This is a genomic window from Kingella bonacorsii, assembly GCF_016623605.1.
In the GTDB taxonomy this organism is placed as follows: Bacteria; Pseudomonadota; Gammaproteobacteria; order Burkholderiales; family Neisseriaceae; genus Kingella_B; species Kingella_B oralis.
The window spans coordinates 225661-282330 of sequence record NZ_JAEHNZ010000001.1 but is presented as its reverse complement, the minus strand read 5'-3'; the positions used below and the strand labels follow the sequence as shown (position 1 = coordinate 282330).

The following is a 56670-nucleotide window of genomic DNA, read 5'->3' as shown; positions in this document are numbered from 1 at the left end:
GGATGCTGACGCACCGACCGTCCGACATACTCCCGAAGCGGACTTCTTCATAAAGCAGATTGGGCTTTTTGACGCGCGTTTTGGCCAGCGCATCCTGCCACATTTCGGGGGTGATGAAATCGGGCTGGGCAATCATGATGGTGTATTCCAGGCTGTTTTTGTCCAATGCGCCCTGTCCTGCCTGCGTTTTCTGCCGCCACACGCCTTCCAGCGGATAAACGGCAAAGTCATCGACCTCCCGCCCTGCGGCGGTTTTTTTGTATCTCATCTTGACGGCATAGGCCAAACTGTACAGCGCGCCCACGCGTTCGGAAAAATCGGCGGCATTGGGGTTGCCTTCGCCGTCTATCATGATGAACTGCTGTGCGGGAACATCCAGCAAAACGGGTTCGATTTTGATGCCGTATAGGTTTTTGTGGGATTTTTTCCATTCCTGTTTCACGATAATCTCCTTATCTTATCCAGTGCGTTTCAGGCTGCCGTATGCGTTATATAAATATATACATTTGTTTTGTCACTATTTTGCATTTAATTTGTCATACTAATTTCATAAGACATATAGGACAAAATGGAGGCTGTCAGCTATTTTTAACTGAGAAATAATCCTGAATAAACCTAATTTTATTCCCCTTTCTCATACCGTGATGGCACGCCAAAAGCCGTTTCATGTCCGAGAATGTGCCGTCAAGCAGATTGGTCGTGTTCGGGAGGTTCAAATCAGGATAACGCTCAAATACAAACAAGTCATCCAAATTGCGTTTCAAGCTGAAGTATGCACTCCTGATGTTCTTGTGTGTGTAATGCGATTTGCCTGTTTCAGGGTTAAAGGTGCGTTCGTTCAAATAGCTTTGGTATTGCTCAAACCACGTTTGCAGATTGCGTTCAAAGTCGGATTGCTTGCTGTTTTTCAACGTCAATGCCAACCGCCATAGCGTTTTGCCCGCTTCGGTTTTCGGGTTGCGCGTTAAATAACGGGCAATGGTTTTAACCTGATGAAACTGACACAGCTGCACGGGAATATCGGCAAACATCTGTGCCAAACCACGTCGCCCATCACAAACAATACTTTGTATTTCAATGCCTTTGGCTTTCAGGCTGCCTATTGCTGTGAAATATTGTTCGTTGGTTTCGTATTTGACTTCGCTAACGAATAGGGCTTTGCCGCTGATGCTGTCCATCAAAACCATGATGCCGAAACTGCGTCCGAAGTAGGTGGTGTCCATGATGACGTTGGCTGCTGCGGGAGAAATGAAATGCACCTTAATTTGAACTTTTTTGAGATGCCTCAGAATAGTCTGCCGACTGCATCCGTAAGTTTTGGCAAGCTGTGTGGCGGTCTGTTTGCCTTCGCTGTATGCCTGCCCTATTTCCTGCGGATTAAGCCGTCTGCCGCCATCAAACTGTCTGCCGCAAGCATGGCATTTGTAGCGTTGTTTGCCGTTTCGGCAGCCGTTCCTTTTGACTTGTTTTGAGCCGCAAAAAGGGCATTTTTTGTATTCAAAGACTTTGACCTCTTTTAAAGCCTTATAGGATAAGGCTTGCGGGGATTTTTAGCCTCCATTTTGTTACTTACGCCGCGGATAACATAAAGGCAGCCTGCGACCGAAGGAAGTCCCTTTGGGGAAAACGGCTGTGATTTATTTTCAGGCTGCCTCGTCCATTCAATCATCCCCGCGCGTTCAATACCAATCCTGCGGCACATCCGCCAAGCCTTGCACCGCCGCCACCTGCGCCGCCCAGCCTGCCGCCTGCGGCAACACATGGGCAAAATACGCCTGCGCTGTGTGCTGTTGCGCGTGGTAAAACGCTGCGCCGAACAGGTTTTCCTGCTTGCCTGCCAGCGCGTCCGCTGCGGCTAAATACGCCCGCGCCAGCTCAATCGCGCCGAGCGTTGCGCCCATTTGCTGCAAATAGGCATGGGCGGCGAAACCGGCGTTTTCCCCAAAGGGACTTCCTTCGGTCGCAGGCTGCCTTTGGGCGTAGTCCACCATGTGCGCCACGCTTTGCTCTGCCAGCGCGATGGCTTGGCGCAGCGCGTGGGCAAGCGTGGGCGCGGTGGGGGCGAGTGCATCGGCAAGCGTGTTGCCCTCGGCGAGCAGTTTCAGCGGCAACGCGCCTTGATTGCCCGTGGTTTTGCGCCCTGCCAAATCAGCAGCCTGAATGCCGTTGGTGCCTTCGTAAATTGGTGTGATGCGGACATCGCGCATCAGTTGCGCCACGCCGCTTTCTTCCACATAGCCCGCGCCGCCGTAAATTTGGATGGCTAGGTTGGTGAGCAACACGCCGTTGTCGGTGAGCCATGCTTTGATGATGGGGATGAAAAAATCCAACTCGCGCTCGGCTTGTTTACGCGCCACGTTGTCCGCCAAGCCTTCCGCCAAGTCAAACAACGCCGCCGCGCGCAGATACAGCGCGCGCTGGGCAGCAAGCGTGGCTTTTTGCACAGCGAGCATGCGGCGCACGTCGGGGTGGGCAATGATGGCGACATCGCGCCCGTCTATCGCGCCTTGCACGCGCTCGGCGGCGTAGGCGCGGGCGTTTTGGTAGGCGCGTTCGGCAACGGCGTGCCCCTCGATGCCCACGTTGAGCCGCGCGGCTTTCATCATGGTAAACATATACGCCAAGCCTTTGCCTGCGCGTCCGACCAAATAGCCTGTTGCGCCGTCAAACTGCATGGTACAAGTGGGGCTGGCGTGGATGCCGAGTTTGTGCTCCAAGCCCACCACCTGCACAGCGTTGCGCGCGCCCAAGCTGCCATCGGCGTTGATTAAAAATTTGGGCACAATAAACAACGAGATGCCTTGCACGCCCGCCGCTGCATCGGGCAGTCGCGCCAGCACTAGATGGATGATGTTTTCGGTGAGTTCCTGCTCACCCCAAGTGATGAAGATTTTTTGCCCTGTGATGTGATACGCGCCGTTGCCATCGGGCGCGGCTTGCGTGGCAACGTGCGCCAAATCCGAACCCGCGTTGGGCTCGCTTAAATTCATTGTACCGCTCCATTGCCCCGCGCACATTTTCGGCAAATATGCCGCTTGCTGCTCTGCGCTGCCATGCTTGCGGATGGCATCAATCGCACCCAGCGTGAGCATCGGCAGCAGCGACAGCGACAAATTTGCCGCGCACCACATCTCTTCGCACGCGGCAGACACCACCGCCGACAAGCCTTGCCCGCCAAACTCCGCCGGCGCGCGCAATCCCGCCCAGCCTGCTTCGCAAAATTGGCGATATGCCGCCGCCAAATCAGCGTGCGTGTGCACTTTGCCGTCTGCCAGCTTTGCGCTGTGCACATCGCCCGTGCGGTTGGTGTGCGCCCAAGATTGTTCGGCGAACTTGGCGGCTTCATCCAACACCGCCGCCACCGTGTCGGTATCCAGTTCCAACGCTTGCGTGGCGGGCAGTTGCAAAACCTCGGCGAGTTTGCCGTGGGTGCGCAGGGCGAAATTGAGTTCGTTTAAGGGGGCTTGGTAGCGCATGGCTGGCTCCTATGTTGAGATAACGGCTTCATTTTAACACGGCAAGCGCGCTGCTTTCGGCATTGACGGCAGCCTGAAACACAGCTTGCCACACGCTTTGCCGCACGGCAAAAGGCAGCCTGAAAACCGGTAATCCGTTTTCAGGCTGCCTTAATGCTCGGGCATCATGCCGACGATTTGCCGCCGAACTTCTGCCAAGCCTTTTCGTGAAAATAAAACGCCACCGTGTTCACCATCGGCTCAACCAACGCCACCGCGCCGGAAATGCCCACGCTGCCGGTCAAAACATACGCCACGCCAAACGCCACGCTAAAATGCAACACCGCAAAAGTAAACGTTTTTTTCATTATTGTGCTCCCAGGAAATGTTAAGCACACAAATGATAGTCTTTCTTATTTAATCGCGCCACTGGTTTTACATATTGCCGCGATAGCCGGTTTCAGGCTGCCTATGCTGTTAGAAGTTACGCCGCGAAAATATGCTAAAATCGCGCCCTTTGCATAAATTAACAAACCAACAAGGATAAAACATGATCTCCACCAACGGCATCACCATGCAGTTTGGCGCCAAGCCGCTGTTTGAAAACGTATCCGTCAAATTCGGCGAAGGCAACCGCTACGGCCTCATCGGCGCGAACGGCTCGGGCAAGTCCACTTTTATGAAAATCCTCGGCGGCGATTTGGAGCAGACCAGCGGCGAAGTCGCCATAGAAAACGGCGTGCGGCTCGGCAAGCTGCGCCAAGACCAGTTTGCCTACGAAGACATGCGCGTGCTGGACGTGGTGATGATGGGGCACACCGAAATGTGGGCGGCGATGACCGAGCGCGATGCCATCTACGCCAACCCCGAAGCCACCGAAGACGACTACATGCACGCCGCTGAATTGGAAGCGAAATTTGCCGAATATGACGGCTACACCGCCGAAGCCCGCGCGGCGGAGCTGTTAAGCGGCGTAGGCATTTCCGAAGATTTACACAATGCGACCATGGCAGAAGTCGCCCCGGGATTCAAGCTGCGCGTATTGCTGGCGCAAGCCCTGTTCTCCAAACCAGATGTTCTCTTGCTTGACGAGCCGACCAACAACTTGGACATCAATACCATCCGCTGGCTGGAAGGCGTTTTGAACCAATACGACTCCACCATGATTATTATCTCGCACGACCGTCACTTCCTCAACGAAGTCTGCACCCATATGGCGGATTTGGACTACAACACCATCACCGTTTACCCCGGCAATTACGACGACTATATGCTCGCCAGCGCCCAATCGCGCGAGCGCGCCCTGAAAGACAACGCCAAAGCCAAAGAAAAACTGCAAGAGCTGCAAGAGTTTGTCGCCCGCTTCTCCGCCAACAAATCCAAAGCCCGCCAAGCTACCAGCCGCTTGAAACAGGCCGACAAAATCAAAGCCGAAATGGTGGAAGTGAAACCGTCCACCCGCCAAAACCCGTATATCCGCTTTGAAACCGACGAGAAAAACAAGCTGCACCGCCAAGCGGTTGAAGTGGAAAACCTCGCCAAATCGTTTGACAAAACCCTGTTTGAAAAACTGTCGTACATCTTGGAAGCAGGGCAGCGGCTGGCGATTATCGGCCCGAACGGTGCGGGCAAATCCACCCTGCTCAAACTCTTGGCAGGTGCGTTTGACGAGCAATATTCAGGCAGCCTGAAACCCGACGCGGGCAGCATCAAATGGGCGGAAAAAGCCACCATCGGCTACTACCCGCAAGACCATGAAGCCGATTTTGACTGCGACATGGATTTGAGCCAATGGATGCGCCAATGGGGGCAGGAAGGCGACGACGAGCAAGTCATTCGCGGCACACTCGGGCGGCTGCTGTTCGGCAGTAACGACGTGGTCAAAAACGTGCGCGTGCTCTCCGGCGGCGAAAAAGGGCGCATGCTCTACGGCAAACTGCTGCTGTTGAAACCCAACGTGCTGATTATGGACGAGCCGACCAACCACATGGACATGGAAAGCATCGAGTCGCTGAATATGGCATTGGAAAAATACAAAGGCACGCTGATTTTCGTCTCGCACGACCGCCAGTTTGTGTCCTCGCTTGCCACGCAGATTATTGAATTGGACGGCAACGGCGGCTATGAGCATTATCTGGGGGATTACGAGAGCTATTTGGCGAAGAAAGGGGTTTGATTGGCAAAAAGGCAGCCTGAAAACGGGGATAACGGTTTCAGGCTGCTTTTTTGTATGTTTTGTCTTGAAGCCCTATATTATACAGTTGATTAAATAATTAAAATAAAATGATACAAGGCTACAACGCTATCGTGTACAAATTTAATCAACTATAACCAGCCTGAAACCTTTGCAAAACCCCAACGGCAGCCTGAAACCTAAAATGGAGCCGCTTATTAAACATCGCATTACTGGTTTGCCAAAATGTCGGTGAGCCGCCGACGCTCCATTAGTTATATTTGCAAAGGTTTCAGCCTGAAAAGTCAAACAGAAAAGAAACGTAAATTTATGGCTGCTTTATGTTTCGTTTTGGCAACAATTGCAAAAAATTTAATTGACAAATTTTTAGAACATATTTTTAATTATTAAAAATAGTTTATCTAGAATCAGACGATTAAAATACGGAATTGTAAGGTGGCTACATAAAAAACCAGATGATGATTTTGTTGTGTGCATTAACTCTTTCAAGTTGTGGTAAAGAGCAATTTCCAAACAAAGAAAGCAATGCCATAAATAACAAAATTCAAACAATTTATTTGAAATCAAAAGTCTCCAATCAAATTATGCCTGTCTCCTTGCCTAATTGCGTTATTTGGGGAATATCAGGGCAGCATGTAGAAAACGAAAAATTATTTGGCAATGGCATTACTTTGCATGTTGATAGATTGGCATTTTCACAGCCTAAATTTGATGGAAGTCTGAAATGCGTAATGGAGCAACACAGCAAAAGTGCTGATATTTATGCTATTTTCCCCCTAGATGATAAAGAAAAACGTATGCTCCAATCAGATCCATTTGAATATTCCTTGCATAAGGCAACAGCACTTGGCGCAAGCTACTTAGGCAGTAAAAACGGCATGGCTTTATATAAGACAAGCCCCGTTAGCGATAGTATTTTCATTCAAAAGAATTTTATCTCTGTGCATAGACCTTTATCTATTAGCTTTATTCGGTTTAACAATGAGACTCCTAACAGTTCTTTCCGATATTATTTTAATATCTATACAATTCTAAAAGGAGGATATAGATTAACGTATGAAGTAGTAGCAAATGCAAAAACACCCTCCCAATTTGCAGAGAAGTTAAGAAATACTATTGAAAGTAATGAAAATGTTTTAGACCATCCTGAAATTATCGCGGAATTTGTTGAAAATAATGAAAAAATTGCTGATTTTTTTGAGTTAAATATAGCTAAATAATTGATTTTAAATAAATTTATTTTTTGAAAGGTATTTAAAATGAATAGCAACAGTCCTAATAACTCTCCTCGCGTGAATTACAGATTAAATGAAACCCAACGCAAAGAACTTCAAGCAAGAATTGATAGATTTCAACAAGATGGGCATTATGGCGCAGCATATCATTATCTGTATAACAATGTCCCCCACGATACTCTTCGCGGCAGACACGGCACATCTATTGATATTTACTCTTACGAAAACGCAGCCATTAGGAAATGGTTTGATGTAGCTGCGAGTACCAACAGTCATAGTGGCGATCGTACTGACTTGGCATTAAGAGCGATAACCAAAGAAGTAATGAACCAACGAGGGATTGGCAATGAATACTCCGATAAAAAATATAATGAATTTTCAAATCGAATGGCAGAGCGATTATTAAATAATATTGCTGAAACAGGAGAGATTTCTCGCGAAAAAATAATTAAGGGACTAACGTAGATTAGCCCTAAATTCCACACCAATCCCGAAGGATTTTTAGCTGTCGGGACTGTGTGCCGAAGTTAAACCGAAATTCGCATTCTTTCAAGAACAGCGGGAAAGATTTGCGATCGATTCCGTTGTATTTGCGCAAGACGCGTTTCGCCTGATTCCAAAAATTCCCAATGCCGTTGATGTGGTTCTGACGGTCTGTAAATTCCTTGGAATGGTTAATGCGGTAATGGATAAAACCGCTCACGTCCGGCTTGTCGTAGCTGCTCAGGCTATCCGTGTAAACAATACTGTCCGGCATGATTTTCTGTTTGATAACAGGCATCAAAGTATCAGACTTGGCATTATCTACGACAACGGTATAGATCCGTCCGTTACGTTTCAGAATGCCGAAGACAACCACTTTTCCTGCCGCACCGCGACCACGTTTGCCTTTACGCCGTCCGCCGAAATAGCTTTCGTCCAACTCGACAGAGCCATCAAAAACCTCATCGGCAGTCAAGGCTAAATGATGGTTGATGACCATACGGATTTTGCGGTAGAACAGGACTGCCGAATTGGGATGAATACCCAAAATATCAGCGGCAGAACGGGCGGTAACTTCGAGTACAAAAAAACAGAGCAGCTCTTTCTGTACTTTTTTCTTTAATTTGCAGTGTGTTATCTTCATATTTCGAGGGTAACATATCTGCTAATCTAGTACAGCCCCAAAAGATAACATCATAAAAGTCACCGATTCGCAATCCGAACAGCAACGTCTGTCCCGCCGAAACCACATCAGCAGCATCAAGAATTTGAAATTCAAGAAAATGCGCCTTACGAAAACACAACAGAATCGATTGCAAATCTTTCCCGCCATTTTTGAAAGAATACAAATTTTGGTCTGACTTCGGTCACTATCTTGGCCGCTTAAACTCCTGAGGAGTTTGATAACGCTTCCAAAAGATTTAATAAATGTGAATATTTATAAACAATTACAATTATTTATCCTTTTAGGAAGAAAACGATGCCTTATCTGACTAAATTATTTATCCTTATTGTTGGGAGTATTTTTATCATGACTGCATGCGAACCTGTCGGAGAAGAAGCGGCTGCCCGAAAAGCAGTGAGGGCGCGACAAGCCAAAGAAAAAATCAGTTTCAACAATCCCGAACCGGTTACGGGGTTTGAACACACCGTTACATTTGGTTTATTGGGGACAAAAATGGTTGTTCCTTACGGCTATCTTGCACGATATACGGAAGACAATGCCACAAAATGGCTCTCCGACACTCCGGGACAAGATGCCTATTTTAATAATTTCATAAGAATTAGCGTCTACTACAAAAAAACGGATAAAGGTTGGGTTATCGAACCTTATAACCGACAGAACAAAGCACATTTTATCCAATTTCTGACCGATGGATTGGACAGCGTGGACGATATCGATATCCGCAAAGAAACGTGTCATTTAACTCAAGATTTGGGAAAGTGGTTGATAGACTGGGGCGTTAAAAAAATTCCGTCCGCTTATCCCGAATATGAGGCTTATGAAGATAAAAGGATTATTCCGGAAAACCCATATTTTCATGAAATCTATTATATTAAGAAAGGGGAGAATCCGGCTATTATCACTCATCGAAATTATCATAGATACGGTGGGGATGATTACAGCACTGGTGTAAATTCTTGTATTAATGGCTTCAGAGTGCAGTATTATCCGTTTATCAGGGAAAAGCAACAGCTTACACAGCAGGAATTGGTGGGTTACCACCGGCAGGTGGAGCAGTTGTTACAGAGTTTTTTAAACAATCCGAGCAAATAAACCTAAGGAGTTCATTATGGGCGAAGTCGTATTAACACAAGCACAAATCCAAACATTACGCGGCTATGTCAATCGCGGCGACACCCGTGGAAAGCAGCATGAGGCAGCCTGAAACACCATGAAACCATCTATTGCCTTTTCCCGTCTTGCCCTCATTTTCGGAAGCATTTTTGTCCTATCCGCCTGCGAAACCGAACCCGCCAGCGAAAACGAAAGAACCATGAAAACCGTGCGCGAACACCAAGCCAAAGAAAAGAAAAGTTTTAACAATCCCGAACCGGTTACCGGGTTCGAACACACGGTTACGTTTAATCTGATGGGTACAAAACTGGTTATTCCCTACGGCTATCTCGCCCGGTATTCGAAAGACAACCGGTGGTTTTCGGATACGCCGGGTCAGGACAGCTATTTCGACAATTTCGTTACCGTCAGCGTGCATTACCGTAAAACCAATCAAGGCTGGGTTATCGAACCCTATAACCGGAACAATAGGGAACATTTTATCCAAGCCCTCAAAGACGGCTTGGACAGTATGGACGATATTGTCATCAAAAAATCCACCTGCCATTTAAACCGAGAAATGGGGAAATGGCTGCTGGATTGGGGGTTTAAAAAAATCCCGTCCGACTATCCCGAATACGAAGCCTATGAAGAAAAAACATCCATTCCCGAAAATCCGTATATCCATGAAATCCGTTACGTTAAGAAAGGAGGCAATCCGGCTATTATTACCCATTGGAATAACCGTATAAAACAGAATGATGAGGATAATTACAGCACCAGCGTAGGTTCCTGCATCAATGGTTTTACGGTGGAGTATTACCCTTTTACTAGGGAAAAACAGCAGCTCACACAGCAGGAAGTGATAGGTTACCACCGGCAGGTGGAGCAGTTGTTACAAAGTTTTTTAAACAATCCGAGCAAATAAATTTAAGGAGTTCATTATGAGCGAAGTCGTATTAACACAAGCACAAATCCAAACATTACGCGGCTATGTCCGCAGGGGCGACACCTATGGCGGATGGCGGTATTTGGCCGGTCGGGGCGACCGCTATGCCGACAATGCGGCCGCCATTATCGGCAGCAGTGAAGATTTAAACGGTTTGAACCTGTGGATGAAAAAAGCTGTGGAGCACTTATGGGACGATACAGCCGGTCGGGAAGCACGGCTGGAAAAGTTTGACAGGGTCGCACTACAGCATTTCAGACAGTATGTGGAGCTTATTGATAGAAATCATGGTAGGTTGCCCAATACCGATGAAATTGAAGGCAGTTATTACAGAGCCGTTACCGACAACGGTATTCCTTCCAGTGCCGCCATCGATTTGGTTATTAACCGCATTTTACCCGACGGCTCTTGGGGTGTGGGCTTGGGTATGGAAAAAGAGCGTATCGAAGGCAACCATCCGGTAAGCAACCCCAGTGGAAGCACGCGGGATAATGCAGCTCGGCTGGCTTCATCATTAGCAAAAGGATTTGGGGATGCCTGGAAGGAAAGACCGTTTAGTTTTCAAGATAGATTAAATCAAGATTTTGCCAAACTGGGAATAGATTACAGCATAGACGGCTGGAAGAAAATCGGCGGTTGGGCAGTCGGATTAAGCAAAGATTTGGCCAATCAAATTTCGGAAAAAATCAATCAGAAAAAAAACAATCCGTCTGCGGGCGAAGCGGGAAATCAAACGCCGCAACCCGGCACATCCCTACCCAATTTTTTCCCTTATCCTTGGCAACAACCCCGCGACCCCGAATGGAAAGGCGTCCCCTTCCTGCCCAATCCGTTTGTTCCCGACGGTTACGGCGGATGGTTTGACAACGGACACGAATGCTTGAAGCCTTGGGGTAGCATGTTCGATCCCTATCGCCGTGGCCAATACCACGTCTACGACCCTCTCGCCCTAGACTTGGACGGCGACGGCATCGAAACCGTTTCGGCGGCAGGCTTTTCAGGCAGCCTCTTCGACCACAACGGCAACGGCATCCGCACCGCCACTGGCTGGATTGCACCCGACGACGGTCTGCTGGTGCGCGATTTGAATGGCAACGGCATCATCGACAACGGTGCGGAACTCTTTGGCGACAACACCAAGCTGGCAGACGGCTCTTTTGCCAAACACGGTTATGCGGCTTTGGCCGAATTGGATTCAAACGGCGACGGTATCGTCAGTGCGGCAGATGCCGCATTCCAAACCCTGCGCGTATGGCAGGATCTCAATCAGGACGGTATTTCCCAAGCCAATGAATTGCGTATCCTTGAAGAGTTGGGTATCCAATCTTTGGATGTGGCCTATAAAGACGTAAACAAAAATCTCGGCAACGGTAACACTTTGGCTCAGCAGGGCAGCTATACCAAAACAGACGGCACAACTGCACAAGCGGGCGATTTGCTGTTGGCGGCCGACAACCTGCACAGCCGCTTCAAAGACAAAGTGGAACTCACTGCAGAACAGGCAAAAGCCGCCAATCTTGCGGGCATCGGCCGTCTGCGCGATTTGCGCGAAGCCGCCGCGTTGTCCGGCGATTTGGCCAATGTGTTGAAAGCCTATTCCGCCGCCGATACCAAAGAAGCCCAATTGGCATTGCTGGACAGTCTGATTCACGAATGGGCGGAAACCGATTCGGAATGGGGCAAAAAACCGCCGATGCATCTTTCAACCGGTTGGACGCAAACGGCTAGCGGGGGTGTGGCTCTTACCCCGTCTCAAGTAACGCGACTAAAACAGAACGCTTTGGTTTCTCTTTCCGACAAAGCCAAAGCAGCTATCGATGCCGCCCGCGACCGCATTGCCGTGCTCGATGCCTACACGGGACAGGATTCCGGCACGCTTTATTACATGAGCGAAGAAGATGTGCTTAATATCGTTAAAGTCACCAACGATACTTACGAAAACCTCGCCAAAAACATCTACCAAAGCCTGTTGTTCCAAACCCGTTTGCAACCCTATCTGAATGAGATCGGCTTCAAACTGGAAAATAACGAATTTAAACTGGATTTCAGCGGTGTTCAGGCTGCCTTTAAACGCGTTCATGCAGAAAATCCCGAAAAAGCATTTGTAGATTTAAGCGAATTTTTGGCTTACGGCTCGGAGGGTTTAAAACAATGGACAGAAGGCTCTGTGCTATGGGCGCAATTCTATGATGCTGCTGCCCGTGAGAACCGCATTGATAATTTACTCGCAGCTGTTGGTGAAACCACACTCAAAAATTTAGGTTGGAAACTGGGAACTGCTGCTGATGATAGTTTAAATGGCGATAGCAACAACAATATCCTGATGGGTTTGTCAGGCAATGACAAACTTTATGGTAACGATGGCAGCGATACCTTAATCGGTGGTGCAGGTAATGACTACTTAGAAGGTGGTACGCAAGGAGACACTTATGTCTTTGCCAAAGGTCATGGACAAGATGCGGTTTATGATTATAGTTATGGCGTAGAAGGTGATGATACTGTTCGCTTCACGGATATCGCTTCAACCGAAGTGAAATTCCGTAAAAATGGCAGTAATCTAACTGTATATGGCTATAACGGCGATGATTCCGTTACCATTAAGGACTTCTTCTCTAGTAGTTATGCTCAGATTGAGAAGTTTGAATTTTCTGATAAAACATTAACCCTTACTCAATTAACACAAGATGGTTTTGAGTTGCATGGTACAGATGCCGATGAAACAATTTGGGGTTGGAATGGCAAAAACATCATCTATGGCGAAGATGGCAATGACACTATTTATGGTAGCAGTAAAGAAGATGTGTTGAATGGTGGTAAGGGCGATGATAAGCTGTATGGTAACGATGGCAGCGATACCTTAATCGGTGGTGCAGGTAATGACTACTTAGAAGGTGGTACGCAAGGAGACACTTATGTCTTTGCTAAAGGTCATGGACAAGATACGGTTTATGATTATAGTTATGGCGTAGAAGGTGATGATACTGTTCGCTTCACGGATATCGCTTCAACCGAAGTGAAATTCCGTAAAAATGGCAGTAATCTAACTGTATTCGGCTATAACGGCGATGATTCCGTTACCATTAAGGACTTCTTCTCTAGTAGTTATGCTCAGATTGAGAAGTTTGAATTTTCTGATAAAACATTAACCCTTACTCAATTAACACAAGATGGTTTTGAGTTGCATGGTACAGATGCCGATGAAACAATTTGGGGTTGGAATGGCAAAAACATCATCTATGGCGAAGATGGCAATGACACTATTTATGGTAGCAGTAAAGAAGATGTGTTGAATGGTGGTAAGGGCGATGATAAGCTGTATGGTAACGATGGCAGCGATACCTTAATCGGTGGTGCAGGTAATGACTACTTAGAAGGTGGTACGCAAGGAGACACTTATGTCTTTGCTAAAGGTCATGGACAAGATGCGGTTTATGATTATAGTTATGGCGTAGAAGGTGATGATACTGTTCGCTTCACGGATATCGCTTCAACCGAAGTGAAATTCCGTAAAAATGGCAGTAATCTAACTGTATATGGCTATAACGGCGATGATTCCGTTACCATTAAGGACTTCTTCTCTAGTAGTTATGCTCAGATTGAGAAGTTTGAATTTTCTGATAAAACATTAACCCTTACTCAATTAACACAAGATGGTTTTGAGTTGCATGGTACAGATGCCGATGAAACAATTTGGGGTTGGAATGGCAAAAACATCATCTATGGCGAAGATGGCAATGACACTATTTATGGTAGCAGTAAAGAAGATGTGTTGAATGGTGGTAAGGGCGATGATAAGCTGTATGGTAACGATGGCAGCGATACCTTAATCGGTGGTGCAGGTAATGACTACTTAGAAGGTGGTACGCAAGGAGACACTTATGTCTTTGCTAAAGGTCATGGACAAGATGCGGTTTATGATTATAGTTATGGCGTAGAAGGTGATGATACTGTTCGCTTCACGGATATCGCTTCAACCGAAGTGAAATTCCGTAAAAATGGCAGTAATCTAACTGTATATGGCTATAACGGCGATGATTCCGTTACCATTAAGGACTTCTTCTCTAGTAGTTATGCTCAGATTGAGAAGTTTGAATTTTCTGATAAAACATTAACCCTTACTCAATTAACACAAGATGGTTTTGAGTTGCATGGTACAGATGCCGATGAAACAATTTGGGGTTGGAATGGCAAAAACATCATCTATGGCGAAGATGGCAATGACACTATTTATGGTAGCAGTAAAGAAGATGTGTTGAATGGTGGTAAGGGCGATGATAAGCTGTATGGTAACGATGGCAGCGATACCTTAATCGGTGGTGCAGGTAATGACTACTTAGAAGGTGGTACGCAAGGAGACACTTATGTCTTTGCTAAAGGTCATGGACAAGATACGGTTTATGATTATAGTTATGGCGCAGAAGGTGATGATACTGTTCGCTTCACGGATATCGCTTCAACCGAAGTGAAATTCCGTAAAAATGGCAGTAATCTAACTGTATTCGGCTATAACGGCGATGATTCCGTTACCATTAAGGACTTCTTCTCTAGTAGTTATGCTCGGATTGAGCATTTTGAATTCCAAGACGGTATTCTTTCTAACCCTGATTTTGCTAGGTTCTCCCAAATGGCAAACAACTTAGGACAAGCAATGTCTGTATTTGGTGTTCAAGCAGTTAGTTCTGAAAATAGTAATGCACCTGCAGATTTATCAACCAAACCTATCTTAACCTTATCTCCATTAAGCTAAGATATTCTATTGGTATTTTATGAATTAAAAGCTAATTTTGATGATTCAAAATTAGCTTTTTTATACTTAATCAATTTATAATAGTAATCCAAAATAAGAAATATAAGATGTTGCTACATCTTACCGTACTGTCTTTGGGGCATATATAAGGGACAAATTTACTGCCAAATTCCCCCGCAAGCCTTATCCTATAAACAAAACATAAAATGCACAGCCTCCCTCCCACGCCATTCAAGGCAGCCTGAAACCCACCCCAACCCACAAAGGACGCCCCATGCCCAAAAAGAAAACCACCCTCCCCAAAAACTTCCACGAACTCTGCCAAGCAGGCGACCTTGCCGTCCTGCAAGCCATCTATGCCGATACCGACATCAACGCCACCGAGCGCGGCGGCGGAAAATTTCACCCACTGGCAATGAGCGACACACCCCGCCCGCTTTGATGCAATGGCTGCTTGACCACCGCGCAGACGCCAATTTCCGCCGCGATGCCGACGACGAGCCGCCGCTCTATCACCAAGTCCAAACAGGCAACACCGAGCAAGCCACCGTGCTGCTGCAAAACGGCGCCGATGCCAATTACGCCAACGAGTTCGGCAACACCATTCTCCATTTCGCCCGAACCGCGCCGCTGGTCAAACTCCTGCTGGCGCACGGCGCCAACCCCGCCGCCAAAAACCGGCGCGGGCAAACCCCGTTTGACAGCCTGTTGGATACCGCCCCGCTCTCTGACAGAATTGCCGACATGATTGTCTGCACCGAACTCTATTTGCAGGCAGGCATGACCATCACCGAACAGCAGCGCGAACAAGTAGCTGCCGTAGGTCGGGCATTTATGCCCGACAAACCCCGCCAGCAATGTCGTGCATAAATGCCCGACCTACGGGCTACCGCATGCACGGTAAAGCCACATTCCCTACCCATGTTCAGACTGCCGATGTTGCCCGAAAAAACCACCACAGGCAGCCTGAAAACGGATTTCCCCCTTGCGGGGCAACGTCGGATTCAAGAATCCGACCTACCAAAAGCCGCGTGAAACAGCTCCATAGGTCGGATACCCGTATCCGACAACCGTTTGCCCCATGCCAACCAAAGGCAGCCTGAAAACGGATTTCCCACTGCGGGGCAACGTCGGATTCAAGAATCCGACCTACCAAAAGCCGCGTGAAACAGCTCCATAGGTCGGATACCCGTATCCGACAACCGTTTGCCCCATGCCAACCAAAGGCAGCCTGAAAACGGATTTTCCCCTGCGGGGCAACGTCGGATTCAAGAATCCGACCTACATACATAAAGACACCACCGCACGAAACAGCTTTCAGACTGCCTCAAATGCCGTTGGAACACCCCAAAGGCAGCCTGAACCCCCCACCCAGAAGGAGCTTCCCATGAACCCCGTCCGCATTTACCGCACCATTCTCACCGCCGCCGGCGAACAGGCGGGGGTGCTCAAACGCTGTCTGCGCGACAGCATCGCCGCCGCGCTGTTGCAGGGCGCGGGGTTTGCCATGCTGCTGCCTGCCTTTCTGGCGCTGGGCGCGGGCAAAAACGGTCGTGCAGCGTTTTGGCTGGCGCTGCTTACCGTGCTGCTCGCGCTCTCCGCCCTGTTCCGCTGGCGCTCGCAGGATTATGATTACCAAGGCTACTGCGCCCGCGCGGGCGATGCGGCACGCCGCAAAATGGGCGAACACCTGCGCCGCATCCCGCTGCAAATCCTGTACCGCAAGCGCAGCGGTGAGCTGAACGCGCTGCTTGCGGGCACGATAGACGAAACCTACAACCACACCCTGATTGTCAGCAATATGCTGATTGCCGCCGTCTGCACGCCGCTGGCCACCGCGCTGCTGGCGATGCTGTGGGACTGGCTCGGGCTGGCGCTGCTGTTCAGCTTTCCCCTGATTGTGCCCATCCAGCAGTGGACGCAGCCCTTCACCGAACGCGCCCGCGCCCGTTTGGCCGGCGCAAACGCGCGCCTGAACGCGGAACTGCTGGAATACAGCCAGGGGCTGCCCGTGCTCAAAGCCGCCAACAGCACCGGCAGCCGCCTGCCGCGCCTGCAACAGGCGGTGGGCGAAGTGGAAACCATCCAGCGCGAAGCCCTGCTCGCCGAAGCCCTGCCCAACGCGCTGCTCGGCATCACATTTGAAAACGTGCATTACCACTACGACGCCAACCCCGAACCCATCCTGCGCGGCGTCAGCCTGCACATCCCCGAACGCGCCCTCACCGCGCTGGTCGGGCACAGCGGCTGCGGCAAAACCACCCTCATCCGCCTCATCATGCGCTACGCCGACCCGCAGCAGGGGCGCATCCTCATCGGCGGCACCGACATCCGCGCCCTCACCCAAGAAGACCTGATGCGGCAGATTTCCGTCGTCTTCCAAGACGTTTACCTGTTTGACGACACCATCGCCAACAACATCCGCCTCGGCAAAGCCAATGCCAGCGACGCAGAAATCGAAGCCGCCGCCCGCACCGCCCGCTGCCACGACTTCATCATGGCGATGCCCGAAAGCTACCAAACCCGCGTGGGCGACATCGGCGGCAAACTCTCCAGCGGCGAAAAACAGCGCATCAGCATCGCCCGCGCCCTGCTGAAAAACGCGCCCATCATCATCCTGGACGAACCCACCGCCGCGCTCGACACCGAAAGCGAAGTCGCCGTGCAGCAGGCCATCGACGCGCTGGTGCAGGACAAAACCGTTATCGTCATCACCCACCGCCTCTCCACCGTCAGCGGCGCGCAGCAAATCATCGTGCTCTCCGGCGGACAAGTCGCCGAAAGCGGCACGCACAGCGAACTGCTCGCCCAAAACGGCGTGTACCGCAGGCTCTGGCAGGCAGGCGGATGGGAGGAGGATTGAGTAGGCGCGGAACGGATACCGAGGCAGCCTGAAACGCAGTTTGGCAGGCGGAAAATGGGGGAAAATTAAGCGGGACGGATAAACGAAACACAAGGCAGCCTGAAAACCCGTTTCACCGTTTTCAGGCTGCCTCTGCCGTGTTGGATTAATTGTTTTAGCGGTGTAACTGCGCTTCGCTCCGCGCGCTGCCCGTCGTGCAAACCATTAGGCAGCCTGAAACCTTGGCAAAACTTGTAACCAATGGAGCGTCTTGCTCATAATCGGCAACGAACCGCCGCCATTCCATTTGAGATTTCAGGCTGCCACTATGCTATGCCGCCGCAAACGCCCCGATAACCGCCCCAATCCTTTCCGACTGCTGCGCGTCCAGCCAAACCTGCACCAACCCAACCCCGCTTTCGCGCTGCGCATCAGGCGTAAGCCACAGCGTGAGCAAATCATTGCGCGCATCCAAGAATATCGCTTCCAAGCCGTTCGGCAACCGCACCATGCGGCTGCCCTCATCCAGCGCAAGCGTTAGCTGCCCAAGCTCCAATTCCACAAAGCAACAATTCTGCATCAACGGCAGCGGGTCTTCGCTTAGCAGCACACGCAGCGGCTGTCGACTCATCTGCATCCCGCCGCAAGCCAATTCAAAAACATCCATCGTCTCAATCCCAAGGCAGCCTGAAAATACATTCCCGTTTGCGCTTCGCCCGTTTTCAGGCTGCCTATCGCACAAACCAACGGGCAGCCAGCATAGCGTAGCGGAGTTGCAAAGCTAAAACCAAAAAACCGTGCCACAACAAAGTAACACGGTTTCTTTTCCATTCAATCTACTGCTTTGTGTTTTCCAAGCGAAAGCCCACCTTCGCAATCCCCGCGTCTTTCGCTGCTTCCAACACCTTGGCAACGTTCTCATACGGCGTATCTTTATCCGCATCAATCGCCAAAACCGTATCGGGATTGGTTTTCGCCAGCTCTTTCAGTTTTGCTTTTATCTCAATCAAATCTACTGGTGTAGTTGATTCCGCACCTAATACATATTTGCCTGCTGCATCTACCTGCAAGTTAATCGGCTTCACATCCTGCTTCGGCTCTTCTTTGCTGTTGCTCGTGGTGGGCAAATTGATTTGAATGGAGTGCGTTAAAACAGGCATCGTAATCATAAACACAATCAGCAGCACCAACATCACGTCCACCAAGGGCGTAACGTTAATATCGCTCATCGGCGCGTCTTCGCCGCCTTCGTTTACATTGAAAGCCATCGCCTCATTCCTTCTCGTTAATCAGTTGGACATGAAAATCATGGGCAAAACCATGCAGTTCGCGGCTCAAATTCTTATTGCCGCGCATAAACACGTTATACGCCAGCACCGCAGGAATCGCGGCAAACAAGCCCACTGCTGTCGCCACCAATGCTTCGCCAATCGGGCCGGCCACCGCCGCAATGCTCATCTGCCCGCTGTTGCTGATGTTAATCAGCGCATGGTAAATCCCCCACACCGTGCCCAGCAGCCCCACAAACGGCGCGGTTGAACCGATGGTCGCCAACGCCATCATGCCGCCTTCAAAACGGCTCAAAATCTTGCCTATGCTATGGCGCATCTCGCGTTCCAAGTAAGCGTTGCGCGGCAAGCTCGCCGACAGCATGGAGCTTTGCGTGGCATGGAACTGCTGGTTTGCCCGAATCGCATCCAACGCCAAATCACTAATCGGCGCGTCAATTTGCTTGGCTTGCTGCTCCGCCTGCGCCAAATCTTTTGCCGCCCAAATCGCCTCGGCAGCCACGCGGTTGGCACGCCGCGCCGCGCGATAACGCACGCCGCGCAGCAAAATCAGCACCCAAGTTGTGATGCTCATGGCAATCAAACACAAAAACACACCAATCAAAACAGCATCGCCGCTTTTAAAAACCAATCCTAAATTCATTCGTTTACTTTCATAAAGTGATTAAAAAACATTTGCTTTCAGGCAGCCTGAAAACTATCTATCCAGCTTAAAGGTAAATTGCGTATTAAACTCCGTTGAAACGGGTTCGCCATCAATTTTCTTGGGCTGATAACTTGCCGACTGCGCCGCCCGCTTGCCCGCGTTATCCAATGCCGCCGAGCCGCTAGACTTCGTTACCTTCACATTCATAACCTTGCCTGCCGCGCTAACCAGCACCGAAAGTTTCACCACGCCCTCTTCTTCATGCTCCGCCGCAGAGCGCGGATAAGGCGGATTGGGCAGGCTGATATAGCCGCCATTGGCTATTGTGCTCGCGTGGTTGGCATTAGACGGCTTGGGCGCATCGCCTTTTTTGCCGCCACCATCGCTGTTTTTATCCCCCGCTCCGTTTTGCGGCACTTTGCTGTTCGCAGACGAACCGCCGCCGCCCATGCTATCGGGCGCACGGTTAGCCGCGTCTTTATTCGCCGTCGCGCTGCTGTTGCTTGTGTTAGCTGGATTAGCGTTAGCAGGCGGAGTAACGGCAGGCTTCGGATGTTCAACTTTTACCGGCTGCGGTTTTTCAACGGGTTTTTCAGGCTGCTTGACAGGCTCTGGCTTAGGCTCATGCTTCTGCGGCTTCACCACCTTTTCAGGCTGCCTGAAATCAGCAGGTTTATCATTGCGCACCACCGCCGCAACTTTCGGCTGCTCCGCCACCTTGGGCTTCGGTTCAGGTTTCGGCTCGGGCTTGGGTTCAACTTTGGGTTCGGGCTTGGACTGTTCAACAGGCGGCTGAGGCTGGGGCGGCTCGGGCTGTTCCAAAGGCGCAGGCGCGCCATCGCCCAACGGTTTGTCATCGCCCGTAACCGAACCCAAATCCACAAATGCCATCGCATCTGCTTGTTCAGGCTCGGGCGATTTAAAACCGTTCCACGACAAAGCAATTACGCCGGCGTGTAATAGCGTAACCAAACCAATTACCGCCAGCTTCAAAAAAGGATTATTTTTCATCATCGTCAAATTATAATGCAAACAATTAACATTTGACTAGCCAAAATGGCAACAAAAAATTACAAAACGCCCACAGGCAGCCTGAAAAAGCAACTCAGCTTAACCATTCTTTGCACAGCCCTACCCCATCGTTTATAATCAATCGCATTTCAACCCCACCCAACAAAGGAAAACCAAATGGCAGATTTCAACAAAATCTTAGACGCGGGCGACGTGGATAACGGTATCATCAACGTGGTGATTGAAATCCCCGAAGGCAGCGCGCACAAAATCGAATGGGACAGAAAAAACGCCGTGATGAAGCTAGACCGCGTTGAACCCCAAATCTTCGCCAAACCCACCAACTACGGCTTCATCCCCCAAACCTTAGACGAGGACGGCGATGAATTGGACGCGCTCATCATCACACGCACGCCCTTGCCCACAGGCATTTACATGGAAGCGCGCGTAATCGGCGTAATGAAATTTGTGGACGACGGCGAAGTGGACGACAAAATCGTCGTTGTACCCGCAGACGACCGCGACACAGGCAACGCCATCCAAACCCTAGCCGACTTGCCCGCCCAACTCATCAAACAAATCGAATTTCACTTCAACCACTACAAAGACCTGAAAAAAGCAGGCACAACCAAAGTGGAACACTGGGGCGACATAGAAGAAGCCAAACAAGTTATCCGCGAATCGCAAGAACGCTGGAAAAAACAATAAAACCATTTTCAGGCTGCCTAATACACGCTTTGATAGGCAGCCTGAAAACCAATATTCACATTTCAAATCAAATTTCTAACAACGCACACACAACATCAAAACCATTTAACAAAGTGCCAAAAAACGTTAGTTTTATTTAACCATGCCAGAAACCCCCATCCCAGATAACAACACAGAAGTCCGCAACATCGCCCTCCCGCCCCATTCCATAGAAGCCGAACAATCCCTGTTGGGCGGCTTGATGCTTGAAAACAGTGCCTACGACCGCATCGCCGACATCCTCACCGAAAACGACTTCTACCGCCACGAACACAAACTCATCTACCGCGCCATCTCAACGCTGATTAACGAAAGCCGCCCCGCCGACATCGTTACCGTGCAAGAAGCATTAGAGCGCAACGACCAGCTCACCCACGCAGGCGGGTTTGACTATCTGCTTACGCTTGCGCAAAGCACCCCATCCGCTGCCAACATCCGTCGCTACGCCGAAATTGTCCGCGAACGCTCCATTATCCGCCAGCTTGCCGAGACTGGAACAGAAATTGCTAGAAATGCCTATAATCCGCAAGGAAAAAGCGCGGAACAACTGCTAGACGAAGCCGAAAATCAAGTCTTCCAAATCGCCGAAAGCACAGCAAAATCCAAACAAGGCTTCCTAGAAATGCCTGATTTGTTACAACAAAACATTGAACGCATTGACATGCTGTACCAACGCGATAACCCCGATGAAGTAACAGGCATCGCCACAGGTTTTACCGATTTGGACAGAATGACATCAGGCTTGCAAGCAGGCGATTTAGTTATCGTGGCAGGGCGACCTTCAATGGGTAAGACCGCATTTGCCATCAACATCGCCGAACACGTTGCCATTAGCGGGAAACGTCCTGTCGCTGTATTTTCAATGGAAATGGGTGGCACGCAACTGGTAATGCGTATGCTAAGTTCCGTAGGGCGACTTGATCAAAGCGTTCTAAAAAACGGCAGCCTGAAAGACGAACATTGGGAACGATTAAACGAAGCCGTCGCCAAGCTAACCGATGCGCCTATTTTTATTGATGAAACCGCAGGATTAAGCGCATTAGAACTACGCGCCCGCGCAAGGCGGCTCGCTAGACGATTCAAAAACCAATTAGGCTTAATTGTTATTGACTATCTGCAACTGATGTCAGGCTCGGGGCGCAGCGATAATCGCGCATCAGAATTAGGCGAAATTTCACGCTCGCTCAAAGCACTCGCCAAAGAATTACAAGTTCCCGTTATCGCGTTATCGCAATTATCGCGAACCGTAGAACAACGCACAGATAAACGCCCCATGATGTCGGATTTACGCGAATCGGGTGCGATTGAACAAGATGCTGATTTAATTATGTTTATGTTCCGCGACGAGTATTACACCAAAGAACAAAGCCAATTTAAAGGGCTGGCAGAATGCATTATCGGTAAACATCGCAACGGACCAACAGGGCGTATATTTCTAACCTTTATGGGACAATTTACTCGTTTTGAAAATGCCGCCTACATCCCAGAATCAGCAAGCAACACAGAATAATTGATTAACCATCCTTAATTTGAGTTAAAACTATGCCACACGATAAAAGAGTACAAGGATTTACCCTGTTAGAACTAATGGTTACCGTTGCCATTATGGCAATCATGGCAGCTATTGCTTTTCCTAGTATGCGCGATTTTGTTTCCAACTCGCGCTTGGTAAATCGTTCAGAGCAAATTGCTAATGCGTTCCGCTTTGCAAGAACTGAGGCTGTTCGCATGAATACTCCCGTTTTGCTATGTGGTGTTCTGATTAGAAAAGATGGTCGGAATACTGGTGTTTGCGATGAAACAAAAATCAGCGATGGTATTTTGATTTTTGCGGATGAAAATAGAGACGGTAAATATGATGCCACAGAAGATTCTGCATTAAGAACTGTTACATTAAATGGTCCCAATATCTCAGCAAATAATAAGATGAGCGTCAAAACTGAAATTTGCGATCTTGCAGGTACTGTTTGTAGTGCATCACCATCCAATATGTTTGTTTTTTTACCTAATGGTTCATTTGGTTATAGAAAAACAGCAGCTTCTTCATCTCCTGCAAGTAATTATGCGGGTTTTGTTAATCAATACGAATTTGGCTCGAAATATGTTCGTTTAGCCGTTAAAGATGCAAGTAGAACCAATTCTCCCGTTAGATATGCATTAATTACGCCAATGGGTAATACAAGCACATGTGGTTCTTCTGCTTCTGCAAAAGATGCACTCTCGGGTGATTTAGTTAAATTCTGCACTAAATAGAAATTTTATTTTTCTTGGATTTAGACCATGATTTCAAAAAAAATGTACACTCCAGCTTTCGCAAAAAAGAAAAACATTCAGGGCTCAACACTTGTTGAAGTAATTGTTTCTGTTATTTTACTAACTTTAGGTTTGTTGGCACTTATGGCAACCCAGTTACGTTCGGTTTCTGGATTAACTGAAGCTGAAAATAAGAGTTTAGTTTCACAAAGCACAGAAGCATTAGCAGAATCTATGCTAATGAATGGGACTTTAGTCAAAACATCAAGCGGAAATTACTATCATAGTTATGCATCTTATCTTACTCAGTCACCAGTACCAATTACTGGAAATATTACCCCATTTTCACCAACAACCAATACCGAATATACAAAAGCATCAATAGCAGATGAATATAAAAAACAATTTGAGTCTGAATTGTATGAAAATCTTATTAAACCAGAGTCCTCTACAGTATCTTCTGTTATCTATACAATCTGTTTAGATAAAGAAAAACCTGAGCAACCTACTTTAGATAGTTCAGGAAAAAATATGATTACTAATTGTCAATCTGGTGGCGCTTATACTACTATTAAAGTAGTTTGGCGTTCTGAAAGCACAAAAGATCGTTTCAATGATTATAGCTATGTATTACGAGTAGCAAACTAAGTAAAAAGGTTTTAACATGAAAACAACACAAAATAATTCATTTTTGTCTTCTCGTAAAAATTCAGGTTTTACTTTGATAGAATTTTTAGTTGCTAGTGCATTGGCAATAATTGTAATTAGTGCGGCTGGTAGCACTTATTTTATCACACGCAAACTCAGCAATAACGCACAAAAACGCCTAGATACACAACAGAATTTACGTAATGCAGCTTCAAGCATTACACGTGATGCACGTAATACGGGCTCGTTTGGTTGTTATAGTTCTGCAATTAGCGGTAATAAATTTGACTTTAATGATTTTGCTGATGCAGAAAAAAGACTTATTGCTATTACAGATAATGCTGATGGTAGTGGTCAGTATAGCGGGTTTGGTATAAAAGTTTTAGAAGCAGGTACTGATTTCGCAGGAGCAGGCATTAATACAACGGGGTTATCCAATATAAAAGGTGGTGTTCTTTTCATTTATGGTAAAGATTCAGCTGGCGTTGCTATTAACAATGCAACCAATACTACGAAAATTTCTGACGCACAACTGCCTGAATTAAATCAAACTATTGCAGCAAATTCTGCAAGAGCAAAAAACACACTTGTAATGAGTAGTTGTTCTTATGCGTTCGCAACACATGCAATAAATCAAAATCCTCCAAACTTTGACTTAGATAATCAATCTGGTAAGGGTGCTAATCTAGGTACGAATAAAGGGGAATTTACATTAAGTAAACTATATGCTGCTGCATATCTTGTTGCAACGATCAATAATGTACCAAGTTTATTACGTTATGATTTAAATGCTGAAGGGAAATGGCAAGGACCTCAATTGTTAGTTCAAAATGTAACAGATATTAAATCACAATTTATCTATGTAAAAGATTGTAAAAATGATTCAGCTAATGTAAATGATTACAATAAAGAGAAATTTATTTTTACAGACAATGCATTAACTACCGATGGAAAACTAAAAGGTTTACCTGCTGGGTTAAGATTAACACTTAGCTATAGATATCCCAATGCAACAAGCGATACCCCATATATTATTAATGCAACCATACGTGCAGGTAATGTATGTTCTAAAATCTTTCCTGTATAACAGAATATTAATTTAGGAGCAAACATGAAGAACAGATATAATCAAGGTGGCTTTTCCTTGTTCATTGTTATGGTAATTATGTTGGTTATTGCATTGCTGGTTATTGCAACAAGCCAATCATCAAATACTGAAATGCGAATGAGTACAAATGAAGCAGATAGAAAATATGCTGTTTCTCTTGCTGAGCAAGGTTTGCTAGATGCTGAAGCCATTATTAAAGGTTGGGTTAACCCTTCAAATAGAACGAATGGAAATACTGGTGAGCAATTTTTTAGAGCCACATGTGATAATGGTTTATGTGCGCCTGCAAAAGATACTTATAAAGTAGATAGTAGGGATTTACTGTTTAAATATGACCAAGGCGAACAACAATCTAACTATCCTGCTTGGGAGCGCTGTCAAGTAAATGGTAGAGTAGTAGATATAAATCAACGATGTGAGATTAATTCAACAGCATCAGGAAAAGGTAAATCAATATTGGACACAGATTGCAAGCCCGCTTGTAAAGCTGTAGCAGGTACTGATACACGCTATATTATTGAATATTTAGGTAATAAAACAGATGCAAAATTAGGCAATGTGGATTACTTCCGTGTAACGTCGCGTGCTCATGGTAACAATAAAGATACGGTTGTTACGCTACAGACCTATCTTGAATTATTAAATAAAAAATAAAAGGTAGCCTGAATATGAATAATAGAGTCTTTGGGTATACTCTTCTTGAACTGATGGTTGTAATTGCTATTTTGGCGATAATTGCTGCCTTTGCACTACCTGCATATCAAAATTATATAGAGAAAGCAAACTTAGCAGAAGCTAAACAGCAAATGCTTTCATTTCGCCAATCGATAGAAGCGCAAAAGCTGGTTAATCCTCGTGCAAGTTTGGCAGATATTCTTGCTGATACAACGAATGTTCCTGCTCTGAATGACACGCAAAAATATACTTTTTCTCGTATGGTGGAGAATAAGAAAATGTATTTGCAAGCAGTTCCCAAAACCAGTGGGCACAAATACGGAATTTGGATTGACAGTGATAGCTCTGTTTACCGTTGTAAAGGCTTAACAGGCAGCGCAACGGCAACCAAACCAAGCAATTGCGAAGCGTTTTAATTATTCAATCAACAAGCTGATATGCAATTATCAGCTTGTTTTATTTTATACTCTCCGCCGAAAATCTTGTTTTCTGCTAAAATTGCACGATTATTGAATTAGGAAAATTATTTATGTCTATTGCCAACAATCGCAAAGCATTTCACGATTATTTTATTGAAGAACAAATTGAAGCGGGTTTGGTGTTGGAAGGCTGGGAAGTGAAAGCCATTCGCGCGGGGCGTGTGCAGCTCAAAGAAAGTTATATTTATTGGAAACGCGATGCGTTTTACTTGGTTGGCTGCCACATTACTCCGCTGCCAACCGCTTCTACACACGTTAAACCCGATCCTGTTCGTCCGCGAAAATTGTTGTTGAATCAGCGAGAAATCAATAAGCTAATCGGCAAAACCGAGCGGGCGGGCTACACCGTCGTGCCGCTGAACTTGCATTATTTGCGCGGACGTATCAAAGCGGAAATCGGTTTGGCAAAAGGCAAAAAACTGCACGACAAGCGCGAATCATCCAAAGAAGCGGATTGGAAACGCGAAAAACAACGTTTAATGAAGCATGCCCGATGATGAATACCGCCGTTATCGCTTTTGGCAGCAATCTGGAAAATCCCATCGCGCAGGTGCAGAATGCACTTGCTGCGGTGGTGGCTTTGCCGCAGATAGGCAGCCTGAAAAGCTCTTCGCTGTATCGCACTGCGCCCGTTGGCTATGCCGAACAGCCCGACTTTATCAACGCGGTTGCGCTAGTTGAAACGAGTTATTCTGCAATGGAACTATTGCAACAGTTGCAGCAAATTGAGCAGCAGTTTGGGCGGCAGCGTAGTTTTCGCAATGCGCCGCGCACGTTGGATTTGGACATTATTGACTATACGCAAACCATCAGCAATGCGCCTGAATTGCAGCTTCCGCATCCCCGTGCGCACGAGCGCGGTTTTGTGATGCTGCCCTTGGCGGAAATCGCGCCCGATTATCCAATTGCCCATTTTGGCACGGCGCAACAGCTTGCCGCAAAATTAGGCAGCGCGGGCATTGAAAAGATTGCCTAATCCGTTTTAGCTTCGCAGAAGCTCGTAAACTCGCTTTCAGGCTGCCTGAAAACACAATAAGCGCGTATAATCCGCGCTTTTTTCTACCGCACGCACCATGAATAATCCCTTTACCCAAGCCCTTTCCAACGCATTAAGCTACGCCATCGTGAGCAAGCAAGTGAGCCAACAGCATGAAGCCATCGGCTTTTTGTATCGCGAAGCGGCTGCGTTTGAACACGACAGCGGCTGGCGTTTTTTCAGCGGCGCGGAAGATGACGCTTATGCCAACGATTCGGCGAACTACGAAACCTTGCCATTGAGCCAAATTCTAACCGCGCATCCTGAAATTGCGCCGCTGATGCAACAAAACGCGGGCGCGTGGGAATGGGATGATGCCAGCGAAAGCTACACCCCCGTTACCGATTGGCAGCCGCAAGCATGATTTTCAGGCTGCCTATTTTGACTAAGAAGGAAAACACATGAAAACAATCGCTCCTAATCTGAATGGACAAGGTCTCAAAATCGGCATCGTGCAAGCGCGTTTCACCAATGAAGTGGGCAGCGCGATGGTGGATGTGGCTCGCAAAAAATTGCTGGAACTGGGCGTGGCGGATGATGACATCACGCTGGCGACCGTGCCCGGCGCGCTGGAAGTGCCGCTGGTGCTGCAAAACATGGCGGCAAGCGAATCGTATGACGCGCTGATTGCCATCGGCGCGGTTATTCGCGGCGAAACGTATCATTTTGAACTGGTTGCCAACGAATCAGGCGCGGGCGTATCGCGCGTGGGCTTGGATTTTAATGTGCCGATTGCCAACGCGATTTTGACCACCGAAAACGACGAGCAAGCGCACGCGCGCATTCAGGAAAAAGCCAGCGACGCGGCGATTGTGGCGGTGGAGTTGGCAAATTTGTTAAACGATTTGGATGAAGAATAATTTTCAGGCTGCCTGAAAGCGAGTTTACGAGCTTCTGCGAAGCTAAAACGGAAAGGACGATTATGCGAGTTTCTCCCCGTCGACGCGCGCGCGAATTTGCCGTGCAAGCCCTGTATCAAGTGACGTTGAACAAAATCCCCGCGCCCGAGGTGGCGCAACACATCCGCGAAAGCAACGATTACCGCCATGCCGACGGCGAATTGTTTACCGCGATTTTTTTCGGCGCGCACAACAATCAGCGCGAATACATGCAAATCATCCGTCCCTTGCTGGACCGCGATGAAAACCTGATTAACCCGATTGAGCGCAGCGTACTGCTGGTGGCGGTGCACGAACTGAAAGCCATGCCCGAAACACCCTATCCCGTGATTATCAACGAGGCGATTGAAGTAACCAAAACCTTTGGCGGCACAGATAGCCATAAATTTATTAACGGTATTTTGGATAAATTGGTGGCGCAGCTTCGCCCCAACGACCCGAAACGGCGTGATGCAGCCTGAAACGCCGTTCGGCGTAGCTAGCGGGCAAGGCTCACGGCATCCGAAAAATCATTTTCAGGCTGCCTTATCCGGCAGAAAGGAATGTCTATGAAACAATCATCGCTTGCGCTGCCGCTGTTTTTGATTATCGCGGGCGCGTTGTGGCTGCTCAAAAGCATGGATTTATTTCCCAGCACGGCGAACATCGTCGCCTTTGCGCTGTTTGCATCGGGCGTGTTGGTGTTCGCGTTGGACGGGTTTAACAAGCAGACTGTTGTATCTGCGCCGTTGCTGATGTATATCGGCGGCGTGTTGTATTTGGTGAACGAATACGAATACGCGACTGCGCCGTTTATCGCGCTGGGCATGGTGTTTTCAGGCTGCCTGATGCTGCTGGCGCGCAGTAATGCCGTTCCGCATAAACGCTCGGCAGGCTCTGGGCAAAACCATCAACCATAATGCGGTTAAACCCGTTTCAGGCTGCCTGAAACGGGTTTTGTTTTGCGGATAATGCCATGCAACCGCATGCCATCGCCCCCTGCTCTGCCCGATATAAAAAGGCAGCCTGAAACGCCTATTCCCGTTTTCAGGCTGCCTTGATGTTTAGCAAAATCAATCGGCGTTTATTTTTCCAAGCTCGCCGCGTATGCCGCCAAATCGGCAATCGGACGCGCCGCCACGCCGCTTTCGGCCGCCGCTTTGGCAACCGCAGGCGCGATGCGCGAAATCAGGCGCGGGTCAAACGGCGTGGGAATCAGATATTCCGCGCCGAAGGTGAAATCGCGGTTTTGGTATGCCGTGCGCACCGCTTCGGGCACGGGTTCGTGCGCCAAATCGGCAATCGCATACACCGCCGCTTTTTTCATCGCTTCGTTGATTTCGCTTGCGCCGCAGTCCAACGCGCCGCGGAACAAGAATGGGAAGCACAACACGTTGTTGATTTGGTTCGGATAATCGGAGCGCCCCGTGCCGATAACCACATCCGCTCGCGCTTCTTTGGCAACGGGCGGTTTGATTTCGGGATTGGGGTTCGCCATGGCAAACACCAAAGGCTTGTCTGCCATCGTTTTCAGCATTTCGGGCGACAACAAATCCGCGCCCGACAGCCCCAAGAAAATATCCTTGCCCGCAACGGCATCCGCCAAGGTGCGCTGCCCGTTGTCGGCAATAGCGTAGCGCACTTTGGTGGCATCCATGCGTTCGCGGTCTTCGCGCGTTTGGTAAATCACGCCTTTGCTGTCGCACAGGGTAACGTTTTCGCGTTTCAGCCCCAGCGACACCAGCAAATTGGTGCAGGCAATCGCCGCCGCGCCCGCGCCCGAAACCACAAGGCTCACGTCTTCCAGTTTTTTGCCCACCACGCGCAAGCCGTTGATGGCGGCGGCGGCGGTGATAATCGCCGTGCCGTGTTGGTCGTCGTGGAACACGGGGATGTGGCAGCGCTCTTTCAATTTTTGCTCAATATAAAAGCATTCGGGCGCTTTGATGTCTTCCAAATTGATGCCGCCGAAGGTGGGTTCCAGCGCGGCGATGATGTCCACCAGCTTGTCGGGGTCGTGTTCGTTGATTTCAATGTCAAACACATCAATGCCCGCGAATTTTTTGAACAGCACGCCCTTGCCTTCCATCACGGGCTTGCTCGCTTGCGCGCCGATGTTGCCCAAGCCCAGCACCGCTGTGCCGTTGGAAATTACCGCCACCAAATTGCCTTTGGCGGTGTATTTGTAGGCATCGGCAGGGTTGGCGTGGATTTCCATGCACGGCGCGGCAACTCCGGGGGAATACGCCAACGCCAAATCCTGCTGCGTTGCCAATGATTTGGTTGGCGTTACGCTCACTTTGCCGGGAACGGGAAATTGGTGAAACGCCAATGCGGCTTGTTTCAATTTTTCATCTATTTTCATGATGTGTGCCTTTGCAGACGGTTAGAAAAATCTGTTTGGTTTACATTTGCCTAACAGAACATGGGGAAAAATTTACGGTATCATAACAGTTTTTCAGGCAGCCTGAAAACCGCAAACGGCATCCCGTTCGTCGCGCCTTTTCAGGCTGCCTCAACGCGCCAAACAAGGAAACACCGCATGAACCCCACCATCCGACTCAAAATCCTCAATCCCAAAATCGCCGAACACCTGCCCCAATACGCCACATCGGGCAGCGCGGGGCTGGACCTGCGCGCCTGCATCGACGCGCCGCAAACCATTCGCGCAGGCGAAACCGCGCTCATCCCCACCGGCATCGCCATCCACATCGCCAACCCCAACCTCGCCGCCACCATCCTGCCGCGCTCGGGGCTGGGGCACAAACACGGCATCGTGCTGGGCAATCTAGTCGGCTTAATCGATTCCGACTACCAAGGCGAGCTGATGGTGTCACTGTGGAACAGAAGCCCAGCCGATTTCACCATCGCCCCGCTAGACCGCATCGCGCAGATGGTCATCGTGCCCGTGGTGCAGGCGCAGTTTGAAATTGTGGACGACTTCGCCGGCAGCGAGCGCGGCGCAGGCGGATTCGGCAGCACAGGACGCGGCTGATGAACGCCCTGTTTCGGCAGCCTGAAAACCTATCGCCGCAAGCGGGCAAACGCGATATCCGCCGCACGCTGCGCCTTGCCCGCAAAAGGCAGCCTGAAAACGCCCGCCGCGCCGCCGAGTGCCGCATCAACCGCGAGCTCAAACGCTTTATCAAACGCGGCAAACGCATCGCTGTGTATTGGGCAATCGGCAGCGAGCTGCGGCTGGACGACTTCGCCCGCGCCGCAATGCAACGCGGCGCGCAAGTCTATCTGCCCTACATCGCCCCGCGCAGCCTGAAACTCTGGTTCACGCCCCATCCTGTTATGCGATTAGGCAGCCTGAAAACGAAGAAAACCGTCCGCCCCGAACGCCCCCGCCGCCGCAGCCAAATCCAAGTGCCCCAGTTTCGCGGCGACAAAATCCGCGCAAAATCGCTCAATATTATGGTGCTGCCCATCGTGGGCATAGACGCGCAGGGCTATCGCCTCGGGCAAGGCGGCGGCTACTACGACTGCACGCTCGCCGCCACCCCGCGCAGCCTGTGCCCGCAAACCGTCGCCGCAGGATTCGCCTGCCAAAGCCTGCCCCAGCTGCCCGCGCAACGCCACGATATTCGCGTGCAGTATTTTGCCAGCGAGCGCGGCGTGTGGCGGTTTAAGGCAGCCTGAAAACCGAGCAAAGGCGTTTTCAGGCTGCCTATATTGTCCTGCAACCATCCACCAAACGCCGCCGCACAACAAATAAAACTAATTTGCATTACCGCCTTGTACTTCTGCTATAATCTGCGCGCTTTTTAACCAACCTTAACAAATCCAATCATGAAATTAAACAAAATCACACTCGCCCTGCTCGGCTTGGGTTTCGCCCAATTCGCCATCGCCGACAACGGCGACAACAGCGCCATGCAGCCTGAAACCGCCGCGCAGTCCGAAGCCGGCGCAGCGCAAACGCAAACTCTGCAAAACGTAACCGTTAAAGCCGACCGCAAAACGGTGCACGCCGCGCGCTCGTATTCCATCGCCAGCGACGGCGATATGCGCGACCGCGTAAACCTCAGCCTGCTCGGCCGCGCCAACGCCTTCACCGCGCCCATCACCGTGGTCAATTACGATGAAAAACGCATCAACAACAAACAAGCCCGCACGCTCACCGATGCCATCGCCAGCACCGACGCTTCCGTGATGGCGTTTGGCGGCGAAAGCAACACGCTCACAGGCTTGTATTTCCGCGGCTTCCAGCTAGACGCACGCCAATTTAGCGTAAACGGCTTGGCGGGCATGTATGGCACGCAAGGCACAGCAGATGTGCACGTTGGCTCGGCACAGCTGATTAAAGGCGCATCTACCGCCGTAACTGGCATGGACCCCGAAGGCGCGGTTTCAGGCGCATTGAACATTGAAACCAAAAAAGCCAGCGACGAAGGCAACCGCAAAGTGGGCTTGGCATGGTTCAGCAACAGCCGCTTGCAAACCACCGCCGACATCGGGCAGCGCTTTGGCGATAGCAAACAATTCGGCATCCGCGCCAACGCCAAACTGCGCCACGGCGACACCCCGCGCGACGGCTACAAAGAAGACGACAAAGAATTCGCCCTGAACGCCGATTACCGCGGCGAAAAATTGCGCGTGGCATTGGATACCGTGTACGCCAAACGCAAAACCAACGGCGGCCGCGCCCGTATGCAAGACATTCAAAACGCCGCAGGCAAGCTGTATGGCGCGCCCGATGGCAAAACCAACCTGCTGCCCTCGTGGAACTGGCAAAACACCGTGGGGCAAACCCACATGCTGACGTTTGAATACGACACCGACCACAGCTTCCAAATCACAGGCGGCATCGGCTACAACAAAGCGCGTTACTACGGCACGCTGATTTCCCCCACCGTTTGCCGCACCGCCACCGCCACGTGCAACACCGCCAACCAATACACCACAGGCACCGCTCGCCTAACCGACCAATATTTCCGCACATTGAGCATGAATTTATCGGCGCGTGGCGAGTTTTACACCGGCCCCGTTTCACACAATTGGAGCACCGCGTTTGACCGCATCATCCGCCAACGCGCCACCTATCGCGGCACCGCAGCGGGTAGAAGCACCGCCACCATTTACCCCGAGCGTGGCAATATCGCAGGGCAATTAGAAGCGTTTAAACCCGATTACCCCAATACTTGGGAAAATTCTGCCAACTTAGACGCGCGGATTAAAGTGAACAGCTTGGCGTTGTCCGACACGTTGGGTTTCTTGGATAACACATTGCGCCTCACCGTTGGCGGGCGTTTACAACACGTTGAATACACCGATAAAAAAGCCAATGAAACAGGCAAATCGCACCGCATCAGCCCCATGCTGATGGCGGCGTGGCTGCCCTCGCCCGATTTGGTGGTGTATGGCAACTATATGCAAGACCTTGAACCCGCCGACATCAAAACCGATGATGATGGCAACACCACCATGGCAAAACCGCGCGTAAGCCGTCAATTTGAATTGGGCGTGCGCAAAAACTGGGGCGATGTGGTAACGACTTTGAGCCTGTTCCAAATCAAACGCCCTGGCTATTGGCGCGGTCAAACCAACGCCAACGGTCGCTTAACCTATGGCAACAAATCCGATTTTGCCAAATACAAAGCCAAAGGCGGCGCAGCGGGCGATGAGCAAGGCACCGAGCGCAACCGCGGCATCGAGTTCAACGTGTACGGCAATTTGCTGAACAAAACGCTGCGCCCCAGCTTCGGCCTGATGTATTTGCGCGCCGATTTGAAAAACTATCCCAACTCGCGCGACATGCTGATTAACGGCGTGCAAGTCGCCAGCCCGCGCGTGATTGCCAAGGCGGGCATCGAATGGGATACGCCGTTTGTGCAAGGGCTCACGCTGAACGCCAACGTGCAGTATTACGGCAAATCGTACCAAGACACGCAGAAAAAATACGCTTTCCCAAGCTACACGCTGGTGGATGTCGGCGCGCGCTATGCCAAAAAATTCGGCGAGCGCAACACGCTCACCGTGAGCGGCGCCGTGGAAAACGTGTTCAACAAAAACTACTGGCAAGTGCAGCGCGGGCAATATGACCGCAGCTTTGCCGTAGTCGGCATGCCACGCACGTTCTGGTTGAAAGCGGATTATTCGTTCTGATGAACGCCTTGCGCGCATAAATAGGCAGCCTGAAAACCGTTTCAGGCTGCCTTTCGGTATCTTTATTGAGAACCTGTAACCGATGGAGCGTCGGCGGCTCGCCGGCATCTTACCAACCAGCAAAGACCTGTTCAATCAAACAATTGGCAGCGAGCCCTCGCCGCGCCATTTTAGATTTCAGGCTGCATCACTCCCCCATCCCATCATGCCCACCAAACTCCCCAAATGGCAGCAAGAACTCTTCGCCACGCCCTTCTGGCTGTTGCAAACTTTTGTCAGCGTTGCCCTTATCCTTGTTATCGTTGTCTGGCTGCTCAAATACACCCGCTTTGGGCGCGAATTTTGGCACGTCCTGCGCCCCTGTTTAGACAAAAAAACTGCACAACGCGCCCTGCTGATGATTTCCGCCATGATTGTGCTGCTGCTCACCGAAGTGCGCCTCAACGTGTTCAGCACCTTTATGACCAGCGGGCTGTACACCTCCATGCAAGAAATGAACGCCAGCGCGTTTTGGCTGTTTGCCGCCATGAATGCGGCGGTGGTGCTGCTGCGGGCGTTCAACGGCGCGGTAAACGATTTTTTTGACCAAGCCATCGCCATCAAATGGAGCGAACGGCTCAACGCCGTGCTGATTCAACGCTGGCTTAGCGACAAAAACTACTACCGCCTGCAAAGCAAACGCCACACCCCCGACAACATTGACCAACGTATCCAGCAAGACGCGCAAGATTTCATCGTTTCCACCATTGAATTTGTGCGCGGCATGCTCAATTCCGTGCTTACCTCGCTAGAATTTGCCATTGTGCTGTGGGGCTTGGCGGGTGTGCTCACCGTGTTTGGCATCAATATTTCGCATGGCATTGTTTATTTTGTGTTTATTTTCGTTATCCTTGCCACCTTCGTTGCCATGTGGATAGGCAAACCGCTGATTCATCACAATTATGAAAACGAAAAGCTCAACGGCGACTACCGCTATTCGCTGATTCGCATCCGCGACCACGCCGAATCCGTTGCCTTTTACGGCGGCGAAGGGCAGGAAAAACAATCGCTCAACCAACGCTTCGCCGCCATCATCCGCAACAAATGGCGCATCGCCCGCCAAAGTGTGTTTTTAAGCGGCTTCAACGACATGTTTTCCAGCGGCATCAAACTCTTTCCCATTCTACTGCAAGCCCCGCGCCTGTTTGCAGGGCAAATCAAGCTCGGCGACATCCAACAAACCGTGCAAGCCTTCGCCCGCTTGCAGCAAGCACTGTCGTTTTTCCGCCTGTTTTACGGGCGCTTCACCGTTTACCGCGCCCGCTTAGAGCGTTTATACGGCTTTATGATCAGCATGGAAGAGCCGCACCACAACCAACAACCGCAACGCCAAACCGCGCAAGGCAGCCTGAAAATCCAAAACGCCACCATCTACCGCGCCAACGGCGACATCCTGCTGGATAACCTGAATTTTCAGGCTGCCGCAGGGCAAAGCCTGCTCATCAAAGGCCCATCAGGCTGCGGCAAAACCACCACCCTGCGCATGCTCGCAGGCTTATGGGCATTTGGCAGCAGCGGCAACGTATGGCAGCCTGAAAAAGCCCACACCCTATTTATCCCGCAGCGCGCCTACGTTCCGCAAGGCAGCCTGAAAACCGTGTTGTGCTATCCCAATATCCAAGCCGATAACGAAACCCTAATCGCCACGCTCAACGACTGCCAACTCCCCCACCTTGCCGAGCGGCTAGACGAAGAGCAAGACTGGCAGCACATCCTGTCCCCTGGCGAATTGCAACGCATCGGCTTTGCCCGCGTATTGCTCGCCAAGCCCCAGCTTATCCTGCTAGACGAAGCCACCTCCGCGCTCGACGAGCCCACTGAAGCCCATCTTTACACCCTAATCCGCCAACGCCTGCCGCAAAGCATCATCGTCAGTATCGGACACCGCGGCACGCTGGATGCCTTCCACGATACCAGCATAGAAATTGCCGCACCGATGGATTGCGGGTAAAGCCGCAAGCAAAAGGCAGCCTGAAAATGTTTTTAAATGCTGTTTTAGCTTCGCTGAAACTCGCTTCGCTCGTTTTCAGGCTGCCTTACGCTTGCGCCCAAACCCAACTCGTAGGGTGGGCAACTCGTTGCCCACCATTGTTCATCACATTCAAGCAATCAACAAAAATAGCGCGCCCAAGCATTTAACGTTTTCAGGCTGCCTTTCAACATTTCCTATCTTTGCCAGCGCAGGCGTTTCGCCGCCTACCACGAGCAGGGGCTTGCCCCTGCACCCCGTGTAGCATCAACCCTTTATAACCAGCACCAACGTTTCAGGCTGCCTCACCCATCGCAAAGGCAGCCTGAAAATTCTCCCTCTGTCCTTGACACCTCTCCCGCCCCCGCAATTACAATCGCACGATTTTTTCATTTCTGAACCCCAATCCAAGGAACACTACCATGCGCTGGTATCTAGCCGCTTTGAACAAATACGCCGAATTTAGCGGGCGAGCCCGCCGAGCAGAATACTGGCTATATATGCTGATTCATATATTGGTGCTGGCTGTTCTTATAATCTTGATGATTCATACTTTCTTTTCCCGAAATAACGCTTTTGACATCGTTGCAATGCTGCTATTTATCTATTTACTCATCACATTCCTACCATCACTTGCCGTTACCGTACACCGTTTGCACGATATGGACTTTTCAGGCTGGTGGATTCTGATTGTATTTTTCTCCCTTCTTACTCCACCCGTTTTCTTGCTTTGTTTAATACTTCTTTTTTTCAAAAAAGGCACCAAAGGCAACAATTTCTTCGGAGAAGACCCCATACCAGCCGAAGAATATGAAGAATATTAACCCGCACCGCAAAAGGCAGCCTGAAAACGAGCGAAGCGAGTTTCAGCGAAACTAAAACAGCATTTAAAAACATTTTCAGGCTGCCTCACTATCCCCAACCGTAAAACAGGCAACTCGTTGCCCACCACTATTACCACCCCACAAAGGCAGCCTGAAAAGCCCCCGCCCCGCTTTCAGACTGCCTTTATGCTAAAATTTGCCCTCCCAACCCACAACCAGAAAGCACATCATGGCAGGCAACACCTTCGGACAACTCTTCACCGTAACCACCTTTGGCGAAAGCCACGGCGCAGGCATCGGCTGCATCATCGACGGCTGCCCGCCCAATCTTGCGCTCACCGAAGCCGACATCCAGCCCGACCTAGACCGCCGCAAACCCGGCACCAGCCGCCACGTTACCCAACGTCGCGAAGCCGACCAAGTAGAAATCCTATCAGGCGTGTTTGACGGCAAAACCACAGGCACCCCCATCGTCCTGCTCATCCGCAACACCGACCAGCGCAGCAAAGACTACGGCAACATCGCCCAACAATTCCGCCCCGGCCACGCCGACTACACCTATTGGCACAAATACGGCACGCGCGACTATCGCGGTGGCGGCAGAAGCTCTGCCCGCGAAACTGCCGCCCGCGTCGCCGCAGGCGCAATTGCCAAAAAATGGCTGCGCCAACAATTCGGCACCCACATCATCTGCTGGGTAACGCAAGTGGGCGAACACGAAATCGCCTTTGAAAACGAAGCCTACATCGCGCAAAACCCCTTTTTTGCCGCCAACCAATCACAAATCGCCGCGCTGGAAGCCTATATGGACAGCGTGCGCAAATCGCTAGACAGCGTGGGCGCAAAGCTGCACATAGAAGCCCGCAACGTGCCGGTAGGCTTGGGCGAACCCGTGTTTGACCGCCTAGATGCCGACATCGCCCACGCGCTGATGTCCATCAACGCCGTCAAAGGCGTAGAAATTGGCGACGGCTTTGGCGTAGTCGCCCAACGCGGCAGCTACCACGGCGACGAACTCACGCCACAAGGCTTTGCCAGCAACCACGCAGGCGGCATCGTCGGCGGCATCGCCACAGGGCAAACCATCACCGCCAACTTCGCCATCAAACCCACCAGCTCCATCGCCACCCCGCGCCAATCCATCGATATTCACGGCAACCCCGTAACCCTCGCCACCCACGGGCGACACGACCCCTGCGTGGGGCTACGCGCCGCCCCCATTGCCGAAGCCATGCTCGCGCTGGTGCTGATGGACCACGCGCTGCGCCACCGCGCGCAAAACGCCGACGTGCGCGTGGATACGCCCGATATTGAACGCAGATAGTTTTCAGGCTGCCTTTGCGTGATGCAGAGGCAGCCTGAAAAACAAGCGAAGCAGTAAAGCTGAAAATACGCAACTCTTGGGGCACATCTGCCCGCTAGCAAAAACCGTTTTATATAACGCGCCATTCCATTTCGGTTTCAGGCTGCCTACCGCATACAGCAGAGGCAGCCTGAAAATCCAAAACAAAAATCAAACCAGCCGGCAAGCGATAAGCCGCCAACCGGCGCACCACCAATTTAAACCCGCCGCGCAAAGATTTCAGACTGCCTTTGCACCGCGTAACGGCAGCCTGAAAAAAGGAAACCGACATGGCAGACCTGTTGTCCTGATTATCGACGCCCTCGCCCTGCTGATTAAATGGACTTTGCGCTGATTTTCTGGCTCGGGCGCAAACTCGGCTGGATACAGCAAACCGCGCCCAAACCCACGCGCAAGCAGACCATTATCGGCGGGTTGACGTTGCTGATTGTTTTGGTGGCGGTTGGTTTGTGGTGCGGTAAATATGCCAACCGATGCCTCACGCACACCAAAGGCAGCCTGAAAACCTACTCTCGTTTTCAGGCTGCCTTTTATTGCCACCGCTTCACGACTGATGCCGTTTCTTCACGCTCACCTGCCGTTTTTTCACTTTCCCGCCGCTGTTGCGCACTTTCTCGTCTTTGCGGTTTTCCCGCTTGGCAATGCGGTTGCTCAATGTTGCGCGGCGCAGCGGTTTGTTTTTGGTTTGCGCGGCGGTTTCTTCGTAGGGGTTTTCGCCCACGTTGTATTGAATCCGCAGCGGCGTGCCTTGCAGGTTAAACGCTTTGCGGAAGGTTTGCGTTAAATAGCGCGTGTAGCTGTCGGAAATCGCGCCGAGCGAGTTGCCGTGTATCACGATAACGGGCGGGTTCATGCCGCCTTGGTGGGCGTAGCGCATTTTGGGGCGCACCAAGCCTGCGCGGGGCGGAGCTTGGCGTTCCACCGCGCTTTGCAGCACGCGCGTGATTTTAGGCGTGGGCATATTGATAAACGCCGCGTTATAGGCAGCCTGAATGCTGTCAAACAAGCCGTCTATGCCGCGTTCTTTCAGCGCGGAAATATAGTGAAACTTCGCAAAATCAAGGAAATACAGCTTGCGGGCGATGTCGCGCTTGATGTCGTTGCGCCGCTCTTCGCTGATGCCGTCCCATTTGTTTACGGCAATCACCAGCGCGCGCCCTGCTTCCAGTGCAAAGCCTGCAATGGTGGCATCTTGGTCGGCGATGTCTTGCTGCGCGTCCAGCACCAACACGGCAACGTTCGCCGCTTCAATCGCTTGCATCGCTTTAATCACGGAGAATTTTTCCACCGCTTCGTCCACTTTGCCGCGCCGCCGCACGCCTGCGGTGTCGATGATGGTGAACGGCTTGCCTTCGCGCTCAAAATCAATGTGGATGCTGTCGCGCGTGGTGCCCGCCATGTCAAACGCAATCACGCGCTCTTCGCCCAAAATGGCGTTCACCAGCGTGGATTTGCCCACGTTGGGGCGGCCGATAACGGCAAACACGGGATGTTTGTTTTCAGGCTGCGTTTCGTCGGCATCGGGGAAATTTTCCAGAATTTCTTCAATCAGATAGTAAACGCCGTCGCCATGCGCGCCTGAAATCACGTGCGGTTCGCCCAGCGCCAGTTCGTAAAACTCTGCCGCCAACACGTCGCGCCGTCCGCCCTCGCCTTTGTTTACCGCCAAATACACGGGGCGTGGCGATTGGCGCAGGCGGTCGGCGATGATTTTGTCTTGCGGCGTTAAGCCTGTGCGCGCATCCACCAGAAACACGACGGCATCGGCTTCATCCACGGCTTGCAGGGTTTGCTTTGCCATTTCGTGCAAAATGCCGCTGTCCACAACGGGCTCAAAACCGCCTGTATCCACAACCAGATAGGGCTTGCTGCCCACTTTTCCGTGCCCATAATGGCGGTCGCGGGTTAAACCCGGCAGGTCGTGTACCAGCGCGTCTTTGGTGCGCGTGAGGCGGTTGAACAAGGTGGATTTGCCCACATTGGGGCGGCCGACTAGGGCGATGGTGGGTTTCATAAGGGTTCTTTCTGTTTCAGGCTGCCTCAATTAGGGGGCAGCGAGCAGGTGTTTCATTGAAAAACACGGGTTGGTTAAATGGGTGGGATGCGTTTTCAGGCTGCCTAAACGGCTCGTTTTTCTTCAAATTCCACTCGTGCATAAATCTCGGCAAGCGATAGCGTGCAGCCGATGCTGGCAAGCGAAATGGTGTCGCTGGCTTGGGTGTAGCTGGTGGCTTTCCAGCCGTCGCTGCGGCGATACGCAAGGGCTGCCATAAAGTTTTGTTCTAGCACGATGTATTCTTGCAAGCTGGGGATTTGGCGGTAGTCGTGTAGTTTGAGGGTTAAGTCGGTTTGGCGTGTGCTGTCGGATAAAACTTCAATAATCAACACGGGTTGGCTGGCTGAGTTGCCTTGAGCTTGGCAATCTATTACGACATCGGGGTAGTAATAATTATGCTGGGCTTGCACGCGCCAATCGCTGATAAACGCTTGGCAGGGATGGTTTTTGAGCTGGCTGTGCAAAGCAGCATAGGCATTGCCTGCGATGATGTTGTGGTTGCGTGATGCGCCTGCCATCGCCCAGATTTCGCCGTTGATGTATTCGTAGCGCGTGTCGCTTTCTTGGGCGTAGCGGGCTAGGTAGTCGGCTTCGCTGATTTGGCTTGGGGTTTGGGTAAGCGTATTCATTTTCAGGCTGCCTTTTGTGGGGTCGCAGGGTATTTTTCAGGCTGCCTATTGCGTATCACATTAGGCAGCCTGAAAACATTGCGGCGCATTGTAGCCTATTTTGCGGTTCTACGCCTCGGCAACCGCTTCGCGGGCATAGGTTTTCTCGCAATAATGGCATTTGAGCTTGGTTTGCCCGTTTTGTTGGCGCACATAAAAACGGCTGGTTACGGGTTCGCTGTGGCTGGCGCAGTTGGCGTTGGGGCAGCTAAACACTTCGCTGATGGTACCAGGCAGCGTGAGCCGCATTTTTTGCACCACTTGAAAATCTTGAATCAAATTCACAATTGCTTCGGGGGCGAACAAGGCAAGGCGGTTGGCATCGGCTTCGCTGAATATTACGTCTTTGATTTTGATGATGTCTTTGCTGCCTTGCGAGTGGCTGGGCAGGTTGAAGCCCACGGTTACCGCACTGCCGTGATGCAGCACTTTGAATTGGCGCAGGATGGTGAGCGCCAGCCCTGCGGGGATGTGGTCAATAACGGTGCCGTTTTCTATGGCTTCTACACTTAATTGTTTGCTTTTCATGGTGATTTCCTTGTGTATCAGATTTGAACTTCGCTGAAACGCGCCTTACTCATTTTCAGGCTGCCTAATGGATGTTGATAAAGCAGGTTAAACCGTTTCGTTCAACACCAGCGACAACATCGCCATCCGCGCAAACACGCCGTTGGTGGCTTGTTCAAAATAATAGGCGTAGGGCGTGGCATCCACGCTGGGGTGGATTTCGTCCACGCGCGGCAGCGGGTGCAGCACGCGCAAATTGGGTTTGGCGTTGGCGAGCATATCGGCGTGCAGATTGAATTTGCCTTGGATTTTGGCGAATTCTTGTTCGTCGAAGCGTTCGCGTTGCACGCGCGTCATGTAAAGGATGTCTGCCCATGCCACCGCGCTTTCCAAATCGGGGAAGATTTGCCACGCCGCGCCCGCTTCGTCCAGCTCTTCGGTGATGTAGTCGGGCATGGCGAGCGTGGGCGGCGACACAAAGGCGAACTCGCAGCCGAAGCGTTTGAGCGCCTGCGCGAGCGAATGCACGGTGCGCCCGTATTTCAAATCGCCCACCATGGCGATTTTCAGGTTTTTCAGGCTGCCTTGGGTTTCGTGGATGGTTACCAAATCCAGCAGGGTTTGGCTGGGATGCTGGTTGGTGCCGTCGCCCGCGTTGAGCACGGGCACATGCGAAAACTCGGCGGTTACGCGCGCCGCGCCGTCTTGCGGATGGCGTTGGATAATCGCATCGGCGTAGCTGCTGATGATGCGCGCGGTGTCGGCAAGCGTTTCTCCTTTTTTCGCGCTGGTGTTTGCGCCGTCGGCAAAGCCGATTACCTTGCCGCCCAAGCGTTGCACGGCGGTTTCAAACGAAAGCCGGGTGCGTGTGGACGGCTCAAAAAAACAGCTTGCGATGAGTTTGCCATCTAACAAGCTGGGATTGGGTTCGCTTTTCAATTTGAGCGCGGTGTTGAGCAATAACAGCAGCTCTTCGTCGGTCAAATCGGCGATGGAGATAATGTGTTTTTGGTAGAACGGATTAGACATGGCGGTTTCCTTTGTATGCGGTCCGAGCGGACAAACGGCGGGATTATAGCAATATTTTTTTTAATGTGCTTACATTTTTTTACACGGCGGCAGCCTGAAATGCAAAATGCCGTAAAATGTCAGTTTCTGAATAGCGCGGTGATTGCAAATTCTTTACAATCGGCAAAATTCGTCAAGATACCCTATCAAACTCCTTTTCAGGCAGCCTGAAAATTCTCACAAGCGAACACATCATGACAAGAAAATATTTTGGTACCGACGGCATTCGCGGCGAAGTCGGGCAATTTCCCATTACCCCCGATTTTGTGCTCAAACTGGGCAGCGCGTTTGGCAGCGCATTGGTGAAACACGATGCGGGGCATAAACCTACCGTTATCATCGGCAAAGACACGCGCATTTCGGGCTATATGCTGGAAACCGCGCTGGTGGCAGGCTTCACCGCCGCCGGGGTAAACGTGGTGCAAACCGGGCCGCTGCCCACGCCCGCCATCGCCTATTTAACCCGCGCCCTGCGCTTGGACGGCGGCGTGATGATTTCCGCCTCGCACAATGTGTATAGCGACAACGGCATCAAATTTTTCGCCGAAGGCGGCGTAAAACTGAGCGACGATATGGAATTAGCCGTTGAAGCCGAATTGGAAAAAGACTTGCGCACGCTGCCCAGCAGCCAGCTTGGGCGCGCCCGCCGCATCGAAGGCGCAGCCGACCGCTACATTGAATTTTGCAAATCCACCTTCCCCAGCCATCTGGATTTATACGGCTTGAAACTGGTGGTGGATACCGCCAACGGCGCAGGCTATCACACCGCGCCCAAAGTATTCCACGAGCTGGGCGCGGAAGTCATCAGCATTGGCGATGAACCCAATGGCTACAACATCAACGATAAAGTCGGCGCAACCTACACCAAAACGCTGCAAGCTGCCGTGTTACAAAACGATGCAGATTACGGCATCGCGCTGGATGGCGACGGCGACCGCCTGATGATGGTGGATAAAAACGGCGTGGTGTACGACGGCGATAAGCTGATTTACATCATCGCCAAAGCCCGCGCCGCGCAAGGTTTCGCCTTTGGCGGCGTGGTTGGCACGGTGATGAGCAATTTGGGCATGGAAAAAGCCCTTGTCGCGCGTGGCATCGCCTTTGCCCGCGCCAAAGTGGGCGACCGCTATGTACTGGAACAATTGCACGAGCGCGACTGGCTTATCGGCGGCGAATCCTCGGGGCATATCGTGTGCCTAGACAAACACAATACAGGCGATGGCACAATCTCCGCCCTGCAAGTGCTCGCCGCGCTGCGCGAATTGGGGCAAGATTTAGAAACTGCCGTAGATTGGCAGCCCTATCCGCAAACCATGATTAACGTACGCATTGAAAAAGGGCAAGACTGGCAAAGCGCATCGCAAGCGGCGTTGGCGCAAGCCGAGCAGGAGCTGGGCGACCGAGGGCGCATTGTGCTGCGCGCATCGGGCACAGAACCCGTTGTGCGCGTGATGGTAGAAGCCGATAGTGCGATGATTGCCGAACAATGCGCCCAGCGGATTGCCCAATCCATCCAGCCGTAAACCGCCTATAAGGCAGCCTGAAAACTTGTAAACAAGGCAAACGCCCCCCACTCTGCTTTTCAGGCTGCCCCATCAACCCCAACAATAAAGCAAACCACCATGCTCGTCTTTTTAGAACAATTCTTTATCCAATTTGGCTACGTCGCCGTGTTCTTCATCCTGATACTCTGCGGCTTTGGCATTCCCATCCCCGAAGACGTTACCCTCGTTGCAGGCGGCGTGATTTCAGGCTTGGGCTACAAAAACGTACACTTTATGGCGGTTACCGGCGTGCTGGGCGTGTTGGTGGGCGATGGCATTATGTTTCTGCTTGGCAGGCATTATGGCAACCAAATTCTCAAATTTCGCCCCGTTGGCAAAATGCTCAACCCCAAACGCTACGCCCTTATCCGCCAAAAATTTGACCAATACGGCAACCGCGTGATGTTTGTCGCCCGCTTTCTGCCGGGCTTGCGCAGCCCCATGTTTCTCGTGGCAGGCATGAGCGGCAAAGTGTCCTTTCTGCGCTGGCTGATGATGGACGGTCTGGCTGCCATCTTAACCGTGCCGCTTTGGGTGTATTTGGGGCACTTCGGCGCAGAAAATAAAGACTGGCTGATGAAGCAAGTCCACCAATTCCAATACGGCTTATACATCGTCTGCGCCATCGGCGCGGCATGGGCGGGCTACCATCTTTACCACCGTCGCCAAGGCTTAATCGCCCGCCGCGACGAATTGCTGGAAAAACGCCGCCAACGCCGCCTCACCCGCGAAGCGAAACAACCGCAAGCCCAACAATCCACCCAACAACAATCACACAGCAAATAACGTTTTCAGGCTGCCTCACCCCAAAAGGCAGCCTGAAAACTATCTATACCGTCTTACCTCCAAAGGACAACCCCATGCCCACCCAACACTACATCGGCATCATGTCAGGCACCAGCATGGACGGCGCAGATGCCGTACTCATCGCCATGCAAGGCAAGCAATGGCAACGCGCCCTCGCCCACAGCTTTGTCCCCTACCCCGCCAGCCTGAAAACCGAACTGCTCGCCCTGCAAAACATCGGCGAAAACGAACTGCACCGCAGCCAAATCCTCGCCCAACAGCTCAGCCACATCTACGCCCAAACCGTCCACCAACTGCTTGCCCACAGCCAAATGCAGCCTGAAAACATCACCGCCATCGGCTGCCACGGGCAAACCATCCGCCACGCCCCCGAACATCAATACAGCATCCAACTGGTCAATCTCCCCCTGCTCGCCGAGCGCACAGGCATCTTTACCATTGGCGATTTTCGCAGCAGAGACCTTGCCGCAGGCGGGCAAGGCGCGCCACTCGTTCCCGCGTTCCACCAAGCCCTGTTTGCCAGCCCAGCCGAAACCCGCGTGGTACTCAACATCGGCGGCATCGCCAACATCAGCCTGCTCGCCCCCAACCAACCCCCCATCGGCTTCGACACAGGCGCAGGCAACATGCTGCTAGACGCATGGACACAACACGTTTGGCAACAGCCCTACGATGCCAACGGCGCAAAAGCCGCGCAAGGCAAAGTGCTGCCCCGCCTGTTAGGCAGCCTGAAAGCCCACCCCTATTTCAGGCTGCCACCGCCCAAAAGCACAGGGCGCGAACTCTTCTCCCTCACGTGGCTGCAAAGCTATCTAAGCGGCAACGAATCCCCTTTTGACGTGCAACGCACCCTCGTCCAATTCACCACCGAAACCATCGCCGATGCCATCTTTCAGGCTGCCTCAAACACGCGCCACATCTACATCTGCGGCGGCGGCATCCAAAACACCACCCTAATGCACACGCTTGCCGAACTATTCGCCCCACACAACATCGCCTTACATAGCACCGAAAGCCTAAACCTCAATCCCCAATGGGTAGAAGCCGCCGCCTTCGCATGGCTTGCCGCCTGCTGGGTAAACCAAACCCCCTCCAACCCCCACCACGCCACAGGCGCACACAAGCCGCTTATTCTTGGCGCAGGCTATTTCGCATAAAAAGGCAGCCTGAAAATGGGATAAACCGTTTTCAGGCTGCCTATTATTGTTGCCAACTGCTCCATCAAGGATACGGGCGACAATCCGAATCCACCCGCATAGCATTATTAAAAAAAGGCGTTTCATCACACGTTGTCTTGCTGCTCTCACACACCAGCGAAGTGCCATCATGCGCATGAATCAACACCCGCGCCTCCCTGTTCTTATCAAACGACACCGCCTTCATGCTATACGCCGCCTCGCTTTCCGTGCCGCGCGGGTTGCCCAGCATGCGAATGCAGAAATAAGGCGTTTGCGTAATCGGCAAATCCACCCATTGCGTGCTGCTTTTCTTAAAGTTGGCATGATTCGCATAATGACGCTCCAACGCCTGCGCATTGTCCATCATCGCCTGATGCGCCTCGCTTAGCCGCGCATTTTTCACATAATTGTTGTAAAGCGGATAAGCCACCACCGCCAAAACCGCGATGATGGCTATCACCACCAACAATTCAACCAAAGTAAAGCCTTTTGCTTTCATGTTATTGCATCACTTCGCAGCCGTCAGGACCATTAGGGTTGGTAGGCGATATAGTAAGGTAACTATTTGCACCACTGCTCGTACAACGAACAAAGGCAGGAACAGAAGAATCGTAGAACAGAATCAGCTGATTGGTAGCCAAATCATCTGCTGAATATAAGCCAGCTTTTGGCGCACCTTTTAATACATAATTGTTGGTATCTGCTTTAACTATTGAGAAATTATAGTTATCGTTATCTACTGTAACCGTAATACCTGTTGTAGGCGTAGTGGAAGCATTATTCTTAGTAACAAAAGTTACGGTAGGCGGGGTGCAACCTGTTGCGCCGCTTGCTTGGCAAAAAGTCTGATGCTGCCCATAGTAACGTTCCATTGCCAGCGCAGTATCCGACATCATGGCACGCGCATTATCTAAACGCGCACGGCGGATATAGCTTAAATAAGATGGATAAGACAAAGCAGCCAAAACACCTATGATTGCAATAGCAACCAACAATTCAACCAATGTAAAACCTTTTTGTTGCGAAGACAGTTTCATTTTTTTCCAATCTTTCAAATTAAAATAATTTTCGTGTGTGCATCCAATCAAGCAATTTTAATGCAGGTTAGCCAGTTTAGCGAAATAAATAGATTTAAAAATTATTTTTCGCTTATTTGCGCAATTAAATTCTCAAAATCTTAATTTTTTTAATTTTTAATAATCATATTACCCTTTATTTGACAGAGATAATTTTTTTTTACATACCGCTTGTTTTTGTTAATTCTTTCGGTTATCTTGGCGTTTCCTTTCTCCACAAACCCAGCGTTTAACCAGATTGAACCAATCAATATAATTATTGTTATGTTAAGCGTGTGCGCGTACCCTAAATCGCTGTCTCGTTTAACCGCATTACAGGTGCATCGGCAAAATTATCCATTTGCAATCAAAGTTACGCAGAACAAATGAGGTTGTCATGCAAATATCAGGCGCACAAATTATCGTGCAAAGTCTTCACGCAGAAAATGTTGAGTATGTTTTCGGTTATCCCGGCGGCGCAGTGTTGGAAATCTACGATGCCATTTATCAGCTCAAAAAATTCAAACACATTTTAACGCGACACGAGCAGGCAGCCGTGCATGCCGCAGACGCTTATTCTCGTTCCAGCGGCAAAGTGGGCGTTGCCTTGGTTACATCAGGACCGGGCGCAACCAACGCGATAACAGGCATCGCCACCGCTTACAGCGATTCGATTCCGCTGGTGGTGATTTCCGGGCAAGTGCCATCAGGCGCAATCGGCACAGATGCGTTCCAAGAAATTGATATGATTGGTATTTCTCGCCCATGCGTAAAACATAATTTCTTGGTTACCAATATTGAAGACCTGGCTGTAACCATTAAAAAAGCATTCCAAATTGCTAAATCAGGTCGCCCAGGCCCCGTGGTGATTGACGTTGCCAAAGATGTTACCCAAGCCACGGCAAAATACAGCTATCCGCAAGAAGACTTGCCCATCCGCTCTTATCAACCCGTTGTGCAAGGCCATGTTGGGCAAATTAAAAAAGCGGTGCAGCTTTTGTCTGCCGCCAAACGTCCTTTGGTTTACTTTGGCGGCGGCGCGGTTTTGGGCAACGCCTCAAAAGAATTAACCGATTTCATCCGCACGACAGGCGTACCTTGCACAGGCACGCTGATGGGCTTGGGCGCATATCCTTCTGATGACCGCCAGTTTTTGGGCATGCTCGGCATGCACGGCACTTATGAAGCCAACTTAGCCATGCAAAATGCCGATGTGGTTTTGGCGGTGGGCGCGCGTTTTGATGACCGCGTAGTCGGTTCGCCTGCAAAATTTGCCGAAGCGCCGAAAAAAATCATCCATATTGATATTGACCCATCCAGCATTTCCAAACGCGTTAAAGCCGATGTGCCGATTGTGGGCGATGTGAAAAACGTTTTAACCGAGATGCTCAACTTATGGCGTGTGCAAAACGAATCCATCAACGCCAATCATTTGGAAAAATGGTGGAAAACAATTGAAGAATGGCGCGCGCAAGAATGTTTAAGGCTGCCTGAAACCGATTTAATCCTGCCGCAATATGTGGTGCAAACTTTGGCAAAAGTAACCAACAACGATGCCATCATTACGTCTGACGTAGGACAGCATCAAATGTTTGCCGCGCTGTATTATCCGTTCCAACGCCCGCGCCAATGGCTCAATTCGGGCGGCGCAGGCACAATGGGCGTGGGCTTGCCCTACGCGATGGGCGCGCACCTTGCCAACCCTGATAAAGACGTGTTCTGCATTACAGGCGAAGGCTCCATCCAAATGAACATTCAAGAACTGGGCACCTGCGCGCAATACAATCTGCCGATTAAAACCGTGTGTTTGAACAACGGCTATTTGGGCATGGTGCGCCAATGGCAAGAATTGTTCTACGACGAACGCGAATCGGAAACCAATTTGGAATGCCAGCCCGATTTCGTGAAACTGGTGCAGGCCTATGGCCATGTGGGCATGCGGATTGAAAAAGCATCCGATGTGGAAGGCGCGTTGCGCGAAGCGTTAGCCCTGAAAAACCGCTTTGTATTCATGGACTTTATAACTGACCGCAAACAAAACGTGTTCCCCATGGTGGGCGCGGGCAAAGGTTTGGACGAAATGGTCTTGCCGCAACACATGCGTTCAACTAAGGCATAAGAAAGGAACAAAAATGCGACATATCTTGTCTGTTTTGCTGGAAAACGAATCTGGCGCACTAAGCCGCGTGGTGGGCTTGTTCTCGGCACGGAACTACAACATCGATTCGTTGTCGGCTGCGCCCACCGAAGACCCCACGCTTTCGCGCATGACGATTGTTACGCATGGCAGCGATAGCGTAATCGAACAAATTACCAAGCAACTCAATAAGTTGGTTGAAGTGGTGAAAGTGGTGGATTTGAACGAAGGGCAACACAACGAGCGCGAATTGATGCTGGTGAAAGTGCGCGCCACGGGCAAAGAGCGCGATGAAGTATTGCGCTTGGTAACTATTTATCGCGGTCAAATCATTGACTTGACCGATAAAACTTACACCATCGAAGTAACGGGTGCGCGCGATAAGTTGGACAGCCTGCTGGTCAATCTGCCGCAAAATTCCATTTTGGAAACCGTGCGGACAGGCGCGGCCGGAATTGGTCGCGGCGAGCGTATTTTGAAAATCTGAGTTTAACCCGGCAAAATGAAACCGCCGTTATGCTTTGCGCTAACGGCGGTTTTTGTTTGATGAAATGCAAACCGATTTTCAGGCTGCCTCAGCCTGTTGAGGCAGCCTGAAAATGCTTAAACCCAGCTTTGCAACCCTCTTTGCTTTTTCAGGCTGCCCAATCTATCCACGTCTGGCGCAACCAGCCGTTACACCACGCAAAGGCAGCCTGAAAACCCCGATATTGCCATCCATTCGCCATGCAAATAATATCAACAACTTACACGGAAAATTATAATTTCTCTTTTATTTTCAAATAGTAACAAAGTCAAGCGCAATCCCATCCGCCCCATTTTGCACAAAAAATAAGCAGCAAAAGCCATACCATGATATTGCAACAAAATTTGATGGCAGCCACATATTTTCCACACAGTTATCCACAAAATATGTGGGCAAAGTTTGTCGCCCCAATGTTAAAATCCGCCTCCATTTTGCAAACAGGAATCCCCATGTCCGCATCTTTTTCTTGGCAAGAATTCATCGTTAATCTCTTTGCCCGCAAAGCCTTCACCGCCAACCTGTTGGAACGCAGTTTCAGGCAGCCTATGGGCTGGGTGGAGCTGGCGATTATGCTGGCTTTGGTGTTTGTCGCCTATCGCCTGTCGGAAAAATGGGCGCAGTCGTCCAAAATCAAGGCGATTCGTTTTCGCATGATTCGCCATGTGTTGCGGCGCGTGTTGTTTCCCGTGTTGCTGCTGGTGGTGGCGCTTATTGCGCAAGTGGCATGGGAAGCGGCGGGCTTTCACGCGGTGTGGTTGAAACTTTTGCTGCTGGCGGCAAACTGGATGATGGCAATTCGGCTGGTGCTGGCGCTGATTAACGGCGCGTTCCCCAAAAGCACACGCTCGGATGCGATTGAACGCGCGGCTTCCACAGGGCTTTGGGGCTGTTTCATTTTGTGGCTGTCGGGCATCGACGATTGGATTATCGATTGGCTCAAATCGCTGCAAATTCCCATCGGCGCAAGCAAGCTCAACGTGTACACCATTTTAAGCGGCTTGCTGTGGGTGGGCGTGATGATGGTGGGCACCATGTGGTTTTACCGCTGGCTCAACGCGCGTTTGATGGAAAGCGCGCGGCTGGATATGAACCTGCGGATTGTGTTGTCCAAAGTGATGAAATCGCTGCTGATGATACTATCTGTGCTGATTGCGCTGCCTTTGGTGGGCATAGATTTAACCGTGTTGTCCGTGTTTGGCGGCGCACTGGGCGTGGGGCTGGGCTTTGGTTTGCAAAAAATCGCCAGCAATTATGTGTCGGGCTTTATCATCTTGGCAGACCGCTCCATCCGCATCAACGACCGCCTCACCGTAAACGGCTTTACAGGCTATGTAACCCAACTCACTTCGCGCTTTGTGGTGCTGCGCAATGCAAATGGCGCAGAAGCCCTGATTCCCAACGAAACCTTTGTTACCAACACCGTGATTAACGAATCCTACACCGCGCGCGCCCTGTATCAATCGTTGGACATCCAAGTTGCCTACGCCACCGATTTAACGTTGGCGATGAACATCTTGCGCGAAGCCGCCGCCGAGCAAAAACGGGTTGGCACCAATCCGCCGCCCTCCGCCCTGCTGTTGGGATTTGGCGACAACGGCATCAATCTGCGCGTCGGCTTTTGGGTGAACGACCCCGAAAACGGCTTTGGCGGCTTGTTCTCCGACATTTTGCTCACCATTTGGCAGCGGTTTAACGAAGAAGGCATTGAATTGCCGTTCCCGCAACGTGAAGTGCGCATTTTGAACAACGATAACGACAAAAGGCAGCCTGAAAATAATGAGGCAGCCTGAAACGCAGTTCAGCGGAGCTAAAACGGGTTTACACGCTTCTGTGAAACCGTAAAACTTACATTTAGCATCCATTTTTACCACGCCAAACCGCATTTCAGGCTGCCTCTTCGCATCAAGCAAATGTATGGCGATGTAAAAAATTACCTAAAATGCTCAATTTGCTGTACATTGTGCGAACAACTCTACCGAAAGGGACATACATCATGAAAAAACTGATTCTTACCAGCACGATTGCGTTACTCGTTGCCAGCCCATTGGCAATGGCAAAAGACCCCACCATCGCCTCCAACTCATCCAGCGTAAAAGATGCAGGCTTTATCAACAGCATGGCTTCCGCCGCCAACGGCATGGGCGCAAAAGAGCCGCTCACAATCAGCGAAAGCAACGATGGCGGCAAGCGCGTGTTGGTGGTGGCAGGCAGCAATGGCACAACTTGCCGCGTGCCTGTTTCCGATGGCAACCCGCCTAAAATGATGGGCATCAACTGCAAATAACCCTAACCCGATACCAAAAGCCCCAGCCAAAATGGTTGGGGCTTTTGCTTGCCTGTTGATTAGGATGAGGCAGCCTGAAAATCAAAATTCAGCATCGGCGGCGTTTTCGCCATTGGCTGATGGCATCGCAGGCGCGCTGGCAACGATTTCTGGCGGTGGCAGCAAGCCTGCTTTTAAGTTCAATGCTGCGGCATTGAGCGTTGGATAATCGCTGAATGTGATTTGGTAGCCGCCTGCGCTGTTGCCGCGAAGCTGCGCGCGCGCGCCGAGCGGGAAGGTGGTTTTGTTGGCAACGTGCCCGAACGGGAAGCCGGTGTAAACGGGCACGCCTGTTGCGCGGGCAATCACTTGCGATACGTTGGTCAAATCGTAGCTGCTGTCGTAAACATCGCGGATGTTGCCCATGCGGAAATCGCCCAACACAATCGCTTGCTGGCTTTTCAAAATGCCCGCCAAATGTAGCGTTTGCAGCATCCGCTCAATGCGGTAGGGCTGCTCGGCAACGTCTTCGATAAACAAAATGCCGCCTTGAATCTTGGGCATATACGGCGACCCCGCCAGCGATGCCAGCACGCTCAAATTGCCGCCCCACAAGATGCCGTCCGCATCTTTCACGCGCGAAGTTTGATACGCTGACACGGCAACGGTGGTGCTGGCGGAAGTAGTGGTGCGGATAAAGCTGTCCATGGTGTAAAAATTGGGCTGCGGTTTGGCAAATTCGCTGTACAGCATCGGTCCGGCAAAGCTGGGCATGCCGCTTTGCGCAAGCAGCGCCAGTTGAATGGCGGTTACATCGCTGAATCCGAACAACAAGGTTTGCTGTTCGCGCATTCTCGCGCCCAAGTTGCCCCAATCGATATGCGGCAATAAACGCGCCGCGCCGTAGCCGCCCCGCGTGCCCATGAACACCTTGGGCGTGGCTGCACGCCCTATCGCCACGTCTTGGAAATCGGCAATGCGCTCAAAATCGCTGCCCGCAAAACGTTGGAAACGGCGGTAAGCGGCGGCGTGGTTGGTGATGGAGAAGCCTGCTTGGGCAAGGCGGTCTAAGCCCAATTGGATGCGGGCAGGGTCTTCACAAAAGCCTGATGAGGCAAAAATTCGCATGGTGTTGTCGCCTTGGGTGCGTGGTGCGGGGGCGGGCGTGTTTTGGGGTTGGATGGCAGGCCCGGGCGTTGGGGTGTTGGGCTGCGGCTTGTTGCTACTGCCGCATGCCGCCAATACGCCGCTGCCTGCGGCGATTAACGAGCTTTGCAAAAGATGGCGGCGCGATAAGGTGAGGCACATGGGATTTCCTTATGGGTGAACAAACCCGCGTATTATAGTGGATGAACAAAAATACGCCCAAATCGGCAGGCCATACTCATTGCAAGCCAATCCGCCATACCGCATTTTCAGGCTGCATTTAGCATACGTTTTACTTGGCTTGGCCAGTTTTCAGGCAGCCTGAAAGTGGCTTCGCGCGTTGCCGCAGCCCAAATCGGCGCGGGGAAACACGCATCGTCTTGAAACCGCGCAATCACATGCCAATGCAAATGCGGCACCACATTGCCAAAACTCGCCAAATTGATTTTTTCAGGCTGCAATACTTGGCGCATCGCCGCTTCCACCTTGTAAACCACGTCCATCAATTCGGCGCGCTCGGCGGGTTGCAAATCGGTCATCTCGGCAACATGATGCTGCCAAATCACGCGGCAAAAAGCGGGGGCATTGGCTTCGTTGTGCACGGCAATCACGCGCAGATTGGGCGTTTGCAGCAAAATTTCTTCGTTTTGCGCGGCGCAAATTGGGCAATCCATGTTCATCGTCTCCATCAAATGTTTTCAGGCTGCCTCAATGTTGAAAGGCAGCCTGAAAAGTTATCACGCTAATTATTTGGCAGCAGGGCGCGCAGCGGGCTTACTGTCAAAAGTATCCAAGTCTTGACCTGGGGTGGACAGCAAATCGCCACGGTTCACGTTTTTAATGCTTTCCAAAATGATGGCGGAAGAAACGTGTGCGCCTGTGCGGTACACCATTGCCAAGCCGATTTCTTCATTTGGCGTGTTCACAAAGTGCGTCGCTTTTTCGTTCGGGCTTCTCCAATCGGATTTCACCACTTGGCCGCGGCGGTAAATGCTCAACACCGTGCCGTTATCCAAGCCGTCGGCTTCGCCTTTGTTCAAAATCAGCGTTTGCATGGTGCCGCTTTCTTCCACGCCTTCCATGATGGAAATGATGTCTGCATCAACGCGCGTTGCAGGCTCGTGTGGCACATAGTGGAACTCGGTTAATGCGGGCGATTTTTTAATCAGGTAGTCGCCTTGGTGGATTTCAGACAATGCACCGTCAATAATCATAGGCTGCGCGGTGCGCGTTGCGACTTTTTTGCCAACCAGCAAACCGTTTTTGGTGTTTGAATAGTATTCATCGCGGGCCAAATTCGCTTCTTCTTCCGCAGTGCGGTATGACAGGCGGCTGTTTGGCGTAACCAAAGTGGAGGCTTCGCCTACATACTCAACCAAGATGCCCAAGTTCGCTTTGCTGCGCGGGTCAACGATGGGACCGTTTGGACGGAACACGAGATATGTACCCGATTCTGCAATGCCGTCCGCATAGATGCGGTCGCCGCCAGAGTAATACATGCGGTTATCAGGGCCGGCAACGATGCGCGCGGCGTGCGCCAATTGTTCTGAGGTCATGAATTGCGGCGTTTTCATGAACATGTGATAGAAATTCACGTTAATCGTTGGGATGGCATAGCCCGAACCCAAATCGCGCACTTGGGGATTCAGTTTATAAGTCGGGATGTTGCTTTGGCTACCGCGCGCCACGCTCAAACGGGGTTTGCCGTTCACATAAGTGAGCACCAAAGTTTGACCCGGATAAATCAGATTGGGGTTTTTGATTTGCTTGCGGTTCATGCCCCATAATGTCGGCCATTTCCAAGGGCGGTACAGGTATTTGCCTGAAATGTCCCATAGTGTGTCGCCGTGTTTTACGGTGTAACGCGCGGGGGCGTTTTTTCTGATACGCAAGTTTTCAGCCGTTGCGGCGGTGGTTGAAATCATCATACCTGCTGCGCAAAGCAGCGTTATAATTGTTTTTTGCATTTGGGAATCCCCTGTTAGCTTTGGATGAGTTGGATTACATTATTTAACGAACAATTGCAATGATAGTGCATTTTAAATTGTTTAGGCTAGCATTATACTAAAATGCGTTAAGCAAATTGGCATCTATGCCACAGTTTTTGAAAAATCACACAATTTGAGGATATTTATTTTATGGCTTTGTTACCTATTTTAACACACCCTAACGAGCGTTTACACATTGTGGCGCAGCCTGTGGCGCAGGTGGACGAGCGCATCCGCACGCTGGTGCAGGATATGGCGGAAACCATGTATGCGTCCAAAGGCATCGGCTTGGCGGCAACGCAGGTGGATGTGCACGAGCGCGTGGTGGTGATTGATTTGTCGGAAGAGAAAAACCAACTGCTTGCGCTGATTAACCCTGTGATTACGAAAAAAGACGGCGAAACCACTTACGAAGAAGGCTGTTTGTCTGTGCCGGGGATTTATGAGGAAGTTACCCGCGCGGAAACGATTACAGTGGAATTTTTGGATATTCAGGGCAACAAGCAAACGCTGGATGCGGATGGTTTGCTGGCGATTTGCGTGCAGCACGAGCTTGACCACTTAAACGGCAAATTGTTTGTGGAATATTTGTCGCCGCTGAAACAAAACCGCATCAAAACCAAAATGAAAAAACGCCAGCGCGAGACGATGTGATTTTCAGGCTGCCTTATGATGGATAATGTGAGGCAGCCTGAAAACGTTTTAGGAGAACGGGATGACAATGGCGCGTTTGCAGCGGGTTTATTTGTATTATTCGTATGCGGTGTTTGCGGTTTTGCTGTTTACCGCGTGGCGGCAGTATCAATTTGCTTTATTTTTGCTTTTAAGTTTTATTTTGCTGACCTGCAATGCGGTCATGAAACGCTTGGTGTGGCTTGCAAAAAACCGCTATGCTGATTACGCCAGCCCAATGGATGCCACCATGCCCGCTGGGCTATTGTATGGCTTGATTGTGTTGGCTTATCTGCT

At 50.7% G+C, this 56670-nt stretch carries 58 protein-coding genes and 1 pseudogene (2 of these 59 cut by a window edge); 38 read left to right on the top strand and 21 right to left on the bottom strand.

All coding sequences use genetic code 11. The features are described from left to right. From JDW22_RS01460 to JDW22_RS01440, 4 genes and pseudogenes are all read right to left on the bottom strand, one after another. Positions 1-442, bottom strand: partial view of a GyrI-like domain-containing protein gene (locus tag JDW22_RS01460; RefSeq protein WP_200521222.1) — the 5' portion only. Its footprint begins 173 nt before the window's first position; the window shows 442 of its 615 coding nt (coding positions 1-442); its start codon is at positions 440-442; the stop codon falls past the left edge of the window. A gap of 136 nt (positions 443-578) precedes the next feature. After that, positions 579-1448 (bottom strand): annotated as a pseudogene (locus JDW22_RS01455) (IS256 family transposase, variant Zn-binding type); the annotation flags it as partial. 231 nt (positions 1449-1679) lie between these two features. Continuing rightward, positions 1680-3476 carry an acyl-CoA dehydrogenase family protein gene (locus JDW22_RS01445; RefSeq protein ID WP_200521208.1) on the bottom strand — a complete coding sequence of 599 codons (1797 nt, stop codon included), beginning with the start codon at positions 3474-3476 and terminating at the stop codon, positions 1680-1682. 164 nt (positions 3477-3640) lie between these two features. Continuing rightward, positions 3641-3823, bottom strand: coding sequence for a DUF2061 domain-containing protein (locus JDW22_RS01440; protein ID WP_200521201.1), 183 nt, complete (start codon positions 3821-3823; stop codon positions 3641-3643). 182 nt (positions 3824-4005) lie between these two features. On the opposite strand from JDW22_RS01440, the gene JDW22_RS01435 reads away from it, so the two are divergent. From JDW22_RS01435 to JDW22_RS01425, 3 genes are all read left to right on the top strand, one after another. Further along, positions 4006-5631 carry an ABC-F family ATPase gene (locus tag JDW22_RS01435; RefSeq protein WP_200521199.1) on the top strand — a complete coding sequence of 542 codons (1626 nt, stop codon included), beginning with the start codon at positions 4006-4008 and terminating at the stop codon, positions 5629-5631. A gap of 473 nt (positions 5632-6104) precedes the next feature. After that, positions 6105-6869, top strand: coding sequence for a hypothetical protein (locus tag JDW22_RS01430; protein WP_200521197.1), 765 nt, complete (start codon positions 6105-6107; stop codon positions 6867-6869). Positions 6870-6908: 39 nt separating this feature from the next. Next, positions 6909-7349, top strand: coding sequence for a hypothetical protein (locus JDW22_RS01425; RefSeq protein ID WP_200521195.1), 441 nt, complete (start codon positions 6909-6911; stop codon positions 7347-7349). 7 nt (positions 7350-7356) lie between these two features. Here the strand turns inward: JDW22_RS01425 and JDW22_RS01420 are convergent, their stop codons facing one another. Next, positions 7357-8010 (bottom strand): IS1595 family transposase, encoded by a 654-nt coding sequence (locus JDW22_RS01420; RefSeq protein ID WP_200521193.1) that lies wholly within the window; start codon positions 8008-8010, stop codon positions 7357-7359. Positions 8011-8346: 336 nt separating this feature from the next. Here JDW22_RS01420 and JDW22_RS01415 point away from each other — a divergent pair, with 336 nt between their 5' ends. From JDW22_RS01415 to JDW22_RS01390, 6 genes are all read left to right on the top strand, one after another. Continuing rightward, positions 8347-9144, top strand: a complete 798-nt coding sequence (locus tag JDW22_RS01415) for an RTX iron-regulated FrpC family protein (RefSeq protein WP_200521192.1) — start codon at positions 8347-8349, stop codon at positions 9142-9144. A gap of 118 nt (positions 9145-9262) precedes the next feature. Next, positions 9263-10072 carry an RTX iron-regulated FrpC family protein gene (locus JDW22_RS01410; RefSeq protein ID WP_200521190.1) on the top strand — a complete coding sequence of 270 codons (810 nt, stop codon included), beginning with the start codon at positions 9263-9265 and terminating at the stop codon, positions 10070-10072. Positions 10073-10088: 16 nt separating this feature from the next. Further along, complete coding sequence (locus JDW22_RS01405; protein ID WP_200521188.1) at positions 10089-14840, top strand: calcium-binding protein; 4752 nt, start codon at positions 10089-10091, stop codon at positions 14838-14840. Between the two features lie 274 nt (positions 14841-15114). Beyond that, entirely contained in the window at positions 15115-15282 is a 168-nt protein-coding gene (locus JDW22_RS01400; protein WP_200521186.1) for a hypothetical protein, read from the top strand. Beyond that, positions 15282-15710 (top strand): ankyrin repeat domain-containing protein, encoded by a 429-nt coding sequence (locus JDW22_RS01395; protein WP_200521185.1) that lies wholly within the window; start codon positions 15282-15284, stop codon positions 15708-15710. Before JDW22_RS01400 ends, JDW22_RS01395 begins: the two co-directional genes overlap by 1 nt. Before the next feature lie 517 nt (positions 15711-16227). Next, positions 16228-17703 carry an ABC transporter ATP-binding protein gene (locus tag JDW22_RS01390; protein ID WP_200521183.1) on the top strand — a complete coding sequence of 492 codons (1476 nt, stop codon included), beginning with the start codon at positions 16228-16230 and terminating at the stop codon, positions 17701-17703. A gap of 154 nt (positions 17704-17857) precedes the next feature. Here JDW22_RS01390 and JDW22_RS13830 read toward each other — a convergent pair whose 3' ends face one another. The 5 genes from JDW22_RS13830 to JDW22_RS01370 form a co-directional block, all read right to left on the bottom strand. Beyond that, the gene (locus JDW22_RS13830) at positions 17858-17989 is read right to left on the bottom strand and encodes a hypothetical protein (protein WP_268884204.1); all 132 of its coding nucleotides are present in this window, start codon (positions 17987-17989) and stop codon (positions 17858-17860) included. A 24-nt stretch (positions 17990-18013) separates the two neighbouring features. Continuing rightward, complete coding sequence (locus tag JDW22_RS01385; protein ID WP_200521177.1) at positions 18014-18349, bottom strand: hypothetical protein; 336 nt, start codon at positions 18347-18349, stop codon at positions 18014-18016. A 169-nt stretch (positions 18350-18518) separates the two neighbouring features. Continuing rightward, positions 18519-18950 (bottom strand): ExbD/TolR family protein, encoded by a 432-nt coding sequence (locus JDW22_RS01380; protein ID WP_200521176.1) that lies wholly within the window; start codon positions 18948-18950, stop codon positions 18519-18521. 4 nt (positions 18951-18954) lie between these two features. Then, entirely contained in the window at positions 18955-19614 is a 660-nt protein-coding gene (locus JDW22_RS01375; protein WP_003795772.1) for a MotA/TolQ/ExbB proton channel family protein, read from the bottom strand. Between the two features lie 54 nt (positions 19615-19668). Beyond that, the gene (locus tag JDW22_RS01370; RefSeq protein WP_235964663.1) at positions 19669-20589 is read right to left on the bottom strand and encodes an energy transducer TonB; all 921 of its coding nucleotides are present in this window, start codon (positions 20587-20589) and stop codon (positions 19669-19671) included. A gap of 216 nt (positions 20590-20805) precedes the next feature. Here JDW22_RS01370 and JDW22_RS01365 point away from each other — a divergent pair, with 216 nt between their 5' ends. The 13 genes from JDW22_RS01365 to JDW22_RS01305 all read left to right on the top strand — a co-directional run bounded on the left by JDW22_RS01365 (position 20806) and on the right by JDW22_RS01305 (position 29372). Next, positions 20806-21336 carry an inorganic diphosphatase gene (locus tag JDW22_RS01365; protein WP_200521174.1) on the top strand — a complete coding sequence of 177 codons (531 nt, stop codon included), beginning with the start codon at positions 20806-20808 and terminating at the stop codon, positions 21334-21336. 142 nt (positions 21337-21478) lie between these two features. Continuing rightward, positions 21479-22885, top strand: coding sequence for a replicative DNA helicase (gene dnaB, locus JDW22_RS01360; RefSeq protein WP_200521172.1), 1407 nt, complete (start codon positions 21479-21481; stop codon positions 22883-22885). Positions 22886-22917: 32 nt separating this feature from the next. Beyond that, positions 22918-23628: a GspH/FimT family pseudopilin gene (locus tag JDW22_RS01355; RefSeq protein WP_200521933.1), complete on the top strand. Its 711-nt coding sequence runs from the start codon at positions 22918-22920 to the stop codon at positions 23626-23628. A gap of 27 nt (positions 23629-23655) precedes the next feature. After that, positions 23656-24276 carry a type IV pilus modification protein PilV gene (gene pilV / locus JDW22_RS01350; protein WP_200521171.1) on the top strand — a complete coding sequence of 207 codons (621 nt, stop codon included), beginning with the start codon at positions 23656-23658 and terminating at the stop codon, positions 24274-24276. A 16-nt stretch (positions 24277-24292) separates the two neighbouring features. Then, positions 24293-25363 carry a PilW family protein gene (locus JDW22_RS01345; protein ID WP_200521169.1) on the top strand — a complete coding sequence of 357 codons (1071 nt, stop codon included), beginning with the start codon at positions 24293-24295 and terminating at the stop codon, positions 25361-25363. 24 nt (positions 25364-25387) lie between these two features. Further along, positions 25388-26038, top strand: coding sequence for a pilus assembly PilX family protein (locus JDW22_RS01340; protein WP_200521168.1), 651 nt, complete (start codon positions 25388-25390; stop codon positions 26036-26038). Between the two features lie 14 nt (positions 26039-26052). Beyond that, the gene (locus tag JDW22_RS01335; RefSeq protein WP_003796080.1) at positions 26053-26475 is read left to right on the top strand and encodes a type IV pilin protein; all 423 of its coding nucleotides are present in this window, start codon (positions 26053-26055) and stop codon (positions 26473-26475) included. A gap of 113 nt (positions 26476-26588) precedes the next feature. Beyond that, the gene (gene smpB, locus JDW22_RS01330; protein ID WP_200521162.1) at positions 26589-27035 is read left to right on the top strand and encodes an SsrA-binding protein SmpB; all 447 of its coding nucleotides are present in this window, start codon (positions 26589-26591) and stop codon (positions 27033-27035) included. Continuing rightward, positions 27032-27514 (top strand): 2-amino-4-hydroxy-6-hydroxymethyldihydropteridine diphosphokinase, encoded by a 483-nt coding sequence (gene folK / locus JDW22_RS01325; RefSeq protein WP_200521155.1) that lies wholly within the window; start codon positions 27032-27034, stop codon positions 27512-27514. The genes smpB and folK overlap by 4 nt, the downstream gene beginning before the upstream one ends. 97 nt (positions 27515-27611) lie before the next feature. Further along, a complete protein-coding gene (locus JDW22_RS01320) occupies positions 27612-27938 on the top strand; it encodes a DUF2185 domain-containing protein (protein WP_200521153.1) in 327 nt (108 codons plus the stop codon). A gap of 37 nt (positions 27939-27975) precedes the next feature. Next, a complete protein-coding gene (gene ribH, locus JDW22_RS01315; protein ID WP_003796087.1) occupies positions 27976-28434 on the top strand; it encodes a 6,7-dimethyl-8-ribityllumazine synthase in 459 nt (152 codons plus the stop codon). Between the two features lie 62 nt (positions 28435-28496). Continuing rightward, entirely contained in the window at positions 28497-28934 is a 438-nt protein-coding gene (gene nusB / locus JDW22_RS01310) for a transcription antitermination factor NusB (protein WP_200521152.1), read from the top strand. A gap of 87 nt (positions 28935-29021) precedes the next feature. Further along, on the top strand, positions 29022-29372 hold the full coding sequence (locus JDW22_RS01305) for a hypothetical protein (protein WP_040558618.1): 351 nt from the start codon (positions 29022-29024) through the stop codon (positions 29370-29372). A gap of 164 nt (positions 29373-29536) precedes the next feature. Here JDW22_RS01305 and JDW22_RS01300 read toward each other — a convergent pair whose 3' ends face one another. Then, on the bottom strand, positions 29537-30817 hold the full coding sequence (locus JDW22_RS01300; protein WP_207748797.1) for a malic enzyme-like NAD(P)-binding protein: 1281 nt from the start codon (positions 30815-30817) through the stop codon (positions 29537-29539). A gap of 177 nt (positions 30818-30994) precedes the next feature. Between JDW22_RS01300 and dut the strand changes: the two genes are divergently transcribed. The 6 genes from dut to aroC all read left to right on the top strand — a co-directional run bounded on the left by dut (position 30995) and on the right by aroC (position 38719). Then, complete coding sequence (gene dut / locus JDW22_RS01295; RefSeq protein WP_200521150.1) at positions 30995-31447, top strand: dUTP diphosphatase; 453 nt, start codon at positions 30995-30997, stop codon at positions 31445-31447. After that, positions 31447-32097: a 5-formyltetrahydrofolate cyclo-ligase gene (locus JDW22_RS01290; protein WP_200521148.1), complete on the top strand. Its 651-nt coding sequence runs from the start codon at positions 31447-31449 to the stop codon at positions 32095-32097. Before dut ends, JDW22_RS01290 begins: the two co-directional genes overlap by 1 nt. Positions 32098-32331: 234 nt before the next feature. Continuing rightward, positions 32332-34563, top strand: coding sequence for a TonB-dependent siderophore receptor (locus tag JDW22_RS01285; protein ID WP_407929573.1), 2232 nt, complete (start codon positions 32332-32334; stop codon positions 34561-34563). 205 nt (positions 34564-34768) lie between these two features. Next, positions 34769-36553, top strand: coding sequence for an ABC transporter ATP-binding protein/permease (locus JDW22_RS01280; protein WP_200521930.1), 1785 nt, complete (start codon positions 34769-34771; stop codon positions 36551-36553). Positions 36554-36993: 440 nt separating this feature from the next. Further along, complete coding sequence (locus JDW22_RS01275; RefSeq protein WP_003796098.1) at positions 36994-37395, top strand: DUF805 domain-containing protein; 402 nt, start codon at positions 36994-36996, stop codon at positions 37393-37395. A 229-nt stretch (positions 37396-37624) separates the two neighbouring features. Then, positions 37625-38719, top strand: coding sequence for a chorismate synthase (gene aroC / locus JDW22_RS01270; protein ID WP_200521147.1), 1095 nt, complete (start codon positions 37625-37627; stop codon positions 38717-38719). A gap of 109 nt (positions 38720-38828) precedes the next feature. On the opposite strand, the gene JDW22_RS01265 is transcribed toward aroC, so the two are convergent. From JDW22_RS01265 to pyrB, 5 genes are all read right to left on the bottom strand, one after another. Beyond that, complete coding sequence (locus JDW22_RS01265) at positions 38829-39029, bottom strand: hypothetical protein (protein ID WP_200521142.1); 201 nt, start codon at positions 39027-39029, stop codon at positions 38829-38831. Between the two features lie 273 nt (positions 39030-39302). After that, entirely contained in the window at positions 39303-40772 is a 1470-nt protein-coding gene (gene der / locus JDW22_RS01260) for a ribosome biogenesis GTPase Der (protein WP_200521141.1), read from the bottom strand. 104 nt (positions 40773-40876) lie between these two features. Continuing rightward, the gene (locus JDW22_RS01255; RefSeq protein ID WP_200521137.1) at positions 40877-41443 is read right to left on the bottom strand and encodes a Uma2 family endonuclease; all 567 of its coding nucleotides are present in this window, start codon (positions 41441-41443) and stop codon (positions 40877-40879) included. Positions 41444-41551: 108 nt separating this feature from the next. Next, positions 41552-42010 (bottom strand): aspartate carbamoyltransferase regulatory subunit, encoded by a 459-nt coding sequence (gene pyrI, locus JDW22_RS01250; RefSeq protein ID WP_200521136.1) that lies wholly within the window; start codon positions 42008-42010, stop codon positions 41552-41554. Between the two features lie 87 nt (positions 42011-42097). Then, entirely contained in the window at positions 42098-43018 is a 921-nt protein-coding gene (pyrB, locus tag JDW22_RS01245) for an aspartate carbamoyltransferase (protein WP_200521134.1), read from the bottom strand. Positions 43019-43251: 233 nt separating this feature from the next. Between pyrB and glmM the strand changes: the two genes are divergently transcribed. The 3 genes from glmM (at position 43252) to JDW22_RS01230 (ending at position 46565) form a co-directional block, all read left to right on the top strand. Then, positions 43252-44580: a phosphoglucosamine mutase gene (gene glmM / locus JDW22_RS01240; RefSeq protein ID WP_200521132.1), complete on the top strand. Its 1329-nt coding sequence runs from the start codon at positions 43252-43254 to the stop codon at positions 44578-44580. A 99-nt stretch (positions 44581-44679) separates the two neighbouring features. Beyond that, on the top strand, positions 44680-45387 hold the full coding sequence (locus JDW22_RS01235) for a DedA family protein (protein ID WP_200521130.1): 708 nt from the start codon (positions 44680-44682) through the stop codon (positions 45385-45387). 74 nt (positions 45388-45461) lie between these two features. Next, positions 45462-46565 (top strand): anhydro-N-acetylmuramic acid kinase, encoded by a 1104-nt coding sequence (locus tag JDW22_RS01230; RefSeq protein ID WP_200521128.1) that lies wholly within the window; start codon positions 45462-45464, stop codon positions 46563-46565. 64 nt (positions 46566-46629) lie between these two features. On the opposite strand, the gene JDW22_RS01225 is transcribed toward JDW22_RS01230, so the two are convergent. Both JDW22_RS01225 and JDW22_RS01220 read right to left on the bottom strand, forming a co-directional pair. Next, positions 46630-47085 (bottom strand): type IV pilin protein, encoded by a 456-nt coding sequence (locus JDW22_RS01225; RefSeq protein WP_200521127.1) that lies wholly within the window; start codon positions 47083-47085, stop codon positions 46630-46632. A 1-nt stretch (position 47086) separates the two neighbouring features. Then, positions 47087-47641 carry a type IV pilin protein gene (locus tag JDW22_RS01220; RefSeq protein ID WP_235964661.1) on the bottom strand — a complete coding sequence of 185 codons (555 nt, stop codon included), beginning with the start codon at positions 47639-47641 and terminating at the stop codon, positions 47087-47089. A 397-nt stretch (positions 47642-48038) separates the two neighbouring features. Between JDW22_RS01220 and ilvB the strand changes: the two genes are divergently transcribed. The 4 genes from ilvB (at position 48039) to JDW22_RS01200 (ending at position 52588) form a co-directional block, all read left to right on the top strand. After that, on the top strand, positions 48039-49760 hold the full coding sequence (gene ilvB, locus JDW22_RS01215; RefSeq protein WP_200521125.1) for a biosynthetic-type acetolactate synthase large subunit: 1722 nt from the start codon (positions 48039-48041) through the stop codon (positions 49758-49760). A 13-nt stretch (positions 49761-49773) separates the two neighbouring features. Beyond that, the gene (gene ilvN, locus JDW22_RS01210) at positions 49774-50265 is read left to right on the top strand and encodes an acetolactate synthase small subunit (protein WP_003796130.1); all 492 of its coding nucleotides are present in this window, start codon (positions 49774-49776) and stop codon (positions 50263-50265) included. A 488-nt stretch (positions 50266-50753) separates the two neighbouring features. Continuing rightward, complete coding sequence (locus JDW22_RS01205; protein WP_235964660.1) at positions 50754-52094, top strand: mechanosensitive ion channel family protein; 1341 nt, start codon at positions 50754-50756, stop codon at positions 52092-52094. Positions 52095-52297: 203 nt separating this feature from the next. Continuing rightward, positions 52298-52588 (top strand): hypothetical protein, encoded by a 291-nt coding sequence (locus tag JDW22_RS01200; protein WP_235964659.1) that lies wholly within the window; start codon positions 52298-52300, stop codon positions 52586-52588. Positions 52589-52669: 81 nt separating this feature from the next. On the opposite strand, the gene JDW22_RS01195 is transcribed toward JDW22_RS01200, so the two are convergent. From JDW22_RS01195 to JDW22_RS01185, 3 genes are all read right to left on the bottom strand, one after another. Further along, entirely contained in the window at positions 52670-53875 is a 1206-nt protein-coding gene (locus JDW22_RS01195; RefSeq protein ID WP_200521108.1) for an LD-carboxypeptidase, read from the bottom strand. Positions 53876-53982: 107 nt separating this feature from the next. Continuing rightward, the gene (locus JDW22_RS01190; protein WP_200521100.1) at positions 53983-54387 is read right to left on the bottom strand and encodes an HIT family protein; all 405 of its coding nucleotides are present in this window, start codon (positions 54385-54387) and stop codon (positions 53983-53985) included. Positions 54388-54459: 72 nt separating this feature from the next. Further along, entirely contained in the window at positions 54460-55680 is a 1221-nt protein-coding gene (locus JDW22_RS01185; RefSeq protein ID WP_200521092.1) for a LysM peptidoglycan-binding domain-containing protein, read from the bottom strand. A gap of 171 nt (positions 55681-55851) precedes the next feature. Here JDW22_RS01185 and def point away from each other — a divergent pair, with 171 nt between their 5' ends. The 3 genes in view from def to JDW22_RS01170 are tightly spaced (at most 25 nt apart) and all read left to right on the top strand, a layout consistent with a single transcriptional unit that may run on beyond the window. Then, entirely contained in the window at positions 55852-56355 is a 504-nt protein-coding gene (def, locus tag JDW22_RS01180) for a peptide deformylase (RefSeq protein ID WP_003796144.1), read from the top strand. 15 nt (positions 56356-56370) lie between these two features. Continuing rightward, positions 56371-56598 carry a hypothetical protein gene (locus JDW22_RS01175; protein ID WP_200521091.1) on the top strand — a complete coding sequence of 76 codons (228 nt, stop codon included), beginning with the start codon at positions 56371-56373 and terminating at the stop codon, positions 56596-56598. 25 nt (positions 56599-56623) lie between these two features. Then, positions 56624-56670 carry the 5' portion of a hypothetical protein gene (locus tag JDW22_RS01170; RefSeq protein ID WP_200521089.1) on the top strand. It continues 376 nt past the right edge of the window, so the window shows 47 of its 423 coding nt (coding positions 1-47); it begins with the start codon at positions 56624-56626; the stop codon falls past the right edge of the window.

Excerpts from the sequence above, each read along its gene's own strand:
- JDW22_RS01445 (WP_200521208.1), bottom strand. The coding sequence starts at position 3,476 with ATGCGCTACCAAGCCCCCTTAAACGAACTCAATTTCGCCCTGCGCACC.
- JDW22_RS01440 (WP_200521201.1), bottom strand. The coding sequence starts at position 3,823 with ATGAAAAAAACGTTTACTTTTGCGGTGTTGCATTTTAGCGTGGCGTTT.
- JDW22_RS01435 (WP_200521199.1), top strand. The coding sequence starts at position 4,006 with ATGATCTCCACCAACGGCATCACCATGCAGTTTGGCGCCAAGCCGCTG.
- JDW22_RS01430 (WP_200521197.1), top strand. The coding sequence starts at position 6,105 with ATGATGATTTTGTTGTGTGCATTAACTCTTTCAAGTTGTGGTAAAGAG.
- JDW22_RS01425 (WP_200521195.1), top strand. The coding sequence starts at position 6,909 with ATGAATAGCAACAGTCCTAATAACTCTCCTCGCGTGAATTACAGATTA.
- JDW22_RS01420 (WP_200521193.1), bottom strand. The coding sequence starts at position 8,010 with ATGAAGATAACACACTGCAAATTAAAGAAAAAAGTACAGAAAGAGCTG.
- JDW22_RS01415 (WP_200521192.1), top strand. The coding sequence starts at position 8,347 with ATGCCTTATCTGACTAAATTATTTATCCTTATTGTTGGGAGTATTTTT.
- JDW22_RS01410 (WP_200521190.1), top strand. The coding sequence starts at position 9,263 with ATGAAACCATCTATTGCCTTTTCCCGTCTTGCCCTCATTTTCGGAAGC.
- JDW22_RS01405 (WP_200521188.1), top strand. The coding sequence starts at position 10,089 with ATGAGCGAAGTCGTATTAACACAAGCACAAATCCAAACATTACGCGGC.
- JDW22_RS01400 (WP_200521186.1), top strand. The coding sequence starts at position 15,115 with ATGCCCAAAAAGAAAACCACCCTCCCCAAAAACTTCCACGAACTCTGC.
- JDW22_RS01395 (WP_200521185.1), top strand. The coding sequence starts at position 15,282 with ATGCAATGGCTGCTTGACCACCGCGCAGACGCCAATTTCCGCCGCGAT.
- JDW22_RS01390 (WP_200521183.1), top strand. The coding sequence starts at position 16,228 with ATGAACCCCGTCCGCATTTACCGCACCATTCTCACCGCCGCCGGCGAA.
- JDW22_RS13830 (WP_268884204.1), bottom strand. The coding sequence starts at position 17,989 with ATGGAATGGCGGCGGTTCGTTGCCGATTATGAGCAAGACGCTCCATTG.
- JDW22_RS01385 (WP_200521177.1), bottom strand. The coding sequence starts at position 18,349 with ATGGATGTTTTTGAATTGGCTTGCGGCGGGATGCAGATGAGTCGACAG.
- JDW22_RS01380 (WP_200521176.1), bottom strand. The coding sequence starts at position 18,950 with ATGGCTTTCAATGTAAACGAAGGCGGCGAAGACGCGCCGATGAGCGAT.
- JDW22_RS01375 (WP_003795772.1), bottom strand. The coding sequence starts at position 19,614 with ATGAATTTAGGATTGGTTTTTAAAAGCGGCGATGCTGTTTTGATTGGT.
- JDW22_RS01365 (WP_200521174.1), top strand. The coding sequence starts at position 20,806 with ATGGCAGATTTCAACAAAATCTTAGACGCGGGCGACGTGGATAACGGT.
- dnaB (WP_200521172.1), top strand. The coding sequence starts at position 21,479 with ATGCCAGAAACCCCCATCCCAGATAACAACACAGAAGTCCGCAACATC.
- JDW22_RS01355 (WP_200521933.1), top strand. The coding sequence starts at position 22,918 with ATGCCACACGATAAAAGAGTACAAGGATTTACCCTGTTAGAACTAATG.
- pilV (WP_200521171.1), top strand. The coding sequence starts at position 23,656 with ATGATTTCAAAAAAAATGTACACTCCAGCTTTCGCAAAAAAGAAAAAC.
- JDW22_RS01345 (WP_200521169.1), top strand. The coding sequence starts at position 24,293 with ATGAAAACAACACAAAATAATTCATTTTTGTCTTCTCGTAAAAATTCA.
- JDW22_RS01340 (WP_200521168.1), top strand. The coding sequence starts at position 25,388 with ATGAAGAACAGATATAATCAAGGTGGCTTTTCCTTGTTCATTGTTATG.
- JDW22_RS01335 (WP_003796080.1), top strand. The coding sequence starts at position 26,053 with ATGAATAATAGAGTCTTTGGGTATACTCTTCTTGAACTGATGGTTGTA.
- smpB (WP_200521162.1), top strand. The coding sequence starts at position 26,589 with ATGTCTATTGCCAACAATCGCAAAGCATTTCACGATTATTTTATTGAA.
- folK (WP_200521155.1), top strand. The coding sequence starts at position 27,032 with ATGATGAATACCGCCGTTATCGCTTTTGGCAGCAATCTGGAAAATCCC.
- JDW22_RS01320 (WP_200521153.1), top strand. The coding sequence starts at position 27,612 with ATGAATAATCCCTTTACCCAAGCCCTTTCCAACGCATTAAGCTACGCC.
- ribH (WP_003796087.1), top strand. The coding sequence starts at position 27,976 with ATGAAAACAATCGCTCCTAATCTGAATGGACAAGGTCTCAAAATCGGC.
- nusB (WP_200521152.1), top strand. The coding sequence starts at position 28,497 with ATGCGAGTTTCTCCCCGTCGACGCGCGCGCGAATTTGCCGTGCAAGCC.
- JDW22_RS01305 (WP_040558618.1), top strand. The coding sequence starts at position 29,022 with ATGAAACAATCATCGCTTGCGCTGCCGCTGTTTTTGATTATCGCGGGC.
- JDW22_RS01300 (WP_207748797.1), bottom strand. The coding sequence starts at position 30,817 with ATGAAAATAGATGAAAAATTGAAACAAGCCGCATTGGCGTTTCACCAA.
- dut (WP_200521150.1), top strand. The coding sequence starts at position 30,995 with ATGAACCCCACCATCCGACTCAAAATCCTCAATCCCAAAATCGCCGAA.
- JDW22_RS01290 (WP_200521148.1), top strand. The coding sequence starts at position 31,447 with ATGAACGCCCTGTTTCGGCAGCCTGAAAACCTATCGCCGCAAGCGGGC.
- JDW22_RS01285 (WP_407929573.1), top strand. The coding sequence starts at position 32,332 with ATGCAGCCTGAAACCGCCGCGCAGTCCGAAGCCGGCGCAGCGCAAACG.
- JDW22_RS01280 (WP_200521930.1), top strand. The coding sequence starts at position 34,769 with ATGCCCACCAAACTCCCCAAATGGCAGCAAGAACTCTTCGCCACGCCC.
- JDW22_RS01275 (WP_003796098.1), top strand. The coding sequence starts at position 36,994 with ATGCGCTGGTATCTAGCCGCTTTGAACAAATACGCCGAATTTAGCGGG.
- aroC (WP_200521147.1), top strand. The coding sequence starts at position 37,625 with ATGGCAGGCAACACCTTCGGACAACTCTTCACCGTAACCACCTTTGGC.
- JDW22_RS01265 (WP_200521142.1), bottom strand. The coding sequence starts at position 39,029 with ATGTCGGTTTCCTTTTTTCAGGCTGCCGTTACGCGGTGCAAAGGCAGT.
- der (WP_200521141.1), bottom strand. The coding sequence starts at position 40,772 with ATGAAACCCACCATCGCCCTAGTCGGCCGCCCCAATGTGGGCAAATCC.
- JDW22_RS01255 (WP_200521137.1), bottom strand. The coding sequence starts at position 41,443 with ATGAATACGCTTACCCAAACCCCAAGCCAAATCAGCGAAGCCGACTAC.
- pyrI (WP_200521136.1), bottom strand. The coding sequence starts at position 42,010 with ATGAAAAGCAAACAATTAAGTGTAGAAGCCATAGAAAACGGCACCGTT.
- pyrB (WP_200521134.1), bottom strand. The coding sequence starts at position 43,018 with ATGTCTAATCCGTTCTACCAAAAACACATTATCTCCATCGCCGATTTG.
- glmM (WP_200521132.1), top strand. The coding sequence starts at position 43,252 with ATGACAAGAAAATATTTTGGTACCGACGGCATTCGCGGCGAAGTCGGG.
- JDW22_RS01235 (WP_200521130.1), top strand. The coding sequence starts at position 44,680 with ATGCTCGTCTTTTTAGAACAATTCTTTATCCAATTTGGCTACGTCGCC.
- JDW22_RS01230 (WP_200521128.1), top strand. The coding sequence starts at position 45,462 with ATGCCCACCCAACACTACATCGGCATCATGTCAGGCACCAGCATGGAC.
- JDW22_RS01225 (WP_200521127.1), bottom strand. The coding sequence starts at position 47,085 with ATGAAAGCAAAAGGCTTTACTTTGGTTGAATTGTTGGTGGTGATAGCC.
- ilvB (WP_200521125.1), top strand. The coding sequence starts at position 48,039 with ATGCAAATATCAGGCGCACAAATTATCGTGCAAAGTCTTCACGCAGAA.
- ilvN (WP_003796130.1), top strand. The coding sequence starts at position 49,774 with ATGCGACATATCTTGTCTGTTTTGCTGGAAAACGAATCTGGCGCACTA.
- JDW22_RS01205 (WP_235964660.1), top strand. The coding sequence starts at position 50,754 with ATGTCCGCATCTTTTTCTTGGCAAGAATTCATCGTTAATCTCTTTGCC.
- JDW22_RS01200 (WP_235964659.1), top strand. The coding sequence starts at position 52,298 with ATGAAAAAACTGATTCTTACCAGCACGATTGCGTTACTCGTTGCCAGC.
- JDW22_RS01195 (WP_200521108.1), bottom strand. The coding sequence starts at position 53,875 with ATGTGCCTCACCTTATCGCGCCGCCATCTTTTGCAAAGCTCGTTAATC.
- JDW22_RS01190 (WP_200521100.1), bottom strand. The coding sequence starts at position 54,387 with ATGGATTGCCCAATTTGCGCCGCGCAAAACGAAGAAATTTTGCTGCAA.
- JDW22_RS01185 (WP_200521092.1), bottom strand. The coding sequence starts at position 55,680 with ATGCAAAAAACAATTATAACGCTGCTTTGCGCAGCAGGTATGATGATT.
- def (WP_003796144.1), top strand. The coding sequence starts at position 55,852 with ATGGCTTTGTTACCTATTTTAACACACCCTAACGAGCGTTTACACATT.
- JDW22_RS01175 (WP_200521091.1), top strand. The coding sequence starts at position 56,371 with ATGATGGATAATGTGAGGCAGCCTGAAAACGTTTTAGGAGAACGGGAT.